General features: G+C 44.5%; 54 protein-coding genes and 6 pseudogenes. 48 read left to right on the forward strand and 12 right to left on the reverse strand.

Features of this window, described 5'->3' with window-relative positions:
- The first annotated feature begins 201 nt into the window (after positions 1-201).
- The 15 genes from iolA (at position 202) to MOB98_RS03220 (ending at position 16,397) form a co-directional block, all read left to right on the forward strand.
- Positions 202-1,665, forward strand: a complete 1,464-nt coding sequence (gene iolA, locus MOB98_RS03150) for a methylmalonate-semialdehyde dehydrogenase (RefSeq protein WP_268360364.1) — start codon at positions 202-204, stop codon at positions 1,663-1,665.
- 74 nt (positions 1,666-1,739) lie between these two features.
- Positions 1,740-2,555 carry a 5-deoxy-glucuronate isomerase gene (gene iolB, locus MOB98_RS03155; RefSeq protein WP_268360365.1) on the forward strand — a complete coding sequence of 272 codons (816 nt, stop codon included), beginning with the start codon at positions 1,740-1,742 and terminating at the stop codon, positions 2,553-2,555.
- A 24-nt stretch (positions 2,556-2,579) separates the two neighbouring features.
- Complete coding sequence (iolC, locus tag MOB98_RS03160; protein ID WP_268360366.1) at positions 2,580-3,557, forward strand: 5-dehydro-2-deoxygluconokinase; 978 nt, start codon at positions 2,580-2,582, stop codon at positions 3,555-3,557.
- 32 nt (positions 3,558-3,589) lie between these two features.
- Complete coding sequence (iolD, locus tag MOB98_RS03165) at positions 3,590-5,503, forward strand: 3D-(3,5/4)-trihydroxycyclohexane-1,2-dione acylhydrolase (decyclizing) (RefSeq protein ID WP_268360367.1); 1,914 nt, start codon at positions 3,590-3,592, stop codon at positions 5,501-5,503.
- A gap of 16 nt (positions 5,504-5,519) precedes the next feature.
- The gene (gene iolE / locus MOB98_RS03170) at positions 5,520-6,413 is read left to right on the forward strand and encodes a myo-inosose-2 dehydratase (protein ID WP_268360368.1); all 894 of its coding nucleotides are present in this window, start codon (positions 5,520-5,522) and stop codon (positions 6,411-6,413) included.
- A gap of 14 nt (positions 6,414-6,427) precedes the next feature.
- Complete coding sequence (gene iolF / locus MOB98_RS03175; RefSeq protein ID WP_268360369.1) at positions 6,428-7,744, forward strand: myo-inositol transporter IolF; 1,317 nt, start codon at positions 6,428-6,430, stop codon at positions 7,742-7,744.
- A 22-nt stretch (positions 7,745-7,766) separates the two neighbouring features.
- Positions 7,767-8,801 (forward strand): bifunctional inositol 2-dehydrogenase/D-chiro-inositol 1-dehydrogenase, encoded by a 1,035-nt coding sequence (iolG, locus tag MOB98_RS03180; RefSeq protein WP_268360370.1) that lies wholly within the window; start codon positions 7,767-7,769, stop codon positions 8,799-8,801.
- Between the two features lie 18 nt (positions 8,802-8,819).
- Complete coding sequence (locus MOB98_RS03185; protein ID WP_003219021.1) at positions 8,820-9,689, forward strand: sugar phosphate isomerase/epimerase family protein; 870 nt, start codon at positions 8,820-8,822, stop codon at positions 9,687-9,689.
- An 86-nt stretch (positions 9,690-9,775) separates the two neighbouring features.
- Positions 9,776-10,612 (forward strand): 2-keto-myo-inositol isomerase, encoded by an 837-nt coding sequence (gene iolI / locus MOB98_RS03190; RefSeq protein ID WP_268360371.1) that lies wholly within the window; start codon positions 9,776-9,778, stop codon positions 10,610-10,612.
- Between the two features lie 20 nt (positions 10,613-10,632).
- Positions 10,633-11,505 (forward strand): 6-phospho-5-dehydro-2-deoxy-D-gluconate aldolase, encoded by an 873-nt coding sequence (gene iolJ, locus MOB98_RS03195; RefSeq protein WP_268360372.1) that lies wholly within the window; start codon positions 10,633-10,635, stop codon positions 11,503-11,505.
- A gap of 107 nt (positions 11,506-11,612) precedes the next feature.
- Positions 11,613-12,302, forward strand: coding sequence for a two-component system response regulator YxdJ (gene yxdJ / locus MOB98_RS03200; protein ID WP_268360373.1), 690 nt, complete (start codon positions 11,613-11,615; stop codon positions 12,300-12,302).
- Positions 12,299-13,276 carry a two-component system sensor histidine kinase YxdK gene (yxdK, locus tag MOB98_RS03205; RefSeq protein WP_268360374.1) on the forward strand — a complete coding sequence of 326 codons (978 nt, stop codon included), beginning with the start codon at positions 12,299-12,301 and terminating at the stop codon, positions 13,274-13,276. The genes yxdJ and yxdK overlap by 4 nt, the downstream gene beginning before the upstream one ends.
- 143 nt (positions 13,277-13,419) lie before the next feature.
- A complete protein-coding gene (gene yxdL, locus MOB98_RS03210; protein ID WP_268360375.1) occupies positions 13,420-14,193 on the forward strand; it encodes an ABC transporter ATP-binding protein YxdL in 774 nt (257 codons plus the stop codon).
- Positions 14,168-16,036 carry an ABC transporter permease YxdM gene (yxdM, locus tag MOB98_RS03215; protein ID WP_268360376.1) on the forward strand — a complete coding sequence of 623 codons (1,869 nt, stop codon included), beginning with the start codon at positions 14,168-14,170 and terminating at the stop codon, positions 16,034-16,036. The genes yxdL and yxdM overlap by 26 nt, the downstream gene beginning before the upstream one ends.
- Before the next feature lie 13 nt (positions 16,037-16,049).
- Positions 16,050-16,397 (forward strand): YxeA family protein, encoded by a 348-nt coding sequence (locus tag MOB98_RS03220; RefSeq protein ID WP_268360377.1) that lies wholly within the window; start codon positions 16,050-16,052, stop codon positions 16,395-16,397.
- Positions 16,398-16,437: 40 nt separating this feature from the next.
- Here the strand turns inward: MOB98_RS03220 and MOB98_RS03225 are convergent, their stop codons facing one another.
- Positions 16,438-17,403 (reverse strand): iron-hydroxamate ABC transporter substrate-binding protein, encoded by a 966-nt coding sequence (locus MOB98_RS03225; protein WP_268360378.1) that lies wholly within the window; start codon positions 17,401-17,403, stop codon positions 16,438-16,440.
- A 177-nt stretch (positions 17,404-17,580) separates the two neighbouring features.
- Between MOB98_RS03225 and MOB98_RS03230 the strand changes: the two genes are divergently transcribed.
- Positions 17,581-17,973 (forward strand): hypothetical protein, encoded by a 393-nt coding sequence (locus MOB98_RS03230; RefSeq protein WP_268360379.1) that lies wholly within the window; start codon positions 17,581-17,583, stop codon positions 17,971-17,973.
- 49 nt (positions 17,974-18,022) lie between these two features.
- Here MOB98_RS03230 and MOB98_RS03235 read toward each other — a convergent pair whose 3' ends face one another.
- Together MOB98_RS03235 and cotNE are read right to left on the reverse strand one after the other, a co-directional pair.
- A complete protein-coding gene (locus MOB98_RS03235) occupies positions 18,023-18,376 on the reverse strand; it encodes a hypothetical protein (protein ID WP_268360380.1) in 354 nt (117 codons plus the stop codon).
- 247 nt (positions 18,377-18,623) lie between these two features.
- Complete coding sequence (gene cotNE, locus MOB98_RS03240; protein WP_268360381.1) at positions 18,624-18,989, reverse strand: inner spore coat protein CotNE; 366 nt, start codon at positions 18,987-18,989, stop codon at positions 18,624-18,626.
- Between the two features lie 104 nt (positions 18,990-19,093).
- On the opposite strand from cotNE, the pseudogene MOB98_RS03245 reads away from it, so the two are divergent.
- The 10 genes and pseudogenes from MOB98_RS03245 to MOB98_RS03290 all read left to right on the forward strand — a co-directional run bounded on the left by MOB98_RS03245 (position 19,094) and on the right by MOB98_RS03290 (position 27,822).
- A pseudogene (locus MOB98_RS03245) lies at positions 19,094-19,449 on the forward strand (DUF3255 family protein).
- Entirely contained in the window at positions 19,439-19,999 is a 561-nt protein-coding gene (locus MOB98_RS03250; RefSeq protein ID WP_268360382.1) for a hypothetical protein, read from the forward strand. Before MOB98_RS03245 ends, MOB98_RS03250 begins: the two are co-directional and overlap by 11 nt.
- A 39-nt stretch (positions 20,000-20,038) precedes the next feature.
- Positions 20,039-20,851 carry a sugar-phosphatase gene (yidA, locus tag MOB98_RS03255; protein ID WP_268360383.1) on the forward strand — a complete coding sequence of 271 codons (813 nt, stop codon included), beginning with the start codon at positions 20,039-20,041 and terminating at the stop codon, positions 20,849-20,851.
- Between the two features lie 314 nt (positions 20,852-21,165).
- On the forward strand, positions 21,166-22,152 hold the full coding sequence (locus MOB98_RS03260; RefSeq protein WP_268360384.1) for a choloylglycine hydrolase family protein: 987 nt from the start codon (positions 21,166-21,168) through the stop codon (positions 22,150-22,152).
- A gap of 170 nt (positions 22,153-22,322) precedes the next feature.
- Positions 22,323-22,463 (forward strand): annotated as a pseudogene (locus MOB98_RS03265) (ethanolamine utilization protein EutH); the annotation flags it as partial.
- Positions 22,464-22,537: 74 nt separating this feature from the next.
- Positions 22,538-23,365 (forward strand): DUF1206 domain-containing protein, encoded by an 828-nt coding sequence (locus MOB98_RS03270; protein ID WP_268360385.1) that lies wholly within the window; start codon positions 22,538-22,540, stop codon positions 23,363-23,365.
- A gap of 133 nt (positions 23,366-23,498) precedes the next feature.
- A complete protein-coding gene (deoR, locus tag MOB98_RS03275) occupies positions 23,499-24,440 on the forward strand; it encodes a DNA-binding transcriptional repressor DeoR (RefSeq protein ID WP_268360386.1) in 942 nt (313 codons plus the stop codon).
- Positions 24,441-24,545: 105 nt separating this feature from the next.
- Positions 24,546-25,217: a deoxyribose-phosphate aldolase gene (gene deoC, locus MOB98_RS03280; RefSeq protein ID WP_268360387.1), complete on the forward strand. Its 672-nt coding sequence runs from the start codon at positions 24,546-24,548 to the stop codon at positions 25,215-25,217.
- Between the two features lie 93 nt (positions 25,218-25,310).
- The gene (nupC, locus tag MOB98_RS03285; protein WP_268360388.1) at positions 25,311-26,492 is read left to right on the forward strand and encodes a nucleoside permease NupC; all 1,182 of its coding nucleotides are present in this window, start codon (positions 25,311-25,313) and stop codon (positions 26,490-26,492) included.
- A gap of 28 nt (positions 26,493-26,520) precedes the next feature.
- Positions 26,521-27,822, forward strand: coding sequence for a pyrimidine-nucleoside phosphorylase (locus MOB98_RS03290; RefSeq protein ID WP_268360389.1), 1,302 nt, complete (start codon positions 26,521-26,523; stop codon positions 27,820-27,822).
- A 42-nt stretch (positions 27,823-27,864) separates the two neighbouring features.
- Here MOB98_RS03290 and MOB98_RS03295 read toward each other — a convergent pair whose 3' ends face one another.
- The 6 genes from MOB98_RS03295 to hutP form a co-directional block, all read right to left on the reverse strand.
- Positions 27,865-29,292 carry an amino acid permease gene (locus MOB98_RS03295; RefSeq protein ID WP_268360390.1) on the reverse strand — a complete coding sequence of 476 codons (1,428 nt, stop codon included), beginning with the start codon at positions 29,290-29,292 and terminating at the stop codon, positions 27,865-27,867.
- Positions 29,293-29,368: 76 nt separating this feature from the next.
- On the reverse strand, positions 29,369-30,325 hold the full coding sequence (hutG, locus tag MOB98_RS03300; RefSeq protein WP_268360391.1) for a formimidoylglutamase: 957 nt from the start codon (positions 30,323-30,325) through the stop codon (positions 29,369-29,371).
- The gene (hutI, locus tag MOB98_RS03305) at positions 30,318-31,583 is read right to left on the reverse strand and encodes an imidazolonepropionase (protein ID WP_268360392.1); all 1,266 of its coding nucleotides are present in this window, start codon (positions 31,581-31,583) and stop codon (positions 30,318-30,320) included. Before hutI ends, hutG begins: the two co-directional genes overlap by 8 nt.
- 12 nt (positions 31,584-31,595) lie before the next feature.
- The gene (hutU, locus tag MOB98_RS03310; protein ID WP_268360393.1) at positions 31,596-33,254 is read right to left on the reverse strand and encodes a urocanate hydratase; all 1,659 of its coding nucleotides are present in this window, start codon (positions 33,252-33,254) and stop codon (positions 31,596-31,598) included.
- Positions 33,251-34,777: a histidine ammonia-lyase gene (gene hutH / locus MOB98_RS03315; protein WP_268360394.1), complete on the reverse strand. Its 1,527-nt coding sequence runs from the start codon at positions 34,775-34,777 to the stop codon at positions 33,251-33,253. Before hutH ends, hutU begins: the two co-directional genes overlap by 4 nt.
- A gap of 112 nt (positions 34,778-34,889) precedes the next feature.
- The gene (gene hutP, locus MOB98_RS03320) at positions 34,890-35,336 is read right to left on the reverse strand and encodes a hut operon transcriptional regulator HutP (protein ID WP_003243875.1); all 447 of its coding nucleotides are present in this window, start codon (positions 35,334-35,336) and stop codon (positions 34,890-34,892) included.
- Positions 35,337-35,636: 300 nt separating this feature from the next.
- On the opposite strand from hutP, the pseudogene MOB98_RS20870 reads away from it, so the two are divergent.
- The 20 genes and pseudogenes from MOB98_RS20870 to MOB98_RS03415 form a co-directional block, all read left to right on the forward strand.
- A pseudogene (locus tag MOB98_RS20870) lies at positions 35,637-35,730 on the forward strand (hypothetical protein); the annotation flags it as partial.
- Positions 35,731-35,865: 135 nt separating this feature from the next.
- The gene (gene abnB, locus MOB98_RS03325; protein WP_268360395.1) at positions 35,866-37,275 is read left to right on the forward strand and encodes an arabinan endo-1,5-alpha-L-arabinosidase AbnB; all 1,410 of its coding nucleotides are present in this window, start codon (positions 35,866-35,868) and stop codon (positions 37,273-37,275) included.
- Positions 37,276-37,579: 304 nt separating this feature from the next.
- Positions 37,580-37,945, forward strand: coding sequence for a YwqH-like family protein (locus tag MOB98_RS03330; RefSeq protein WP_003218945.1), 366 nt, complete (start codon positions 37,580-37,582; stop codon positions 37,943-37,945).
- A gap of 11 nt (positions 37,946-37,956) precedes the next feature.
- The gene (locus tag MOB98_RS03335; protein WP_087961391.1) at positions 37,957-38,226 is read left to right on the forward strand and encodes a YwqI/YxiC family protein; all 270 of its coding nucleotides are present in this window, start codon (positions 37,957-37,959) and stop codon (positions 38,224-38,226) included.
- 19 nt (positions 38,227-38,245) lie between these two features.
- A pseudogene (locus tag MOB98_RS03340) lies at positions 38,246-38,978 on the forward strand (ribonuclease YeeF family protein); the annotation flags it as partial.
- 834 nt (positions 38,979-39,812) lie between these two features.
- Entirely contained in the window at positions 39,813-40,052 is a 240-nt protein-coding gene (locus MOB98_RS03345; protein ID WP_268360396.1) for a hypothetical protein, read from the forward strand.
- Between the two features lie 19 nt (positions 40,053-40,071).
- Complete coding sequence (locus MOB98_RS03350) at positions 40,072-40,350, forward strand: DUF4176 domain-containing protein (protein WP_268360397.1); 279 nt, start codon at positions 40,072-40,074, stop codon at positions 40,348-40,350.
- On the forward strand, positions 40,351-40,557 hold the full coding sequence (locus MOB98_RS03355; RefSeq protein ID WP_041850331.1) for a hypothetical protein: 207 nt from the start codon (positions 40,351-40,353) through the stop codon (positions 40,555-40,557).
- A 31-nt stretch (positions 40,558-40,588) separates the two neighbouring features.
- Positions 40,589-41,776 (forward strand): annotated as a pseudogene (locus MOB98_RS03360) (T7SS effector LXG polymorphic toxin); the annotation flags it as partial.
- Positions 41,777-41,792: 16 nt separating this feature from the next.
- Positions 41,793-42,119, forward strand: a complete 327-nt coding sequence (locus tag MOB98_RS03365) for an Imm8 family immunity protein (RefSeq protein WP_268360398.1) — start codon at positions 41,793-41,795, stop codon at positions 42,117-42,119.
- Between the two features lie 993 nt (positions 42,120-43,112).
- The gene (gene bglP, locus MOB98_RS03370; RefSeq protein WP_268360399.1) at positions 43,113-44,942 is read left to right on the forward strand and encodes a PTS beta-glucoside transporter subunit IIABC; all 1,830 of its coding nucleotides are present in this window, start codon (positions 43,113-43,115) and stop codon (positions 44,940-44,942) included.
- Between the two features lie 21 nt (positions 44,943-44,963).
- On the forward strand, positions 44,964-46,373 hold the full coding sequence (bglH, locus tag MOB98_RS03375; RefSeq protein ID WP_268360400.1) for an aryl-phospho-beta-d-glucosidase: 1,410 nt from the start codon (positions 44,964-44,966) through the stop codon (positions 46,371-46,373).
- 102 nt (positions 46,374-46,475) lie between these two features.
- The gene (locus MOB98_RS03380; RefSeq protein ID WP_268360401.1) at positions 46,476-46,922 is read left to right on the forward strand and encodes a universal stress protein; all 447 of its coding nucleotides are present in this window, start codon (positions 46,476-46,478) and stop codon (positions 46,920-46,922) included.
- Positions 46,923-47,262: 340 nt separating this feature from the next.
- A complete protein-coding gene (locus MOB98_RS03385) occupies positions 47,263-47,817 on the forward strand; it encodes an SdpA family antimicrobial peptide system protein (RefSeq protein ID WP_268360402.1) in 555 nt (184 codons plus the stop codon).
- Positions 47,808-48,779, forward strand: a complete 972-nt coding sequence (locus tag MOB98_RS03390) for a sporulation-delaying protein SdpB family protein (protein ID WP_268360403.1) — start codon at positions 47,808-47,810, stop codon at positions 48,777-48,779. Before MOB98_RS03385 ends, MOB98_RS03390 begins: the two co-directional genes overlap by 10 nt.
- 21 nt (positions 48,780-48,800) lie before the next feature.
- The gene (locus MOB98_RS03395; RefSeq protein WP_268360404.1) at positions 48,801-49,370 is read left to right on the forward strand and encodes a sporulation delaying protein family toxin; all 570 of its coding nucleotides are present in this window, start codon (positions 48,801-48,803) and stop codon (positions 49,368-49,370) included.
- Positions 49,371-49,475: 105 nt separating this feature from the next.
- Positions 49,476-50,411: a MerR family transcriptional regulator gene (locus MOB98_RS03400; protein WP_268360405.1), complete on the forward strand. Its 936-nt coding sequence runs from the start codon at positions 49,476-49,478 to the stop codon at positions 50,409-50,411.
- On the forward strand, positions 50,408-50,704 hold the full coding sequence (locus MOB98_RS03405; protein WP_268360406.1) for a hypothetical protein: 297 nt from the start codon (positions 50,408-50,410) through the stop codon (positions 50,702-50,704). Before MOB98_RS03400 ends, MOB98_RS03405 begins: the two co-directional genes overlap by 4 nt.
- A gap of 207 nt (positions 50,705-50,911) precedes the next feature.
- Positions 50,912-51,835 carry a DMT family transporter gene (locus MOB98_RS03410; protein WP_268360407.1) on the forward strand — a complete coding sequence of 308 codons (924 nt, stop codon included), beginning with the start codon at positions 50,912-50,914 and terminating at the stop codon, positions 51,833-51,835.
- A gap of 235 nt (positions 51,836-52,070) precedes the next feature.
- Positions 52,071-52,508: a hypothetical protein gene (locus MOB98_RS03415; RefSeq protein WP_268367222.1), complete on the forward strand. Its 438-nt coding sequence runs from the start codon at positions 52,071-52,073 to the stop codon at positions 52,506-52,508.
- A 252-nt stretch (positions 52,509-52,760) separates the two neighbouring features.
- Here the strand turns inward: MOB98_RS03415 and MOB98_RS03420 are convergent.
- A pseudogene (locus MOB98_RS03420) lies at positions 52,761-53,084 on the reverse strand (DUF2812 domain-containing protein); the annotation flags it as partial.
- Positions 53,081-53,422, reverse strand: a complete 342-nt coding sequence (locus MOB98_RS03425; RefSeq protein WP_268360146.1) for a PadR family transcriptional regulator — start codon at positions 53,420-53,422, stop codon at positions 53,081-53,083. The pseudogene MOB98_RS03420 and the gene MOB98_RS03425, both read right to left, overlap by 4 nt.
- Before the next feature lie 164 nt (positions 53,423-53,586).
- Here MOB98_RS03425 and MOB98_RS03430 point away from each other — a divergent pair, with 164 nt between their 5' ends.
- Together MOB98_RS03430 and dbpA are read left to right on the forward strand one after the other, a co-directional pair.
- Positions 53,587-54,735: a rhamnogalacturonan acetylesterase gene (locus tag MOB98_RS03430; protein WP_268360147.1), complete on the forward strand. Its 1,149-nt coding sequence runs from the start codon at positions 53,587-53,589 to the stop codon at positions 54,733-54,735.
- A gap of 81 nt (positions 54,736-54,816) precedes the next feature.
- Entirely contained in the window at positions 54,817-56,256 is a 1,440-nt protein-coding gene (gene dbpA / locus MOB98_RS03435) for an ATP-dependent RNA helicase DbpA (protein WP_268360148.1), read from the forward strand.
- 18 nt (positions 56,257-56,274) lie between these two features.
- On the opposite strand, the gene MOB98_RS03440 is transcribed toward dbpA, so the two are convergent.
- The gene (locus MOB98_RS03440) at positions 56,275-57,561 is read right to left on the reverse strand and encodes an MFS transporter (protein WP_268360149.1); all 1,287 of its coding nucleotides are present in this window, start codon (positions 57,559-57,561) and stop codon (positions 56,275-56,277) included.
- Positions 57,562-57,671: the final 110 nt, after the last annotated feature.

The following is a 57,671-nucleotide window of genomic DNA, read 5'->3' on the forward strand; positions in this document are numbered from 1 at the left end:
AATATAACCAAGAAATGACCAAAAAGTAACCTGATGTGCATGAAATGGTTGCTTGTATCTAACATATGCATCCGCCATTTATTTTTTTGGTTTTTTTGAAAGCGTTTAATTATTGGCTTGCTGAAAAGTGGATATTGATATGAATCTATCCTGAACCATCCATACAAGTGTATGTGTTTACTAATGAAGGAGGCAATAAGAATGGCAGAAATCAGAAAATTAAAAAACTACATCAACGGTGAATGGGTTGAAAGCAAAACAGATCAATATGAAGACGTTGTGAATCCAGCGACGAAAGAAGTACTGTGCCAAGTGCCGATTTCAACAAAAGAGGATATCGATTACGCAGCGCAAACAGCGGCTGAGGCATTTAAAACATGGTCAAAAGTGGCGGTTCCGCGCCGCGCCAGAATTCTGTTTAACTTCCAGCAGCTGCTGTCTCAGCATAGAGAAGAACTTGCTCATCTGATTACCATTGAAAACGGAAAAAACACAAAAGAAGCGCTTGGAGAAGTGGGACGCGGAATTGAAAACGTGGAGTTCGCGGCTGGAGCACCTTCTCTGATGATGGGTGACTCACTTGCTTCCATCGCAACGGACGTTGAAGCGGCGAACTACCGTTACCCAATCGGAGTTGTAGGCGGAATCGCGCCATTCAACTTCCCGATGATGGTTCCTTGCTGGATGTTCCCGATGGCGATCGCGCTCGGCAACACATTTATTTTAAAGCCATCTGAGCGGACACCGCTGTTAACAGAGAAATTGGTTGAGCTTTTTGAAAAAGCGGGCCTTCCGAAAGGGGTATTCAACGTCGTATACGGTGCGCATGACGTTGTGAACGGCATTCTGGAGCATCCTGAAATTAAAGCGATTTCATTTGTAGGATCCAAGCCGGTCGGCGAATATGTCTACAAAAAAGGAAGCGAAAATTTAAAACGTGTTCAATCTCTGACTGGCGCGAAAAACCATACGATTGTCCTGAACGATGCGCATCTCGAAGACACGGTCACAAACATCATCGGAGCAGCCTTCGGTTCTGCCGGTGAACGCTGCATGGCTTGTGCGGTTGTAACGGTTGAAGAAGGAATCGCTGATGAGTTTATGGCAAAGCTGCAGGAAAAAGTGGCTGACATTAAAATCGGTAACGGCCTTGATGACGGCGTGTTCTTAGGACCGGTGATTCGCGAAGACAACAAGAAGCGCACGCTCAGCTATATCGAAAAAGGCCTGGAAGAAGGCGCAAGACTCGTATGTGACGGACGTGAAAATGTGTCTGACGACGGCTACTTTGTCGGCCCGACGATCTTTGACAATGTCACGACAGAGATGACGATCTGGAAAGATGAAATTTTTGCTCCGGTCTTATCTGTCATCCGTGTGAAAAACCTGAAAGAAGCGATTGAGATTGCCAATAAGTCTGAGTTTGCGAACGGTGCCTGCTTGTTCACATCCAACTCAAACGCAATCCGCTACTTCCGTGAAAACATTGATGCGGGAATGCTCGGCATCAACCTGGGTGTGCCGGCTCCAATGGCGTTCTTCCCATTCTCAGGCTGGAAGTCTTCATTCTTCGGAACGCTGCATGCGAACGGAAAAGACAGCGTCGACTTCTATACGCGTAAAAAAGTGGTTACAGCAAGATATCCGGCACCTGATTTCAACTAAACGACGAACAGCCGAACGGCGTCTATGTGCGCTGTTCGGACTCATTCTACCAATAGAAAGAGGAGGGCTTCACTATGAGTGATTTGTTGCGTAAGCCGCAGTCGAATGAAGTGTCTAATGGGGTCAAACTGGTGCACGAAGTAACGACATCCAACTCTGATCTCACTTATGTAGAGTTTAAAGTGTTAGATCTCGCTTCCGGTTCCAGCTATGCAGAAGAATTGAAAAAACAAGAAATCTGTATCGTGGCGGTAACGGGGAAGATTACAGTGACCGATCATGAGTCGACTTTTGAGAATATCGGCACGCGTGAAAGCGTATTTGAACGAAAACCAACGGACAGTGTCTATATGTCAAATGACCGTTCCTTTGAGATTACAGCGGTCAGCGACGCTAGGGTTGCGCTTTGCTATTCTCCATCGGAAAAACAGCTGCCGACAAAGCTGATCAAAGCGGAGGACAACGGAATTGAGCATCGCGGGAAGTTTTCAAACAAACGTACTGTTCATAACATTCTTCCGGATTCAGACCCTTCAGCTAACAGCCTATTAGTAGTTGAAGTCTATACAGACAGCGGCAACTGGTCCAGCTACCCGCCTCATAAACATGATCAAGACAACTTGCCGGAGGAATCTTTCTTGGAAGAAACGTACTACCATGAGTTAGACCCGGGACAGGGCTTTGTGTTTCAGCGCGTATACACAGATGACCGCTCCATTGACGAGACGATGACTGTAGAAAATGAAAACGTTGTCATCGTTCCTGCGGGATACCACCCGGTAGGCGTGCCGGACGGATACACATCCTACTATTTAAATGTCATGGCAGGGCCGACGCGGAAATGGAAGTTTCATAATGACCCGGCGCATGAGTGGATTTTAGAACGCTAAACAAGTGAGGAGTGGCTGTTTACGATGAAGTATACATTCAATGAAGAGAAGGAATTTGATATTGTTGCCATCGGCCGGGCATGTATTGACCTGAACGCAGTTGAATACAACCGCCCAATGGAAGAAACGATGACATTTTCCAAATACGTCGGCGGTTCACCTGCGAATATCGCGATCGGCAGCGCGAAGCTTGGCTTAAAAGCAGGCTTCATCGGCAAAATTCCAGATGACCAGCATGGAAGATTCATAGAGTCCTATATGAGAAATACAGGTGTTGATACTACACAGATGGTTGTTGATCAAGATGGCCACAAAGCAGGCCTCGCATTTACCGAAATCCTCAGTCCCGAAGAATGCAGCATCTTAATGTATCGAGATAATGTGGCGGATCTTTATCTTGAGCCTTCAGAGGTAAGCGAGGACTATATCGCCAATGCAAAAATGCTGCTTGTCTCCGGGACAGCGCTCGCCAAAAGCCCGTCACGGGAAGCGGTGTTAAAAGCTGTTCAATACGCGAAAAAGCATCAGGTCAAAGTGGTGTTCGAACTGGATTACCGCCCGTATACGTGGCAGTCAGCGGATGAAACAGCCGTTTACTACTCTTTGGTTGCCGAGCAGTCGGATATCGTCATCGGCACACGCGATGAATTTGATGTGATGGAAAACCGCCCAGGCGGAAGCAATGAAGAATCCGTCAATCATTTATTTGGCCATTCAGCCGATCTTGTTGTCATCAAGCACGGAGTTGAAGGCTCTTACGCATACAGCAAATCCGGCGAGGTATTCCGCGCCCAAGCGTACAAGACAAAAGTGCTGAAAACCTTTGGAGCCGGCGACTCCTATGCGTCTGCCTTTATCTATGGCCTTGTCAGCGGAAAAGACATCGAAACGGCATTGAAATACGGCAGCGCTTCAGCCTCCATTGTGGTGAGCAAGCACAGTTCGTCAGAAGCGATGCCGACTGCGGATGAAATCGTACAGCTTATTGAAGCACAGTCATAATTGAAAAAGATCGAGTAAAGGTGGGATCGTTTGTGGGGAAGAAAATTCGCTTAACAACAGCACAGGCGCTGATTAAGTTCTTAAACCAGCAGTACATCCATGTAGATGGAAAGGAAGAGCCTTTCGTTGAAGGGATTTTCACGATTTTCGGCCATGGAAACGTACTAGGGATCGGGCAGGCGCTTGAGCAGGATGCTGGCCATTTGAAAGTCTTTCAAGGGAAAAATGAACAAGGAATGGCGCATGCCGCAATGGCGTACAGCAAGCAAATGCTGAGAAGAAAAATATATGCGGTCTCTACATCCGTCGGACCGGGAGCGGCCAACTTAGTGGCGGCAGCCGGCACTGCATTGGCAAACAATATCCCGGTTCTCTTGATTCCGGCAGATACATTTGCGACAAGACAGCCAGACCCTGTACTGCAGCAAATGGAGCAAGAATACAGTGCGGCGATTACGACAAACGATGCATTGAAGCCTGTATCGAGATACTGGGACCGCATTACGCGCCCTGAGCAGCTCATGAGCAGTTTGCTGCGCGCGTTTGAAGTCATGACTGATCCGGCAAAGGCTGGCCCGGCAACGATTTGCATTTCTCAGGATGTAGAAGGAGAGGCATACGACTTTGATGAAAGTTTCTTCGTCAAACGGGTTCATTATATTGATCGCATGCAGCCGAGTGAGCGTGAGCTTCAAGGTGCGGCGGAGCTGATCAGAGCCAGCAAAAAACCTGTGATCCTCGTCGGCGGAGGCGCGAAATATTCCGGTGCACGCGATGAATTGGTTGCCATTTCTGAAGCGTATCACATTCCGTTAGTTGAAACGCAGGCAGGAAAGTCGACCGTTGAAGCGGATTTTGCCAACAATCTCGGCGGAATGGGCATCACAGGTACACTTGCGGCAAATAAAGCGGCCCGTCAAGCCGATTTGATTATCGGTATCGGCACAAGATATACGGATTTTGCGACATCCTCTAAGACCGCTTTTGATTTTGATAAAGCGAAGTTTCTGAACATCAATGTCAGCCGAATGCAGGCGTATAAACTCGACGCGTTCCAAGTGGTAGCAGATGCGAAAGTGACGCTTGGCAAACTGCACGGCTTGCTTGAAGGCTATAAGAGCGAATTCGGCTCAACGATTAAGGAGCTGAAGGACGAATGGCTCGCCGAACGCGAACGCCTCAGCAAAGTGACGTTTAAACGGAAAGACTTTGATCCGGAAATCAAACATCATTTTTCTCAAGAGGTTCTAAATGAATACGCTGACGCGTTGAATACAGAGCTTCCGCAGACAACGGCATTGCTGACAATCAACGAGACAATTCCTGAAGACAGCGTCATCATCTGTTCAGCAGGCTCCCTTCCAGGAGATTTGCAGCGTCTATGGCATTCTAATGTTCCGAATACGTATCACCTGGAATACGGGTATTCCTGCATGGGCTATGAAGTGTCCGGCACACTGGGGCTTAAATTGGCCCACCCTGACAGAGAAGTGTATTCCATTGTCGGAGACGGCAGCTTTTTGATGCTTCACTCCGAACTGATTACGGCTATTCAATACAACAAGAAAATCAATGTGCTGCTCTTTGACAACTCTGGCTTTGGATGTATCAACAACCTGCAAATGGATCACGGCAGCGGCAGCTACTACTGTGAATTCCGCACAGATGACAACCAGATTTTAAATGTCGATTATGCGAAAGTTGCTGAGGGATACGGCGCGAAAACCTACCGCGCAAACACAGTCGAAGAATTAAAAGCGGCGTTAGAGGATGCGAAGAAACAGGACGTATCAACGTTAATTGAAATGAAGGTTCTGCCAAAAACAATGACTGATGGCTATGACAGCTGGTGGCACGTCGGCGTAGCAGAGGTATCTGAACAAGAAAGCGTTCAGAAGGCATACGAAGCAAAAGAAAACATGCTGGAATCTGCGAAGCAGTATTAGAGGGGAGGCACCATAGATGGGCAAAAATGAAATCCTGTGGGGGATCGCTCCCATTGGATGGCGGAATGATGACATGCCTGAAATTGGAGCGGGAAATACACTTCAGCATTTGTTAAGTGATATTGTTGTCGCACGTTTTCAAGGCACGGAGGTCGGGGGCTTTTTCCCCGAACCTGCCATCCTGAACAAAGAGCTGAAGCTCCGGAATTTACGCATTGCGGGAAAATGGTTCAGCAGTTTTATTTTGCGTGACGGACTTGGGAAAGCGGCAAAGGCATTTACTCTGCATTGTGAGTATTTGCAGCAAGTAAACGCGGATGTCGCAGTTGTCTCTGAACAAACCTACAGTGTGCAAAGCTTGGAGAAAAACGTGTTCACAGAGAAGCCGCACTTTACGGATGATGAATGGGAACGGCTTTGCGAAGGGCTGAATTACCTTGGCAAAATTGCCGATCAGCATGGCTTAAAGCTCGTCTATCATCATCATCTTGGCACTGGCGTCCAAACCGCGGAAGAAGTGGACCGCCTGATGGCTGGAACAGATCCTGCGCATGTACACCTCCTCTATGATACAGGCCATGCGTATATTTCTGACGGCGACTACATGGGAATGCTTGAAAAACATATCGGCCGCATTAAGCATGTGCACTTTAAAGATGCCCGCCTGAATGTCATGGAACAATGCAGGCTTGGAGGGGAATCATTTCGGCAAGCATTTTTAAAAGGCATGTTTACGGTTCCCGGTGATGGATGCATTGATTTTAGAGAAGTATATCAGCTGCTGTTGAAGCATGATTATTCCGGATGGATTGTCGTTGAAGCTGAACAGGACCCCGATGTAGCCAACCCGCTTGAGTATGCATTGATCGCAAGAAACTATATCGATGAGCAGTTGCTGGATCTGGCTTAATGGGGATTGAATATATGGGCAATACCAATGGTGATTCAGCCTTCAATAAACGGACAATTGCAGCAGCATTGGCCAACTATATTGATGCCGGTTCAATTGTGGCTGGATCGGCCGGATTATCGCTATGGGTCAGTTACCTAAAGCTATCCGATACGCAAATCGGGCTGCTCGGCGCGCTAAGCGCAAACGCGATTTCTGCTGCTGTCGGCGCGCTGCTTGGCGGGTTTCTGGCTGATAAAGTCGGGCGGAAGGCTGTTTATACCAATAGCATGCTGGTCTATGCACTAGGGATTTGTTTGGTTCTGTTTGGGGTTAATTTCCCCATGTTGTTAAGCGGTTACATGATTATCGGTTTATCAGTAGGAGCTGACATTACCGCATCATGGACCATTATTGCAGAAAATGCGCCAAAGAAAAATCGGGCCCGCCATTGCGGTGTGGCACAAGTCGCTTGGGCCGCGGGTGCTGTTGTTGTGCTGCTTCTCTCCGTACTGGTCGGTGATTTGGGCCTCTTAGGAAATAAAATCGTATTTGCCCATCTGCTTGTGATTGCGCTGATTACGTACATCCTGAGGATCAGGCTTCCGGAGTCAGACGCCTGGCAGTCAAAAAATCAGCCGGGAGAAGCTCAGGCAGAGAAGCCGGCCGTACTGAATAAAACCTCGTATTTTGATTTGCTCAAGCCAATGTATGTAAAAAACATACTGTTTTTGATGGGTGTGTACTTGGTTTGGAATTTAGCCGCCGGAGTGATGGGTTTCTTTATGCCATACATTTATCAGCAGGTCGGCGGTGTATCTGCCAACATGGCAAACCTTTTGCAAATGGGCCTGTTTATCTTCACCGGATTAGGGGTCGCCTTTATCTTCATGCCCTTTGCCGACAAATATAGAAAAACCGTATTTGGAATCGCCGCTTTTATGGCGGTGATCGGATGGACACTGTTTCTGCTGCCGGTTGAAGGCCTGCCGGTTCTGCTCTTGTTTATTGTCGTAATCGGCATCAATAACGGAGCCGGGCAGCAAGCGAACTATCAGTTATGGGCAAGTGAAATCTTTCCTACACAGTATCGTGCTTCTGCACAGGGACTGATGTTTTTCTTAGTCCGTATTTCAATAGGGATTTGGAGTCTGTTTGTCCCAATGATTATGACCAATTTCGGCATTGGAACGATGGCTGCAATTCTCCTAGGTTGTGTGACGGCCAGTATGATCATCGGGCTTCTCTTCGCGCCGAATACGTCTGGCAAGTCGCTTGAACAAATCCAAGAGGAACTCTACGGATCTCCTCGGAGCCAAGTAAAGCAAGAAACAGAAAGCAAAATGATGTAACCAATAGAAGGAGTGGCTGTCAATGAGTTTACGTATTGGCGTAATTGGAACTGGAGCAATTGGAAAAGAACATATTAACCGCATCACCAATAAACTGTCCGGCGCAGAAATCGTTGCTGTAACAGATGTTCATCAAGAAGCTGCACAAAAGGTTGTTGAGCAATACCAATTAAACGCGACGGTTTATCCCAATGATGACAGCCTGCTTGCAGACGAAAATGTAGACGCCGTCTTAGTGACAAGCTGGGGGCCTGCGCATGAATCGAGCGTGCTGAAAGCCATTCAAGCCCAGAAATATGTGTTCTGTGAAAAGCCGCTCGCGACAACGGCTGAGGGATGCATGCGCATCGTTGAAGAAGAAATGAAAGTGGGCAAACGCCTTGTTCAAGTTGGCTTCATGCGCCGGTATGACAGCGGTTACGTACAGCTGAAAGAAGCGCTCGACAATCGTGTCATCGGCGAGCCGCTTATGATTCACTGTGCGCACCGCAACCCGACTGTGGGAGACAACTACACAACGGATATGGCCGTAGTCGACACGCTTGTTCATGAAATTGATGTGCTGCACTGGCTCGTAAATGATGACTACGAGTCCGTTCAGGTCATCTATCCGAAAAAATCGAAAAATGCCCTTCCGCATTTAAAAGATCCGCAAATCGTTTTAATCGAAACAAAAGGCGGTATCGTCATCAATGCTGAAATCTATGTCAACTGTAAATACGGTTATGACATTCAATGTGAGATCGTCGGAGAAGACGGCATCATCAAGCTTCCTGAACCATCAAGCATCAGCATGAGAAAAGAAGGCAAATTCAGCACAGATATTCTGATGGATTGGCAGAGACGCTTTGTAGCCGCGTACGATGTGGAAATCCAAGACTTCATTGATTCGATTCAAAAGAAAGGCGAGGTCAGCGGCCCGACGGCATGGGACGGCTATATTGCTGCTGTTACGACTGACGCGTGTGTCAAAGCCCAGGAATCTGGACAAAAAGAAAAGGTTGAATTAAAGGAAAAACCGGAATTCTATCAATCTTTTACAACAGTAGAAAACTAAAAAAAGAGGAGTGAAAACATGAAATTAGCATTAGATCCATCAATGTATCGAGATGATTTAACGTTAGAGGAAATGGTCTATAAAACGGCAGAGCTTGGCTATGAATATATCGAGTTGTCGCCGCGTGAGGATTTCTGTCCATTTTATAAATATCCGAAAGTCGATTCAGCAAAGATCAAACAATTAAAGCGGCTTTTACGGGATACAGGCGTTAAGCTTTCATCACTCCTTCCGCTTTATCACTGGGCAGGCCCTGATGAAGACCGCCGCCAGGCTGCGGTGCGCAACTGGAAAAGGGCAATCGAAATTGCGGTTGAGCTTGAAGTGGATTTGATGAACAGTGAATTCAGCGGTTCAAAATATGATCCTTTAACAAGTGAAGAAAAATTTATCAAATCCATGGATGAGCTTCTGCCAGTCTTTGAAAAAGAAGGCATTAAACTCAATCTTCAAGCCCATCCGTACGATTTTATCGAAACGCACAAGGGTGCGATGGATATGATCCGCGCGCTTGACAAGGATTGGATCAATCTTGTCTACTCAACTGCGCATACGTTCTTCTATGATGACGGCAAAGGCGATATCGAGACCATGTTTGACGAAGCCGGCGACCGCCTCACACATGTCTTATTTGCAGATACCTTTAATCATAAAGCGGCTCATGGCCTGCGTTACATCGTCAATCCGCCTGACGCGAAAGTAACGGTTCACCAGCATTTGGACATTGGCCAAGGCGAGGTTGACTTTGATACGATTTTCAGAAAGTTAAGGGAAATGAAGTTCGACGGAATTGCGACGAATGCCGTTTTTGCTTGGGTCGACGAAAGAGCGGATGAATCAAGCCGATTTATGCTTAAGAAAATGAAAGAAGAATTAGGTCTGGCATAAGCTGAGCATGGAGTTCGGCGGGATATGGCGAACAGCCTTCCTGCCGAACTCCCTTCATATCTAAAACGCAGATGGGGGAGTCTGACATGAAACTTTGTTTTAATGAAGCAACAACATTGGAAAACTCAAATCTTAAACAGGATTTAGAACTATGCGAAAAGCACGGCTATGATTATATTGAAATCCGCACAATGGATAAGCTGCCGGAGTACTTAAAAGACCATTCATTGGAAGAGCTTGCGGAATATTTTCAAACCCATCACATCAAACCGCTTGCCTTAAACGCACTCGTTTTCTTCAATAATCGTGATGAAAAGGGCCACAATGAGATCATCGCTGAATTTAAAGGCATGATGGAAACATGCAAAACCCTCGGTGTGAAATATGTAGTGGCGGTTCCGCTTGTGACTGAGCAGAAGATTGTAAAAGAAGAGATCAAAAAGAGCAGTGTAGAGGTGCTGACTGAGCTTTCAGATATCGCGGAGCCGTACGGCGTAAAAATCGCGCTTGAATTTGTCGGCCATCCGCAATGTACGGTCAATACGTTTGAACAGGCGTACGACATCGTAAACACAGTTAACCGTGACAATGTCGGGCTTGTCCTTGACAGTTTCCACTTCCATGCCATGGGTTCAAATATTGAGAGCTTAAAGCAGGCGGACGGAAAGAAAATTTTTATCTATCATATCGATGATACAGAAGATTTCCCAATCGGCTTTTTAACGGATGAGGATCGTGTATGGCCGGGACAAGGGGCGATTGACTTAGATGCCCACTTATCAGCCCTCAAAGAGATCGGCTTCTCTGATGTTGTATCGGTTGAGCTCTTCCGGCCTGAATACTATAAGCTGAGTGCTGAGGAAGCCATTCAAACAGCGAAAAAAACAACGGTTGATGTTGTATCAAAATACTTCAGCATGTAACGGATAAAGGAGGGGTGAACATGGCTTTTGTATCGATGAAAGAGCTTCTTGAAGATGCAAAGCGGGAGCAATATGCAATAGGCCAGTTTAATATCAACGGCCTGCAATGGACGAAGGCGATTTTGCAGGCGGCGCAAAAGGAGCAATCACCGGTCATCGCCGCGGCTTCCGATCGCCTGGTCGACTATTTAGGCGGATTTAAAACGATTGCCGCCATGGTCGGCGCGTTAATGGAGGACATGGCGATTACCGTTCCGGTCGTGCTTCATCTCGATCACGGCAGCAGTGCGGAACGCTGCAGACAAGCCATTGATGCCGGATTCAGCTCAGTGATGATTGACGGCTCCCATCAGCCGATTGATGAGAATATTGCGATGACAAAAGAAGTCACCGATTATGCCGGAAAGCACGGCGTGTCAGTAGAAGCCGAAGTCGGCACGGTCGGCGGAATGGAAGACGGACTGGTCGGCGGGGTCCGCTATGCCGATATCACGGAATGTGAGCGGATCGTCAAAGAAACCAATATCGACGCGCTGGCCGCGGCCCTCGGCTCTGTACACGGCAAATATCAGGGTGAGCCGAATCTCGGATTTAAGGAAATGGAGGCTATCTCCCGCATGACTGAGATTCCCCTCGTTCTTCACGGGGCATCCGGGATTCCGCAGGATCAGATCAAAAAAGCCATCACGCTCGGCCACGCGAAGATCAATATCAATACGGAATGTATGGTAGCCTGGACAGATGAAACACGCCGCATGTTTCAGGAAAACAGCGATCTGTACGAACCGCGCGGCTATATGACACCCGGCATTGAAGCCGTCGAAGAGACAGTGCGAAGCAAAATGAGAGAGTTCGGATCAGCCGGTAAAGCAGCTAAGCAGCAGGTCGGCTGAAGAGACCAGAAACCGCCAAGATGGCGGTTTTTTTGTGCGGTGTTGCGTCCATACGCCCAAAACGATTATGATGATGGCAGCAGTGTAAGAAACGGGAGTGGTTCAGTTTGAATAAGATCATGATTGTGGAAGACAGTGAAGACATTCGTGGACTGTTGAAGAATTACCTTGAAAAATACGGATATCAAACAGTGGTCACCGCGGATTTCACGGCTGTTCTTGATGTTTTTTTGCAGGAAAAGCCTGATGTAGTGCTGCTTGATATCAATTTGCCGGCATATGACGGATATTATTGGTGCCGCCAGATCCGCCAGCACTCCACAAGCCCGATCATTTTTATTTCAGCCAGAAGCGGGGAAATGGATCAGGTGATGGCGATTGAAAACGGGGGAGACGATTATATCGAAAAACCGTTTTCCTACGATATTGTGCTGGCGAAAATCAAAAGCCAGATCCGCAGGGCATACGGGGAGTACGCCGCAAAGCAGGGGGAGAAAGTGGTTGAATATGCCGGCGTTCAGCTCTTTGTGGAACGGTTTGAACTGCGTTTTCAGGATGAAAAAAGCGAGCTTTCTAAAAAAGAAAGCAAGCTTTTGGAAGTGCTGCTGGAGCGGGGAGAAAAGGTGACGGGTCGGGACCGTCTCATGGAAAAGACGTGGGACACCGACATTTTTGTCGATGATAATACACTTAACGTGTATATCACGCGGCTCAGAAAAAAACTGCGGGAGCTGAATGCGCCTGTTTCTATTGAACCGGTGCGGGGCGAAGGCTATCAGCTGAGGGCGCAGTCATGAAGCTGTTTCTCCGCTCTCATACAGTGCTGATTCTGCTTTTTCTCCTTCAAGGGCTGTTTGTCTTCTTTTATTACTGGTTTGCGGGTCTTCATTCTTTTTCACACTTGTTTTACATATTGGGCGTGCAGCTTCTTATTTTGGCGGGCTATCTTGCCTACCGCTGGTACAAAGACCGCGGCGTGTATCATTGGCTCAGCTCGGGGCAGGAAGGGACGGATATCCCGTATTTCGGTTCTTCAGTGTTCTGTTCAGAGCTGTATGAAAAGCAGATGGAGCTGGTCCGGCTGCAGCACCAGAAGCTCCATGAGACCGAAGCCAAGCTTGACGCGCGGGTGACGTATATGAATCAATGGGTGCATCAAGTAAAGACGCCGCTGTCGGTCATTAATTTAATCATTCAAGAAGAGGATGAGCCCGTTTTTGAACAAATCAAAAAAGAAGTCCGGCAGATTGAATTCGGGCTGGAGACGCTTCTTTACTCTTCAAGGCTCGACCTGTTTGAACGGGATTTTAAAATCGAAGCGGTTTCCCTGTCAGAACTTCTTCAATCGGTCATTCAAAGTTATAAACGATTTTTTATTCAATACCGCGTTTATCCGAAGATGGACATTTGCGATGATCATCAGATTTACACCGATGCCAAATGGCTCAAATTTGCGATCGGCCAAGTGGTCACAAATGCGGTCAAGTATTCAGCGGGCAAGAGTGACAGACTTGAGCTGAATGTCTTCCGCGATAAAGACAGGACGGTGCTTGAAGTCAAAGATTACGGTGTCGGGATTCCCTCCCAAGATATCAAGCGGGTGTTTGACCCTTATTACACCGGTGAAAACGGGCGGCGTTTCCAAGAATCTACGGGAATCGGCCTCCATCTCGTCAAAGAAATAACAGGTAAGCTCAATCATACGGTAGACATCAGCTCGTCTCCCGGTGAAGGGACATCAGTTCAATTTTCATTTCTTACAAAAATGTAAGGCTGCGTTAAGAAAACAACATAGCTCGCTTTTTTTCCCCTTGATAACATGGATTTATGTCAAGGGGATTTTTATGTTGAACGTCCCGGCACTACATGAAAGCAGCCCAGATCAACAAGAATAAAAACATAAGGAGGATTCTCATGGCGAATATGCTTGAAGTCAAACATATAAATAAAACCTATAAAGGACAAGTGTCCTATCAAGCCTTAAAGCAAATTTCATTTTCAATTGAAGAAGGCGAGTTCACGGCGGTGATGGGGCCGTCCGGGTCCGGAAAAACAACGCTTTTGAATATCATTTCAACGATCGACCGTCCGGATTCTGGCGATATCCTGATTCACGGAGAAAACCCGCATCGCCTGAAGCGGACAAAGCTCGCTCATTTCCGCCGCAAGCAGCTCGGATTTGTGTTTCAGGATTTCAACCTTCTGGACACGCTGACAATCGGTGAAAATATCATGCTGCCGTTAACGCTTGAAAAAGAAGCACCGTCTGTAATGAAAGAAAAACTGCTAGGCATCGCGACAAAGCTCGGTATTGAAAACCTGCTCAACAAACGGACGTTTGAAGTATCCGGAGGACAGCGCCAGCGTGCCGCCATCGCAAGAGCGGTCATTCATAAGCCGTCACTCATCCTGGCCGATGAACCGACGGGCAACCTTGATTCCAAAGCGTCAAAAGACGTCATGGAAACAATGCAGAGCCTGAATCAGGATGATCATGTCACGGCTTTGATGGTGACCCACGATCCTGTTGCGGCAAGCTACTGCCGCCGCGTCATCTTTATAAAAGACGGCGAACTGTTTAATGAGATTTACCGCGGGGAGAACCGCCAAGTATTTTATGAACAAATTCTCGATGTGCTGTCTATGCTGGGGGGAAACGCAAATGACCTTTCTTCAGTTCGCTTATAAAAACGTCACGAGAAACAAAAGGGCCTATCTCGCATTCTTTTTAAGCAGCGCCTTTTCCGTTTTGATTTTCTTTACCTTTGCGATGTTCCTGTTTCATCCGGCATTAAAGGAAGGCTACCTGAATAACATCGCCAAAAAAGGCTTAACCGCTGCGGAATGGATGATCTTTGTTTTTTCTTTCTTATTTGTTCTGTATTCGGTTAACGCATTTTTGAAATCGAGAAATAAAGAATTCGGCATCCTGCTCATGCAGGGCATCACGCCGGGGCAGCTGAGAAAGCTCATTACTGCGGAAAATATGATCATCGGCGTCATGTCAATTGCAGCCGGCATTATCGGAGGATTTATTTTTTCAAAGACGTTCTTTACGGTCGGCGCTTATATTTTAGAAATGGATGCGCTGCCTTTGTATATGCCTTGGAAAGCGCTAGTTATTACGGCTGGCGGATTTCTGCTCTTATTTTTCTTTTTATCGCAGTTTACGATCCTTTTTGTCAGATCAAATACGGTTATCAAATTAATAAAGGGCACTGACAAGATTAAGCCGGAGCCTAAGCCGTCCGTGCTTCTGTCCTTATTCGGCATTGTCTGTCTGTGCGGCGGGTACGGCATGGTTCTTAAAGGCAATGTTCACGGGGCCGAACCGTTTATCATTTTACTGCTCACCGTCATCGGAACATATTTCTTTTTCAGCCAAAGCAGCATATGGATTCTGCGCGCGCTGAAGAAGTGGAAAACCTTTTATCTGCGCGGGAAAAACGTCATTTGGGTTTCTGACCTTGTCTATCGTCTAAAAGACAACGCCCGCCTGTTCTTTATTGTCAGCATTATTTCCGCGGTTGCGTTTACTGCGACAGGCGTGCTCGCGATGTACAAATCGACCGTCGGGGCGGAAGAGTCCGCTTATGAAATGGAGTATTTATCTTACAGCAACAATCCAAAAGAACAGACTCATTTGAAAGATATTGACCATGAACTGAAAACACACGGCTTTACGTATAAGAAAGACAAAATAGATGTTTCCTATGTTCGCTATCAGGAAGGAGAAACTGTTCCCCCTGTTTACATGATCAGCAAATCGGATGTATCAAAATACTTCCATGTCATGCTGAGCGGCCTGAAAAATGATGAGACTGTCTATTTCCCTGGCACGTATGACCGCAATTTCAAAAACGAAGCGCCGGATCAGCTGAAGCTGCTGAACCAAAAAGGCAAGCCGTCTGGCCAAAAACTGACAGTAAAAGAAGTCAAAAAACCGCTGATTTCATTGAATGCCATCATCGCGGTGAACGATCAAACCTTTGATCAGCTGAAATCACTCGGTGATAAAGCGTCATTATACGGCTACAGCTATGATCATTGGAAAGACAGTCTTGGGATCAGCCAATCCTTGCAAAATGAGATTTACGGCAATTATATCGACGTGCATTCTGATTTTGCTTCAAAAGCCGGGACTTACTATGATACGGTGCAGCTGCCGAGCCTGAGTTTATTTATCGGCCTGTTTATCGCAATTGTATTCTTTGTCGCAGCAGCAAGTTTCTTATATTTCAGGCTGTTCACTGATTTAGATGAAGACCGGGAGCGCTACCGTTCACTGGCCAAAATCGGCCTGAGTGAGCGTGAAATGGCACAAAGTGTGACGATACAACTGGCCATTCTTTTCTTCTTTCCATTTGTCATTGCGGTCATGCATACGCTGTTTGCCTTGAGAACATTGGCTGTGGAAGGCTATTCCGATGTCGCGGGGCCGCTCAGTCTCACCATCGGAGGGTTTTTCATTTTTCAGCTTCTATTCTTCCTCGCGGTGCGGTCAAGCTATTTGAAAAAAATGAACAAGTAAGGGGAGTGCAAAGATGAAAAAAGCAATGGCAATCCTGGCCGTCTTGGCGGCGGCTGCCGTAATATGCGGGCTTCTCTTTTTTCATAACGATGTTACAGACAGATTTAATCCGTTTATTCACCAGCAATATGTCTATGTTCAGATTGATCGAGATGGCAGACATCTTAGCCCGGGCGGTACTGAATATACATTAGACGGATATAATGCATCCGGGAAAAAAGAAGAAGTGACCTTTTTCGCCGGCAAAGAGCTTCGGAAGAACGCGTATTTGAAAGTGAAGGCGAAAGGAAAGTATGTCGAGACTTGGGAAGAAGTCAAGTTTGAAGATATGCCTGACTCCGTGCAGTCAACATTAAAATGAATCATAAAAAACGGCACAGCGTCATGACTGTGCCGTTTTTTTATTTTTTATTTTCTTCGGCCCGTTTGATCAGCATGTCGGTGATGATATCCACCTGTTTGCTGACAGAAATCGGGTCGTACGGGTAGAACGTGTCAAAGTCATTGATAAACACGCGATTATGTTTAACAGCGTCAAGATTTTTCCAAATAGAGGAATTCTCCAGCTTGTCGAGTGTTTTGCTTTCGCCTTTCGGGTTGTAATCCGTAATGAACATATAATCTGCGGCATACTCAGGAATGACCTCTTGAGAGAGCTGTTTCATCTCTCCTTTTTTGATGACATCTTGCTCAATTTTTTCAGGCGCTTTTAACCCGAGTGCATTGTATACTGCTTGGCCGCCGCGTCCGCCATTGTCATTGAACACCCAGAATTCGCCCTTGTCTGTGTTTTCATAAATGCCGAAGGTCGCATCTTTGTCGATGACGCCGGCAATTTTCTTTTTAGCTGCTTCCGCTTTTTTGTTAAAGTCAGCCATAAATGATGTTGCTTTGTCTTTCGCTCCAGCGATATCTCCGAACATGCTGACTGTGTCTTCTACGTTTTTCGCTGTGTTATAAGGTATGACAACAGTCGGAGCGATTTTCTTTAATTTATCAACATTCTCTTCATTCATGACAACAATTAAGTCAGGCTGAAGCTCCATCACTTTTTCAACGCTGATTGGATCACCAACATCCTTCACATTTTTCAGCTTTGATTTTAAAAACGGATTATCAAATGACCATGAGCCTGAGCCGACCACATTGGCCCCGACAGACAGTAATTCACCGGCATAAAAATCAGTGACGATGCGTTTCGGATGTTCAGGAATGTTGACGTTCCCTTTTGGTGATTTGTATGTTCTCATTTCTGTTTTTTCGGAAGCAGAATCGCTTGAGCTCCCTTTAGAAGCCGTGCCGCTGCAAGCACTGACAAACATGAGTAGAAGCACCAGCATGCCTGCGAGCAATGTGTTCTTTTTCATCAAGAACCCCCCAATATGTATTTTTAGTTCATTAGTAATGATAATCATTATCAATTAATAATATAGCAAGAAACCTGTGCCTCGTCTATCACTATTTTAAGGAAAGAAAAGTTTTTTTGTTTTCAGATGACGAAGTATGCCTAATCGATTATTATAGGTAAATAGGAGGAGAAAAATATGGGAATTACAAAAAGAGGTGCCGCTTGGGAATGGCTGCATAGCTGGTGGATGCTGTTTATTTTCATGCCTTTTGCCATTACCAGTTTTTTTGCCTTTTTATTTATTGGCATCAAGGTGAGAAATAGAAAGTGGATGATGTACGGAATCATTTATTTTTTCGTATTTGCGTTTGGGTTTGTGCTGCCCGATCTGCCCGGCGTTTTTATTGTGGTCCCGTTGTGGGCTGTAACCATTATTCACGGCTTTAAAGTGCGTCCGCTGTATTTGATTCAGCTGGATGTCTACAAAGATCATGTAGAGGCGCGGGCTTTTGCCGAGGCAAGAAGTGAAGCCGAGAGCAGATTTCATGCACCGAAACAGTCAATTCAAGATATACATATTCGAAAATAACAGTAAGAAAAAAAGCTCAACACTATCATTGTGTTGAGCTTTTTTTATGTTACTGCTGGTAGGATTGCTGCTGGAATGGCGTGTTTTGGCCGAATGGAAGTGTAGACACATTCGTATTCATGACGCTGGATTGTCCAGTAAGTTCCTGCTGCATTTGGTTGCACATGTTGACAACCTGCTGGCACTTTTGAATGGCCATGTCGTGTCCGTGCAACGCTTGCTGAATGGTATGTGCAGCTTGTTGTTCGTGGTTTAGAATCTGCTGCAGCATTTGGATGTTTTGCTGCTCCTGGTGAAGCATTTGGCGATATTGCTGGCTGCTTTGCTGAGTTTGCTGAATGAGCTGCTGAGCAGTCTGGCGGCATTGATTCAGCTGCTGCAAGCCGTGTTGTGTTTGATGCATGAAAATAATCCCTCCATAATATCGATTGACATGAGTCGGTATTATCATGCAACTTGAATGAAAAGAAATTCTATAAAAGAGGAACTACAATTATTTTCCTTAGCCTCTCTATCTTTGAATGAAAACGGTAAAGATTGTATACTGGTAAAAACCCTTTTTATGTAAGGTCCGTTTGAATACATAAGGATCGCGGAAAACGAAACCCTGAAATCGGGAGAATCGTCTTCCGCTTTTTTCTTTTCCTGCTTCAGAAGCCGCCTTCTCCTGCAGTAAATGGGATATTCAGCCTGTTCTCTACTGTGCGGAGGCGCTGATTGAGCCGATTTAGGCGGCGTGTATGGCGTTCAACAGCCTGGCTTAGCTGATTGACCTGTTCGGCAATCCGTGCAATTTCCCGATTTTGACGGCGGTCTTCGTTTGTCAGACGGGTTAATTCTCTCGACTGCTGTTCATTTTGCCGTTCAAGTGCTGCGATTCTTCTTTCCAATGCCGGCTGTCTGTCAAGTTGGTATGGCTCGTATACATCCTGCTGCGGATAAGGGTTGTAATCATATTGGCTATAGTAAGGTTCCTGCTGAGGCAGCTGCGGGCTGTAATATTGATAAGGGTTCATGTGATCAGTCTCCTTAAAAAAATGTAAATGTGGGTGAATTCCTTATAACTTATGTAGTTATTGGCACAGTGCCACGGCATTCGCCCAAAAAAGAGGAGGAAAGGATGGTGGTCTCATTGATCAACAAATATGGCATTTTGCTTTTAATGGCTGTATGCATCGTGTTACCGGGCTGCCAACAGCAAAAAGAAGAGACGCCGTTTTATTACGGAACGTGGGATGAAGGGATTGCTCCAGGAGCCATGTATGGCGTGAAATCATCAACAGTCACATTTACCAAGGAAGTCTCCAAAGCAATGACGGGTCTATTGAGATTCAGTATCTCGGCCCCTATTATCCGCTCAAAAGCACGCTGAAAAGAGGGAAAGACGGAACATTGATCTGGGAGCAAAATGGCCAGACAAAAACGATGACAAGAATTGAATCAAAGACCGGCAAGGAGGAGAAAGATGAGAAATAAAAAAGCTGAAAGCCTGGTGGTAACAGGACTTATTCTACATATCATTCAGTGGCTATTTATAGTATGGGCTTTTCTTAAGATTAAGCACTTATTTAGTGACTATACGATCTATAACCCTAATGTCATCAGCGGATCGATGCAGTCCTTATCGTTTATCCAAATGATGCGCGCTATGATCTACTCAGGGGCAATCGTGAATGTTGTGTTGTTTGCTGCGTTTGCATTGCTTATTTATGGTGTAGTGCTTCATGCCATCTTGATTGTTCTGGAAATGGCTGCATACGTCATGATCAGACGGAATCCTGCCTCTGCATGGGGACTCTTTCTGACGGCGGCGGGTGTGAAGCTTGCCATCTTGAATATCATCGGCATTCCGTTTTTAGCTGCCGGCTTTCTGCTGATGAAACAGGAAAAAACAGAAAACGGAGACGTAGAGACAGAAAGAAAGAGAAAACCGCGCATGCGTATCCGAAGACAAGGAAGGCGACTAAACAGAAAACGGAGAAAATCATCTCTTCCGGTTGAATCTCAAAAAGAAAAAACGATATGATGGGACTATAGCCTGAAAACGACATGAAGGAGATGCAGGATGTACAAACTAATTGCAATTGATATGGATGGAACACTTTTAAATGATCATCATGAAGTAACAGAGGAGGTCCGTAACGCGCTTCATGCGGCAAAAGCGGAAGGCGTCAAAATTGTGCTTTGCACCGGCCGGCCTATCGGGGGTGTGCGAAGATATTTAGATGAACTGAATTTAATTGAAGAAGGCGACTATGTCATCGCGTATAACGGAGCGCTTGTTCAAAATACGCATACAAATGAAGTGGTCTCGGAGCTGTCTCTCGGCTATGATGATTTAACTTCATTATATGACCTGAGCTTAGAGCTGAAGACGCCGATGCATTTTTTTGACTCATCTAATTTGTATACGCCTAACCGGGATATTAGCGAATTTACCGTATACGAATCCTATGTGACACAAGTGCCGCTTCATTTCCGCAAGATTGACGAGGTGCCAAAAGATATCCTCATCCCGAAGGTGATGTTTATTGATCAACCGGAGAACTTAAGCCGCGTCATTACATCGATTCCAAAAGACGTGAGAGAAGCATATACGATGGTCAGAAGCGCGCCTTTCTTTTATGAAATTCTGCATCCTGAAGCCAGCAAAGGAAATGCCGTACGCCAGTTGGCGCAGCTGCTTGGAATTGAACAGGCGGAAGTCATGTGCATAGGCGACAACGGGAATGACCTGACAATGATTGAATGGGCGGGCTGCGGCGTGGCCATGGCAAATGCTATCCCAGAAGTACTGGAAGCCGCAAACTTTCAAACACGCTCCAATAATGAACATGGTGTTGCGCATGCCATTCACGAGCTTGTTTTAGCGAAATAATGATATCCAGCCTTTTTTGAGGTTGGATTTTTTGTTATGTTGTGCCTGTGAGGTCTGTCATTTCAAGCTGCCCTTTTTCGGAATGGAGCGCCGATATTTAGAACGTCAGCAAATCATTTTTGGTTGCCGAAATAAAAAAGGGAGCAATTACATAAACATCAGCATCGTATATGTTTTTCTCATGAACGAATTTCCCCACCTTTATTTTGGGTAATGAATCTTTTGACGAATCTATTTGACTTTCGTTATGCTGATAAAACAAGTTGTTCACAAAATGTATGATCTTAATCTGAATGGAAAGGGGATTGAATCAGATGTGCACAAGTCTAACATTGGAAACTGCTGACGGAAATCATTTATTAGCGAGAACAATGGATTTTGCATTTCAGCTGGGGACGGAGGTTATTCTCTATCCGCGCCGTTATAGCTGGACGAGTGAAGCTGACGGAAAGGTGCATCAAACACAGTACGCGTTTATCGGCATGGGGAGAAAGCTTGGAAATATATTATTTGCCGACGGTGTTAATGAAAGCGGTTTATCCTGTGCTGCGCTTTATTTTCCGGGCTATGCGGAGTACGAAAAAACGATACGCGAAGACACCGTTCACATTTCCCCGCATGAGTTTGTGACATGGGCGCTGTCAGTCTGCAATTCTTTAGAAGACATCAAAGAAAAGATCCACTCTTTAACGATTGTGGAGAAGAAATTAGCTCTATTAGATACCGTTTTACCGCTTCACTGGATATTGTCAGACCGGACGGGACACAGCCTGACGATAGAACCGAGAGCAGATGGCCTCAAAGTCTATGACAATCAACCAGGTGTCATGACGAACAGCCCCGACTTTATATGGCATGTAACCAATCTGCAGCAATATACAGGAATAAGGCCGAAACAATTAGAGAGCAAAGAGATGGGCGGATTAGCACTATCCGCTTTTGGCCAAGGCTTAGGAACTGTAGGCCTGCCTGGGGATTATACACCGCCTTCCCGGTTTGTCAGAGCTGTTTATTTGAAAGAACACCTAGAGCCGGCGGCCGATGAAACGAAAGGTGTAACAGCCGCTTTTCAGATTTTGGCAAACATGACGATACCCAAGGGCGCTGTGATAACGGAAAAAGACGAAATTCATTATACGCAATATACTTCCGTGATGTGCAACGACACGGGAAACTACTATTTCCACCACTACGACAATCGCCAAATCCAAAAAGTAAGTTTATGTCGTGAAGACCTTGACCGTTTTGAGCCTAAAGTGTTCTCCGCTAAAGCAGAAGAAAGTATTCTAGAACTTAATTAAGATTCAATCAGCTGATTCCGGCATGATCCGGGGCCAGCTTCTTTTTTTGTCAATAGACCGTGCTGCGCTGAAAACATGATCAACAACGCAGTTCACGTGCTGTATTCGAATATACAGGCTGCACAATGCCGCCCCATTAATCCCGCGGAATTCTTTTCAGGTCAAAAAGTGTCGCCGGAATGAAAAAAGAAATGGCAGCTGCCATGATCATTGGAAAAGTAGCTGGCGGAATTACAGCTGCCGTAGCGGCTGCGTGGATGACGCCCGCACATTCAGCTGATCACCACAAACACGCCTCAGCCGGCCAATGATTCAAAAAAGCTGTTTCAACTTTGTCCAATCGGGAATGTTACAGTAAGGATTCTGTGGAAAGAGGGTTGGACACATGGCCGTGAAAGACCAGTACATGGCAAAAATCAAACAGGAAACCAAGCCTTGGATTAAGCGATTCGGGAGGCTTGGTTATTTTGCATTCGGCGGTGTTTTTATCCTGCTCGGGATTTTGGCGTTTATGACGGCTGCCGGGGCAGGCAGCGCAAAAGATTCGAGCGGAGCGCTCCAAACGTTATCACGCATGCCGTATGGGTCAATATTGCTTTTTTTTATCGGTGTTGGTCTTATTGGTTATGTAATCTGGATGGTGCTGAGTGCGCTTAAGGATACAGAAGGTCACGGGACTAGCAGGCGCGGCCTGTCGCGGAGAACGGGAAACTTTTTCAGCGCCGCCATTTACGCATCCATTGCTTGGAATGCTTTGCGATTTGTGTTTGACCAAGGGGACGGAAGCACCTCAGAACAGACGTGGTCCGCTTATGTATTGGCACAGCCGTTCGGCCAATGGCTCACAGGACTTACGGGCGCGGGTTTTCTCCTCTTTGCAATTGTTCAATTTATAAAAGGCGTGCGGGCAGCTTTTATGAAAGAATTTGATACGTCAAAAATGAACAAACACATGATATGCATTGCAAAAAGCACCGGACGCGCAGGCAATATCGCCCGTGCCATTATTTTCTCAGCCATTGGCTATTTTCTTATTAAGACAGCCATGACGGCTGATCCTGACGACACAAGAGGCTTTGACGGCGCGCTCGCCGAACTCGCGCAGCAGCCGCATGGCAAAATGATTCTGGCTATATTAGCGTGCGGGCTGATCCTATATGGACTGTACGCCATTATGAAAGGAATTTATCAGCATATGACATGGAAGAAATAAGCTCTGGCCGGACCCGTATCCAGAGCGTTTTTCAGTTTTTCAGAAATCAGGTGGATGAAAGCCGGCGCCAGCCTGTATAATAAAAGCAAATCGTAAGCAGTTTCATTAAGAACTGGTCCAAGGGAGGTGCGGAATGGATCGGGAAAAACAACAATTAAGCATAGAAGCGGCAAGGCTTTACTATCAGTCTGACTACAGTCAGCAGCAAATTGCTGAGCAGCTTAACATTTCAAGGCCGACCGTTTCCCGGCTGCTGCAATATGCAAAAGAAAAAGGATTTGTCCAGATTCGCGTCATGGACCCTTTTGAGGATTTGGATGCGCTCGGTTCCATGCTTGAAGAGAAATATGGGCTGCTCGAGGCGCATGTTGTGTTTTCCCCGACACCCGATTATGCAGGAATTACACATGACCTCAGCCGCTATGGTGCAGAATATATGCATGAAACTGTAAAAGACGGTGACATTGTCGGCGTCAGCTGGGGAACCACCATGTATCAAATTGCGCAAAACATGCAGCCGAAGCAGGTAAAAGGCGTTGAGGTCGTCCAGCTGAAAGGCGGCATTAGCCATTCCCGGGTAAACACGTATTCTGCTGAAACGATTCAGCTGTTTGCGGAGGCTTTTCAAACGATGCCGCGCTATCTCCCGCTTCCCGTCGTATTTGACAATGCAGATGTGAAGCGAATGGTGGAGAAGGACCGCCATATTGAGCGGATTATCGAAATGGGCAAGCAGGCGAATATCGCTCTCTTCACGGTGGGCACTGTCCGTGACGAAGCGCTGTTATTCCGGCTCGGTTATTTTAATGAAGAAGAAAAGGCCCTGCTGAAAAAACACGCTGTCGGAGATATCTGTTCACGATTTTTTGATGCGAAAGGGAATATTTGCAGCAGCGCCATCAATGACCGGACCATCGGTGTCGAGCTTGAAGACCTCAGGCTGAAGGAACGCTCCATTTTAGTGGCAGGAGGGAGCAGAAAAGTGTCCTCCATACACGGTGCGTTAATGGGGAAATATGCCAACATTTTAATCATTGACCAGCATACCGCAAGGGCGCTTGTTAATGATTTGTGACACGCTTACACCGTTCGTTGAACAAAATTTCAATTACCAATTTACATATGTTCAAAAGTCGGTTATGCTAAAAAATATCTTAATAAAAAAGGAAGTGTGCGAAGGATGTCATTAGCTAACATAATTGATCATACAGCTTTGAAACCGCATACACAAAAAGCGGAAATTCTACAACTAATTGAAGAAGCGAAAACATACAAATTTGCTTCAGTGTGCGTCAATCCGACGTGGGTGGAGCTTGCAGCAAAAGAGCTTGAAGGAACTGGAGTTGACGTTTGTACGGTCATCGGCTTCCCGCTTGGTGCCAACACAACTGAAACAAAAGCGTTCGAAACGAAAGACGCGATTTCAAAAGGTGCCACTGAAGTGGACATGGTTATTAATATTGCGGCATTGAAAGACAAGGAAGACGACGTCGTTGAAGCGGATATTCGCGGTGTGGTGGAAGCTGCAGCCGGAAAAGCGCTTGTCAAAGTCATTATCGAAACATGCCTTCTGACTGATGAAGAAAAGGAACGGGCGTGCCGTTTAGCGGTTTCTGCTGGAGCGGATTTTGTGAAAACATCAACAGGCTTCTCTACAGGCGGCGCAACGAAGGAAGATATCGCTTTAATGCGCAAAACAGTAGGCCCTGATATCGGCGTCAAAGCATCCGGCGGCGTCAGAACGAAAGAAGATGTAGACACAATGGTCGAGGCGGGAGCAAGCCGAATCGGCGCTAGCGCAGGGGTTTCCATTGTGAAAGGAGAAAACGCATCAGGCGGAGACAACTACTAAGAAGCTGACGGAAGGCACATTGCTTTCCGTTGCTTATCTTTCTTTTCTGGGGAAACAGCTATTGTAAGCGAATACAAATAAAGGAGAACACATATGAAGTATTTGATTGGGGTTATCGGTTTAATCGTGTTTTTAGGCCTTGCATGGATCGCAAGCAGCGGGAAAAAAAGAATTAAGATCCGCCCAATTGTTGTTATGCTCATTTTGCAATTTATTCTCGGCTACATTCTCCTCAATACCGGGATAGGGAATTTCCTTGTAGGAGGCTTTGCCAAAGGATTCAATTACCTGCTTGAATACGCGGCAGAAGGAATCAACTTTGTGTTTGGCGGTCTCGTCAATGCGGACCAAACGACATTCTTTATGAATGTTCTCTTGCCAATTGTGTTTATTTCCGCTTTGATCGGAATTCTGCAAAAATGGAAAGTCCTCCCGTTTATTATTAAATATATCGGCCTTGCCCTCAGCAAGGTAAACGGTATGGGAAGACTGGAATCGTATAACGCAGTTGCTTCTGCTATTTTAGGACAGTCGGAAGTATTTATCTCCTTGAAGAAAGAACTCGGTCTATTAAATCAGCAGCGCTTGTACACGCTTTGCGCTTCTGCAATGTCAACCGTGTCAATGTCGATCGTCGGTGCGTATATGACGATGCTGAAACCGGAATATGTTGTAACGGCGCTAGTCTTGAACTTATTTGGCGGTTTCATTATCGCTTCTATTATTAATCCTTACGAGGTTGCGAAAGAAGAGGATATGCTTCGTGTGGAAGAGGAAGAAAAACAATCCTTCTTCGAAGTGCTCGGAGAATACATCCTTGACGGATTCAAAGTAGCGGTAGTCGTCGCTGCGATGCTGATCGGATTTGTTGCGATTATTGCCTTGATTAACGGTATTTTTAACGCAGTATTCGGTATTTCCTTCCAAGGCCTTCTTGGATATGTGTTTGCTCCATTCGCTTTTCTTGTGGGTATTCCATGGAATGAAGCTGTTAATGCGGGAAGCATTATGGCAACAAAAATGGTATCCAATGAATTTGTCGCCATGACGTCGCTAACGCAAAACGGCTTCGACTTCAGCGGCCGTACGACGGCGATCGTATCGGTGTTCCTTGTATCATTTGCGAACTTTTCTTCAATCGGAATCATTTCCGGTGCTGTAAAAGGTCTGAATGAAAAGCAAGGAAATGTCGTTGCTCGCTTCGGCTTGAAATTATTATACGGCGCTACGCTTGTCAGCTTTTTATCAGCGGCAATTGTGGGCTTGATTTACTGAACTTAATCGAAAAGGATCGGTGACTATAATGAGAATGGTAGATATCATCATCAAAAAACAGAACGGTAAAGAACTCACCACAGAAGAAATTCAATTTTTCGTGAACGGCTATACGGATGGGAGCATTCCTGATTACCAGGCAAGCGCACTTGCCATGGCGATTTTCTTTCAGGATATGAGTGACCGTGAACGTGCGGACTTAACGATGGCTATGGTGAACTCCGGTGAAACGATTGATCTTTCTGCCATTGAAGGAATTAAAGTCGACAAACACTCTACCGGCGGCGTCGGTGACACGACAACACTTGTTCTTGCTCCGCTTGTTGCAGCTCTTGGCGTGCCGGTTGCCAAAATGTCCGGCCGAGGCCTCGGCCATACGGGCGGGACGATTGATAAATTAGAGGCAATCGACGGCTTTCACGTGGAACTGACGAAGGATGAATTTATTAAGCTTGTGAACCGTGACAAGGTCGCTGTCATTGGACAAAGCGGCAACTTGACGCCGGCTGATAAAAAACTGTACGCGCTTCGTGATGTAACGGGAACGGTTAATTCCATCCCGCTGATCGCAAGTTCGATCATGAGTAAAAAAATCGCTGCCGGAGCGGACGCAATCGTGCTTGACGTAAAAACGGGGGCGGGCGCCTTCATGAAAACGGAAGAAGACGCGGCTGAACTCGCCAAAGCGATGGTTCGCATCGGAAATAACGTCGGCCGCCAAACCATGGCTGTTATTTCTGATATGTCCCAGCCGCTCGGCTTTGCGATCGGAAATGCGCTTGAAGTCAAAGAAGCGATTGACACACTCAAAGGTGAGGGGCCTGAGGATCTTCATGAGCTTGTCTTAACGCTCGGCAGCCAAATGGTTGTGCTTGCGAAAAAGGCCGAGACACTTGACGAGGCGAGAGCAAAGCTGGAAGAAGTCATGAAAAACGGCAAAGCGCTTGAGAAGTTCAAGGACTTCCTGAAAAACCAAGGCGGCGACAGCTCGATTGTTGACGATCCTTCTAAGCTTCCGCAAGCTGCATATCAAATGGATGTGCCTGCCAAAGAAGCGGGTGTCGTCTCCGAAATCGTTGCGGACGAAATCGGCGTCGCAGCGATGCTGTTAGGGGCCGGCCGCGCCACAAAAGAAGACGAAATCGATTTAGCCGTCGGCATCATGCTCCGCAAAAAGGTCGGCGACAAGGTAGAAAAAGGTGAACCGCTTGTCACGCTTTACGCCAATCGCGAAAACGTGGATGAAGTCATCGCGAAAGTATATGACAACATCCGCATTGCAGCAGAAGCGAAGGCGCCGAAGCTGATTCACACGTTAATTACAGAATAAAAATAAAGCACATCCCATCCTGAGTGGGGTGTGCTTTTTTGATTAAAGGATATGATCCATCTGATATTCTTCCTGGCTGCTTTTTTTTGCTCTTTCAAACTTTGATTTGAAGTAGAAGATGAGATAGCAAAGGATGATACAAGGAATTCCGCAGAAAAGTGCGATTCTTTGATTGGGATCAAAAGCAAGACCGATACAAGAAGCTGAGCATAATAAAAGAGCGGCTATAGGCATCAGAGGGTAAAGCGGTGTGCGAAATGTCAGATCTTTTACATTTCCTCCTTTTTTAAGAAATCTCTTGCGAAACAAGAGTTGGGACAGCGCAATGCTCATCCAAACCACGACTCCTGCAAATCCAGCAATTGCTACCATCACCACATAGACAGTTCCAGGCGCCACGATACTGGAAACGAGAGATAAACAGGATACGGCCATACTGATCATTAAGGCATTTAAGGGAATGCCTTTCGATGTGACTTTCTTAAAACGGGAGCTGATCATGTTTTCATTTGCCAACGACCACATCATGCGGGTTGAAGCATATAGGCCTGAATTGGCGACGGACAGCAAGGCTGTTAATATCACGAAATTCATAATATCTCCGGCGTAAGGGATTCCGATCTCTGCAAATACGGCTACAAACGGGCTTTCAATCACGCCTGCTTCCTTCCACGAAATTAACCCGGATAATACGAACACAGCGCCAATGAAAAAAATGACTGTCCTCCATGCGACATTACGGATGGATCGCGGAATATCCTTTTGAGGATTTGCTGATTCTCCTGCTGTGACTCCGATTAACTCTGTACCGGAAAAGGCAAAGCTCACAGATATCATGGCGATAAATACGGCGAGAAAGCCATTTGGAAACAATCCTCCATGATCTGTGAAATTTGACAGCATAGGTGCGTCGGCCGTCCCGTTTAATGAGATCAAGCCAAACATCGCGGCTCCCCCTAAAATGATAAATAAAATAATGGTGACAATCTTTACGCTGGAAAACCAAAATTCAGTTTCCGCAAATAACTTAACTGAAAATGCGTTGCATATAAAAAGAAGGGCTGCGAAAATCGCACTCCACATCCATACGCTGCTGTCAGGAAACCAGCGCTGCATGAGAATGCCGGATGCGGTAAACTCGGAACCTACCGTCACCACCCAATTCACCCAGTACATGATGCCGACCATAAAACCGGTAGATGGCCCGATGAATGTGGTGGCGTATTTTTGAAAAGAACCGGTCACCGGCATGGCGACCGATAATTCACCCAGACATTGCATAACGAGGTACATCATTAACCCGCCGATTAAATAAGCGAGTATCGTACCGCCGGGCCCGGCTTGGTTTAGCGTGTAACCCGTGCTGAGGAAAAGCCCTGTCCCAATGACGCCTCCCAAAGAGATCATAAATAAGTGCCTGCTTTTCATCGTGCGTTTTAGCTGTTGGCCGCTGTTCTCCTGAAGACTCACCGTCTCGTCCTCCTTTTAGCTGCCATCTTAGGCAGATGAGTTTCTTGTGCGCAAAGTACAACCTGCCAGAAGGTCATTAAACTGGGGAGAGTTTCATTCCTTTTAATGTGTGTAACAGAACATGAGCTGCGGCTCTGCTTGTCATATCCCGAAAATCGAGGGTAGGATCAACTTCAACGATTTCAATCCCGGCGACATTGGGCTGTTGTGCGATGTACTTGACTGCTTCGAGCAATTCGTCTGTATAAAGACCGCCCGGACCAATCGCTGGACAGCCCGGTGCATGGGACTGGTCTAAGACATCCATGTCAACAGATATAAAAATGGTATCTGCTCTCGCCTGAACAGCGGGCAGAATCTCTTTTACAGTCTGAATTAGTCCTTTTTCACGAATCATGTCCATCGTGTGAATGTTCACGTTATGTTTTTTTGCATATGCTTCATAGGCCTGGCTGTTGCTGAATTCTCTGATCCCCAGCTGGATCAAATGTTGACCTTCAATGATCTCTTCATCCAAAAGGCGGCGGAAGGGGGTGCCGTTTGTCGGCCCCCCGTCCTCCGTATTGCGAACATCGTGATGGGCATCAAATTGAATCACCGCTGTCGTTCCTTTTGTTTGTGCTATCGCTTTTATTGTGGAGTAGCTGATAGAGTTATCTCCCCCAAGTATGAGCGGCACCCAATCCGGATGATCCGAAAGCAGAGCGTGCATGGTTTGAAAAATGTGATGATGTGACTTTACGATATCAGTGACATGAATATCGATATCCCCCAGATCGTAAAGAAGATCTGATACGACATGTCCTCCAAGCTCCGCAGAATAGGCCGATGAATGTTTCAGGGCCTGGCGGATTGTTCCGGGTGCAAAGGAAGCGCCGGAATGACTGATGGAGGATTTTGATAGGGGAACACCTATCAATGCTGGCCCCTTAATGCCTTGGCCGTCCCATGTTGCGATCAGGTCACTCATTTTTGTCACATCCCGGTCTTTAAACGAAGAGCCTGCCTCTCTGAGAAAAGGGTATTTATCCAAGAATGGCTCCCTCCCTGTTGACAACAATAGTTCCGTTTTTCATGACTTGATGGACATGATTGACGCCGTAGTGATACGGAATATACATGTAATTCGAGGCTTGCCAAATGACTAGATCAGCTGAGCGGCCAGCTTTGAGCTGGCCGGCTTCTTCTCCTTTTCCTATGGCGTATGCGGCATTGACTGTGACCGCGTGCCATATTTCTTCCGCAGTCATTTTCAGATGAAGCGCGGCAATGGACATGATCAGCTGGATATTTTCAGTCGGCGAGCTGCCAGGATTAAAGTCCGTTGCCAAGCTGATACATACATCCTCATTAATCATGTCTCTAGCCCTGGCATACGTGTTTTTGCCAAGATAAAACGTCGTGCCTGGCAAGAGGACGGCGATCGTTCCTGCCTCAGCCAATTTCTTTATGCCTTCGTCTGAGGCACCTACCAAATGATCGGCTGAGACAGCCTTTAGCTCACCCGCTAATTCAGCTCCTCCAAGCGGATCAATTTCATCTGCGTGTATTTTTAAGCCGAAGCCCGCCTCAGCCGCTTTTTGTAAATAACGGCGGGATTGACTGACGGTAAAAACGCCTGTTTCTGTAAAAATATCTGCAAAGCTGGCGAGCTCCTGCTCTTTGATTTCCGGCAAAAGGGACAGCATTTGATCCAGAAATTGATATGGATCGTTTTGATATTCGGGAGGAATCGCATGGGCTCCCATAAATGTGGAGACAAGGTCAACAGGCTGAATTTCATGCAGTTTTTTTGCGACACGCAATTGCTTCAGCTCTGTTTCGTTTTCCAAGCCATAGCCGCTTTTCACTTCAGCCGTGGTTGTGCCATAGGACAGCATTCTTTGCAGGTGAAAATGGCCTTTTTGCAGCAGCTCTTCTTCTGAAGCTGCTCTGGTGTCCTTGACAGTAGAGAGAATCCCGCCCCCCTGCGCCAGAATATCTAAATATGAGATGCCCTGAAGCTTCAGATTCATCTCCTTTTCCCGAGATCCGCCAAATACAAGGTGGGTGTGCGGATCGACAAGGCCTGGCGTTACAAGCCGTCCCGAACAGTCAATGATTTCCTCTGCCTTGTAGCCGGCTTCAGCTCCTTTTTTTCCGGCGAACACAATCTTCTGTTCATGGATGCCGACAACAGCGTCTTCGATCACATGAAGATCCTGCATGCTTTTGCCTGCACGAGGGCCACTGCTTTCCATCGTCAAAAGCTGCCCAATGTTAATGAGAATCGTATCAATTTGTTTCGGCATGTCATCACTCCCTTATTTTTGCATCGGCACGATAATGTCTTGTTTTTTCGCTACTTCAATGGCACGTTCATAACCCGCATCCGCATGGCGGATAATGCCCATTCCTGGGTCGCTCGTTAAGACCCGCGCGAGCCGCTCGTCAGCCAGCTCACTTCCATCGGCAACGGCGACCATGCCGGCATGCAGGGAATAGCCCATTCCAACGCCGCCGCCATGGTGGAAGGAAACCCAGCTTGCACCCGCCGCCGTGTTCACAAGCGCATTGAGCACAGCCCAATCGCCGACAGCATCACTTCCGTCCTTCATCGCTTCTGTCTCCCGGTTTGGAGAGGCGACAGAACCGCAGTCCAAATGATCTCTTCCAATGACAACAGGGGCTTTTAGCTCCCCGCTTCTGACCAGCTCGTTAATGGCAAGGCCCATCTTTTTTCGTTCTCCGTATCCAAGCCAGCAAATACGGGACGGCAAGCCTTGGAACGTGACTTTTTCCTGTGCCATATCGATCCAGCGGTGAAGGGCTTTATTTGCCGGAAACAGTTCTTTTAATAACGCATCCGTACGGTAAATATCTGCCGGATCACCGGACAGCGCCGCCCAGCGGAATGGTCCTTTTCCTTCACAGAATAAGGGGCGGATGTAGGCAGGGACAAACCCCGGAAAATCGAAGGCATTCTCGAGCCCTTCATCCTTTGCGACTTGCCGGATATTGTTGCCGTAGTCAAATACAACAGAGCCCTTTTGTTGGAATGCCAGCATGGCTTCGACATGTTTTTTCATGCTTTTCTTCGCAAGGCGCACGTAAAGCTCTGGACTGTCTTGGCGCAAACGGTCAGCTTCCTCAAGTGAATAGCCCTCGGGAACATAACCGATTAACGGGTCATGGGCGGACGTCTGATCCGTCACGATATCAATTTTGACGCCTCGGTTCAAAAGTGTGTGATGGACCTCAGCCGCGTTTCCGAGAAGCGCGATAGATAGAGGTTTTCCTGCCTGCCTTGCATCTTCAGCCCACACTAAGGCTTCCTCAATCGAGGCTGTTTTTCGATCGCAGTATTTTGTTTCGATCCGCTTGTCGATGCGTGTCTCGTCAACCTCAACGGCTATGACGACGCCTTCATTCATCATGACAGAGAGCGGCTGGGCGCCTCCCATTCCGCCGAGACCGGCTGTCAGCGTCAATGTTCCTTTTAAGCTGCCTCCGAAGTGCTGTCGCGCGAGCTCAGCGAAGGTTTCATATGTTCCTTGCAATATGCCTTGTGAACCGATGTAAATCCAGCTCCCTGCCGTCATCTGTCCGTACATCATTAACCCTTTTTTCTCAAGCTCGTGGAAATGCTCCCAGTCTGCCCACTTCGGAACAAGAACAGAATTCGCTAAAAGCACGCGCGGGGCCTGCGGGTGTGTACGGAACATGCCAACCGGCTTTCCGGATTGCACGAGCAATGTCTCATCATGTTTTAGTGTTTTCAAGGATTGCTCAATGGCGTGAAAAGCGTCCCAGTCTCGTGCGGCTTTGCCAATCCCGCCATATACGATGAGGTCCTCCGGCTTCTCGGCGACTTCCGGATCAAGGTTGTTTCGAAGCATCCGAAGCACTGCCTCTTGCTCCCATCCTAAGCATTCAAGCTCTGTTCCTCTGTTGGCACGGATTGATTTTTTTACATCAGTCATATGTTCATCCCCCTTAGTTCTTCATTCTGATGATCAGGTATTAAAGATTCCTTCTTCAGCCAGTCAGTCAAGCGTTCAATGTCATAGGAAAAAACACGATCCTGCTGAATGGACGGCACGACTTTTCTCATTTCCTGAAAAAGCTGTTTCGTATAGGACGCTGCATGTTCTATGCCTCTGTATTCAACCGCCTGCAATGCGCAAATCGCTTCGATGGCAATGACCCTTCTTGTATTTGCAATCACCTGATAAGCATGCCGAGCGGCGATGGTTCCCATGCTGACATGGTCCTCTTGGTTGGCGGATGACGGAATAGAATCAACACTTGCAGGATGGGCCAGTGTTTTATTTTCAGAAACGAGTGAGGCTGCGGCATACTGCATGATCATCGCACCGGATTGCAGTCCGGGATGAGGGCTCAGGAACGGCGGCAGGTCATTCAGTTGCGGATTCACAAGGCGTTCGATCCTGCGCTCTGCGATATTCGCAAGCTCTGATATTGCGATTTTCAGAAAGTCCATGGCAAAGGCAATCGGCTGTCCGTGAAAGTTTCCGCCGGAAATCACTTTGTCACCGTCATTGAAAATAAGAGGATTGTCTGTAGCTGCATTCATTTCAATCTCTAATTTTTCTTTGACATAGCCTAGTGTCTGCCAAGTCGCACCGTGTACCTGCGGAATACAGCGCAATGAATAGGCATCCTGAACCCGCAGTTCTCCTTGGGAGGTTGTCAGGCCGCTGTCAGACAGATAGAAGCGAATTCGTTCTGCGACATCGATCTGCTCCTGATAGCCGCGGGCCGAGTGAATATCCTCGTCAAATGCATCGATAATTCCCCGAAGCCCTTCAATCGTTAGGCTGGCAATGCGCTCTGTTTGATAGGCTAGTTTCTCAGCTTCAATGTAGGCAACCACTCCCATTGCAGTCATAGCCTGAGTTCCGTTTATCAAGGCAAGCCCTTCCTTGGATGTCAAAGTTGCCGGCTGAATACCGGCTTTTTTCAAGCCCGTCATTGCCGGCATTCTTTCCCCCTCAAAAAAGACTTCTCCCTGCCCGATCAGCGCAAGAGCCAGATGGGAAAGCGGCGCTAGATCTCCGCTTGCGCCAAGTGATCCCTGCTGGGGGATGACAGGATGGACGCGTTTATTTAAGAGGGCAAGCAATTGTTCGATCAGCTCAGCGCGTACACCGGAAAAGCCTTTTAACAGGGCATTGGCGCGCAAAAGCAGCATTGCCCTGGAAACACACTCAGGAAAAGGGTCACCGACTCCGCAGGCATGAGAAAGGATTAAATTCAGCTGCAGCGCCTCCGAATCTTCTTTCTGAATCAGGACATCACTGAATTTGCCAAATCCGGTGGTGATGCCGTAAATTGTCTTTTCCTCGTGTACAATCCGTTCCACAGCCGCTCTGCTTTTTTTCACGCGCTCCATACTTTCCTCGGAAGCCGCTGCCTCTTCAAAATCAAACAGCACACGAGCGACATCGGCTGTTGTCAATGAAGAACCGTCTAAAGTCACCATAAGCCCAACTCCTTTGTCTTTACTTTGGTAAAGCGCCCATACAAAAAGGGGCTATGCTGTGAACATCTGTTTTCACGCATAGCCCCCTATCGCCTAAGATCTATGGGCTGTTTCATATGTGATTAATTCCAACACCGAATGTCTCGTGCTCAAGACCTTTAATCGGTGCCCCGATTGTTCCGTAAAGCGAGACAGCAATCCAATCGCCTTCCGCTTCACTTTCATAAGGATTTCCTCTCAAAACGGCAAACCTCAAGCCCACCGTCCGAAGCAGCGATCCCAGCAGCATTTCACCCCTGGTCACGCCATGCAAAGCCTCCATCGTCGCATGATAAAGCGCATGTGACTCTCGATAACCCTCAGATTGAATGACACCGCTCTTTTTGGAAGCGGTTTCAATTGCGGCTACTACTTTATGCGCGTCCATTGATCCTACCTTGCCGAGACAGACCTTCCAGCCGTCTCGCTCCAGCTCCTCAACCTGCGTACTCTCTTCCGCCTCATTCAGCAGCAGGAGAACAGACAGCCGTCCGATCCGGCGCTCTTTATGCAGTGTCATATGAATCACTCAATTCCTAAAAATTCTGATAACTATTAACTGAGTATTATATTAATTGTTCCCGAATCAGAAGTCAAAAGATTTTTTACATTCTTTAACAAGTTAGATTGCTATTGTAATAGCGCGACGCAGAAAGCAGCACATTGCACACGAATACCCAGACAGGAGTGCAAGCGGCCGCTGTCATATTGCTGACAATGAGGGCAAAATGTCCAGAAGAGGCGTAGTTGCCGGAGAAAAGTCGACGACTTTACAAGACCGGACAAAGCGTTCATTACGTACGCAAATGAAGAAACAGAAGTAATTGAAGAAGGAGAAACGGCAAAAGGGTTGAACTATGAAGTAGAGGATATGCAGCAGCAGTCCTGCACCAAACAGACAGACATCAGTCTAACTATGTAAGAGAACAATGAGAAATCACCTATCTGTTTGAATATGAAAACATTCGGCTGTTTTAATAGGCCGTGGTTTCTTCATAGAGAAATGTAAGCGTTTAAAATTTAATAAAAAAGAGAGGCGAATTGTTTAGATGTTCAACCGATTGTTCCGTGTATGTTTTCTTGCAGCTCTTATCATGGCCTTCACCCTCCCAAACTCCGCCAATGCACAAAAACCTGTATTTAAAGAAGTCAGCGTCCATGACCCTTCCATCATTGAAACAAATGGCACCTTTTATGTTTTTGGATCTCATCTCGCTTCAGCAAAAACAAATGACCTCATGCAATGGAAGCAGCTGACCACTAGCGTTAGCAACAATAATCCTCTGATTCCGAATGTCTACGAAGAATTAAAAGATACCTTTGAATGGGCGCAATCCGAAACCCTGTGGGCGGCTGACGTTACGCAGCTGGCGGACGGCAAATACTACATGTACTACAACGCATGCCGCGGCGACTCACCAAGATCCGCCATGGGTGTTGCCGTTGCTGACAACATCGAAGGCCCATACAAAAACAAAGGCATCTTTTTGAAATCAGGAATGGAAGGCACAAGCAGCGATGGAACACCGTATGACGCAACCAAACACCCGAATGTCGTCGACCCGCATACCTTCTTTGATAAAGACGGAAAGCTGTGGATGGTGTACGGATCATACTCAGGCGGCATTTTCATACTTGAAATGAATCCAAAAACGGGCTTCCCGCTTCCTGGGCAGGGATACGGGAAAAAACTGCTCGGCGGCAACCACAGCAGAATCGAAGGCCCGTATGTTCTCTACAATCCAGACACCCAATACTACTACTTATACCTATCATATGGCGGTCTCGATGCAACAGGCGGCTATAACATCCGTGTGGCCCGCTCCAAGAAACCAGACGGCCCTTACTATGATGCGGAAGGCAACCCAATGCTTGACGTCCGCGGCAAAGAAGGCACATTCTTCGACGACCGTTCCATCGAACCATACGGCGTCAAACTCATGGGCAGCTACACTTTTGAAACAGAAAATGAAAAAGGCACCGGGTACGTCTCACCAGGCCACAACTCCGCATACTATGACGAAAAAACCGGGCGTTCCTATTTAATCTTCCACACCCGCTTCCCGGGCAGGGGTGAAGAACACGAAGTCAGAGTCCACCAATTGTTCATGAACAAAGACGGCTGGCCGGTAACAGCGCCATATCGTTATGCAGGCGAAACACTGAAAGAAGTAAAACAAAAAGACATTACAGGAACATACAAAGTCATCCTGCATGGAAAAGATATCTCAGCCGACATCAAACAAACCATCAACATCCAGCTCAACAAAAATCATACCATTTCCGGGGAAATGACCGGAACATGGAAGAAAACCGGAAAAAATACAGCCGACATCACGTTAGCGGGCAAGAAGTATAACGGGGTATTTTTACGCCAGTGGGATTCGGTGAGAGAGAAGAACGTCATGACGTTTAGTGTGTTGAATGGCAACGGTGAGGCTGTATGGGGATCTAAATAAGATGGAGAAGCGCCTTCTCTAGAAGGCGCTTTTTTATGAGCTTTATTGACTATAAGAAATGGTTGAGCGAGAGAAAAAACAGAAGTGATAGCGGGGTTCAAGACCTAAACGAAAAGTCCCCATTATGATGATTCTCCCTCTTACAAAGTTATGAAATCGAATTTTTAGCTATTTAGAACCGGGATAACGTTCCTCAAGACAATCCTTTTTACCTATTTATCCAATATGACCCATCATGTAATATGAAAATAGTCTGTATTGTAAAGAATTGACACAGTTTGATAGAAACACGAGGTGTTGCGGCATGCATAGTGAAATGTTGTTACATTCGGTAAAAGCCGACTTACATGAAAAACAGGAACAGATCCATCAGTTAAAACGAGTGCTGCACGAAATCAGGCAAATCAAACACGAATTCTCCGAGGCCCAGCATCTCATTCACCGGCCTCATCTTAACCGGGAGGCATGGAGAGGAACACATGCTCAGCGGTTTGAAGATATTCGTGAAGGAATGAACAAAGCATATCAGCAAATCAAAAGCGATCAAGTCAGCGGAATCATCGAAAGCATAGAAGGAAAAATCCACTCATTAGAGGGCGATGTCTATTCTATAAGACGCCAAATTACGAGGATAGAGCATGAAATAGAGAAGGAAAAACATAAAAAGTGAGGTGAGCACAAATGGCACAGGAAATTAAAATGGTGTATGGCACAGTGAAGCAAGGGCTTTCTCAGCTCAAGAATTCAGCTGAACTCAAGTCCTCCTTGCCCGGCCATCTCTCAGGCAGAAACCATTTGAATGTTGTGAAGTCCATCGAGCAATTAAATAAGGAAATCAAAGAGCTCACTGAAGCATATGCGTCTGTTCTGGCCAAGCATATCGCACAAACGGAAAGCGCGGTAAACGCCATGAAGGAAACGGACGAAAACATATCATCTTCCATGAAATAAAGCGCGGGAGGACAAGGGATTGAAAACATTAGATGTCCACGCTCTTCACGAGGGCATTCAGCATACGATTGAGAAACTGGACAAGCAAAAACAACAGCTGGAGAAGCTGGAAAAAAGCGTTGAGCATCTGGCAGGCATGAAGGATGCGCTGAAAGGAAAAGGCGGAGATGCCATCCGGACCTTTTACGAGGAGTGCCACAAGCCTTTTCTCCTTTTCTTTGGCATGTTTATCGACGAATACAAAAAAGTGCTGAAACAAACACAGCATGCGATTTCCTCTGTAGAATCTGACTCCCACGGCATGATCGCAGAGGCTTTTCTCTCACACGATGCGAGACATGGGGTCAAGCATGCACGAGAAGTGACAGAGCAGCTCACTGACGCAGTCAATCGCCAGACATCAGCCATAGATCACATCGTCAGCCTGCCGACAGTCAATGATACCTTTTTCCGAATGGAAACAGAACAGGCTGAGCGACTGATTTCAGACACCCTGAATAAGCTCTTTCAATTTGACGGCCATCAAACTCAAGCACTAGAAACCGCAAAATCAGATTTTCAAACGATGAAAAAATATATAGACCAGCTCGAAACCATGTATACCGGTCCGAAAATTGAAATCACAGGCTACAAAAGCGGCTCTATCCTGAAATCACAGGAAGAAGAAAACATCAACCAAACCTTCGGCGCGATTAACCCACAAATGAAGCAGGCGGATGATTCACCGATGGAGATGATGATTGAGAAGCTAAAAGATAAAATTAGCAACAAAGCTAGTCATATAAAAAAAGACAAAGGCAACACAAACAACATTCAAACAACAATTTTTACTGCAAAAAGAGACATAGGTGATTATAACGAAACGATAAACAGTCCTGAAATCCAAAGTATAGCTGGGAACAGGGATGAAAATATCCTTGATTTATATAAAAAATTTATGGACTATCGTGTTAAAATTAAAGAAGAAAGAAACGGAATCCTTGGTTTCTATGGAACAGGAAATATTTCAGGACTTTTTGAAATTAGTGATGAACAATTAGTTAATACAAAAATTGATATGAGCCTTTTTGATACGAATAAGGCTATAAAGGATAAAAACAAAAAAGAAAAAGTTAAAAAAATTAAGAAATCGGAAACTTATTTTACTGCTTTGGGAGGGAGTGCAGAATTTTCGATTCCGAGATTTTCTAATGTTTTTAATACTTTATTATCTGGTGATATGATTGGCGGTTCTGCTGAACTTAATGGTATTAATGCAGTGATTAACCATGAAAAATCGCCACTTGCTCTTGAATTTAAATTACTTCATGCAGGGGTAGAGGCGAATGTTTCGAATACTGGAGGAGGTCTAGGAGGATCGGCTAGCGTATCTGAAGTAGGAGTAACTGCGTCCCCTCTAAATTGGTTTGGTTATGAGCCTTTAGAAGAATGGTTTGGAATAGAAAATAAAAATCCGTACATCGGTGTAGGGTTTTCTATAGGAAGTTTAGGATTAGGCGCTTCGGCTAACGAGGGTTTTGAAGTTTATATAGCTGATGGAGTTGGAATTTCATTTAAGGCAGGTATAGAGGATGAGGATAAGGAAGATGAATGAAGACTTTTTATTAAGAAAAATAAATGAAGCATTATTGATAATGCAGATTGTTTTCCCTATAGCTGGTATATTTCTTACCATAATGACAATTTGGTTAGCAAATACAAATCAAGTTAACGATATAGAGTTATATGTTATTGCTGGTTTTTCATATGGTGTATTTTTCTTTTTGTTCCCATTTGGAATTTATATTTTTAGAAAAAAAATACTGCTTAAAAAGTTAAAAAAATAATCCTTAGGAGTATATAGAAATGAGTCGGATTAGAAATTGGTTTCCAATAGGAACTATAGTAAAGTTAAAAAATATGAAAAAACTTGTAATGGTTTTCGGTAGACATCAGATACAGTCATCCAGTGGAAAGGAATTTGATTATGTCGCAGTCCCATATCCAGAAGGGAACATTAGTGAAAACTTCAATGTGTTCTTTGATGAAGAAATGATAGAAAAGATAATTTATGAGGGATATACTGATAATGAAGACCAATTGTTAAGAGATAAGTTAAATGAAATTATAGAGGAGGAAAAATAGATGGAGGAATTCTGGAAGAAATTCAGAAAAAAAATCATGTTTTTTTTCTCCCTATTTTTACTTTTTACATGGACTCTTGCTATTTTATTAATAGAGGGATTTTCAATTAAAGAGAAATTAATAATGTATGCAATTGGATTAATTATGATAATTTTTTGTTTAGTGTTAGGTTATATAGTAACAAATAAAATGCTCAATAGAAAATAAATTTTTCCCCTCCAAAGAAGTGTCTTTGGAGTTTTTTTATAAAACAGAACAGGCTGAGCGACTGATTTCAGACACCCTGAATAAGCTCTTTCAATTTGACGGCCAGCAAACCCAAGCACTAGAAACCGCAAAATCAGATTTACAAACGATGAAAAAATATATAGACCAGCTCGAAACCATGTACACCGGTCCGAAAATTGAAATCACAGGCTACAAAAGCGGCTCTATCCTGAAATCACAGGAAGAAGAAAACATCAACCAAACCTTCGGCGCGATTAACCCGCAAATGAAGCAGGCGGATGATTCTCCGATGGAGATGATGCTGAAGAAGCTAGGGAAACATAAGCAGTCCAACGTTGATACCGTGATGAAGGATGACAAACAACAGAAGATCGAGCGCGAGATTCATGCTGATGACAGTAATTTAACTGTATTAAAGAAAGAAGCAGCAGCCCACCCGAAAGTCTATGGAGACATACGGGTGATAAATGATAAACTATATAATCATAAAGGATTGAAAAAGATAGATACGATAGAAGTGATTGACGAACTAACTCGCGATACTGCAAACATCGACTACGTCGGCGGTAAATATTATGTATATGAAAACGGCCAGATCGTAAGAGAATTCTACGCTGGAGGGAAAAAGCGGCTAGAAGAAGTGTCTTACATACCAGAGGATAAAGTAGGCGGAGCTAAGCCACTTGATTCATTTCTTGCCGGAACGCAGTATGAATTTGTTGAGTGGGTAAGTCCTCAGGGCGCTATTAAAAAATTGGCGGTTCGAGGCGGGAAGCGTGTTGTCACAGATGTGGCTAAGCATATTGCGGAGAAAGATATAAAGGGAGATGTAAAGAAGAAAACTTCTAAGGGTAGCGTTAATAGTAAGTGGTGGCATCCCGGATATGTAGATAATTTAAGCTCTTCCCAAACTGTTATAGGAATAAAAAATTCACCCAAAGGTTTATCAACCCTTGGTAGTTCAACACGTCAGAATGCACTAGATGCAGGAAAAGGATGGGTTGGTGAAGGAGCAGAAAAAATGTATGATAAAGCAGGAAATTTTTTAGGATACAAAAGTGTAGATAAAATGAGAGCTTTTAGATTGCAATATAAACCAAAAGAAAAAATGTGGAGAGCAAACTTTACTGAGAATGAGATTACAGTTGTAGGATCAAAAACAGAATTAAGAAACGTACATGTTGATATTTTAGATTAAAAGGTGGGATATAATTATGTTAGAAATTAAAGCTTTAACTAAGGATTATGAAAATTGGGGTGAAGACGCTGATGATTTCTACGTTTCATTTGAACTTGACGTAGGATTACACGATATACCAGGTGCTTCTGATTTGTTTACTTTTAACGTTCTTAGCCCTAAAAGATTGGATAAGATACTTGAAAGTACTGAAATTGAATTAGGCCATGGATATTTCATAATGAGAGATTTTAATATAAAAACTGTCAATTCTACTGTAGAGACTATTATGAATAAATGTAAAGACGATGATTATGATAAGTATATGAATAATTTATCTCAATATTTTAAATTACAAGGATAACACCAAAAGAGTTGTTGGCACAGAAACACATTCTTATAGTTATAATAAAAGAATATGAAGATATCGAAACTGAGATCTATATCGGACTTAATACAAATGTTATATGATAATTTAAGATAAAATAACTAAGAGTTTTTCAAGTTAGAAGATATTCCTGATTATAAATATCTCACTTCAAACTATATTTTAATTGAATAGTTTTCAGGGCCTTACGGTTTTCTTCCTAGTAGACCCCAGCTTTAGAGTAGTAACTGTTTTACCTTGATTGGCAAAGTGCCAATCAAGGCTTTTTTAAATAACTTTTGGGTGGACAAAGCAAGTCCTATCCTGAGTTTTAAAAAACTCAAAATAATAAGTGAGGGGTTTTATTAAAAACTGAATTCGATGAAACTAGCAAAGAAGATAAAGCCTTGATTGTGGACTATCACTTTCGAGTTTTGGGTGATGAGATAAATCTTTAGAGTAGAAATTAGCGAGATGTAGCGAAACTAAGCTTAAAAACAGGTCGAGAAAGTTATTGATTTAGTATTAGAAAAAAGAGTAAATCAAGAAGCTCATATCTATTTTGTAGGCGAATTTTTAAATGATAAAGAGAACATAGACATACTTTTGTAAAAGAAGTTTTGCGTGTATATTCTGAAACCAATCTAGTTGAAAGCTATCATGAACCTATTGTGGTAGAGCTAGATACATTAGAAATAATGTTATTTAAATAGTAAAATACTAATTCAAAAACCGAAAATGAAAGCGTTGACATCCCGCAAATCTAGTGCTAAAGTATACCTACAAACAAATAAAGCGACCCGTCAGGATTGTTACTGCGAAAGCAGGCAAAACCTAAATGGTGCAGATGGAGGAGACTCTCGCAATCTGTGCCATTTAGGTTTTTTTTATTCTCTTTTAGGAGGTGATGCGGCATTTGATAGAAAAAAAGCTGGATGAAAGGCGGCCACCTTTCATCCAGCAGTCCCCCCATAAAAAGGAGGTATACACATGGATTATGATAAATTATCGAAAGACATATTACAACTCGTAGGCGGTGAAGAAAACGTTCAGCGCGTGATTCACTGCATGACGAGGCTGCGTTTTAATCTTCATGACAACGCGAAGGCGGATCGAAGCCAATTGGAGCAGCTGCCGGGGGTGATGGGCACCAATATCAGCGGCGAGCAGTTTCAAATCATTATCGGAAACGATGTGCCGAAGGTGTATCAGGCGATTGTGCGGCAGAGCAATCTCAGTGATGAAAAGAGCGCTGGTTCATCCTCTCAGAAAAAGAATGTGCTGAGTGCGGTTTTTGATGTGATTTCTGGTGTGTTTACCCCGATTCTGCCTGCGATTGCGGGAGCGGGGATGATCAAAGGGCTTGTTGCGCTGGCGGTTACGTTTGGCTGGATGGCGGAGAAGAGCCAGGTTCATGTCATTTTGACGGCTGTCGGGGACGGCGCGTTCTATTTCCTGCCGCTCCTGCTTGCGATGAGTGCGGCCAGAAAATTCGGAAGCAATCCGTACGTAGCGGCTGCCATTGCGGCGGCGATTCTCCATCCGGATTTGACAGCCCTGCTCGGTGCGGGGAAACCGATTTCCTTTATCGGGCTTCCTGTAACCGCTGCGACTTATTCGTCAACCGTTATTCCGATTTTGCTGGCGATTTGGATTGCCTCGTACGTAGAAAAATGGATTGACCGTTTCACACACGCGTCTCTCAAATTGATTGTGGTTCCAACATTCACATTATTGATTGTCGTGCCGCTGACATTGATTACAGTCGGTCCGCTTGGCGCTATTTTAGGAGAATACTTGTCTGCTGGCGTCAATTATTTGTTTGATCATGCAGGGCTTGTGGCGATGATTTTGCTGGCGGGTACATTCTCTTTAATCATTATGACAGGCATGCACTATGCTTTTGTGCCGATCATGATCAACAACATCGCTCAAAACGGCCATGATTATTTACTGCCGGCCATGTTTTTGGCGAATATGGGGCAGGCTGGGGCATCATTTGCCGTCTTCCTTCGCTCCAGAAACAAAAGATTTAAATCACTTGCGCTTACCACAAGCATTACGGCGCTGATGGGAATTACAGAACCTGCGATGTACGGCGTGAATATGCGATTAAAAAAGCCGTTTGCAGCCGCTTTGATTGGCGGTGCAGCCGGCGGCGCGTTTTACGGCATGACGGGTGTTGCTTCCTATATCGTCGGAGGGAATGCAGGCCTGCCGAGCATCCCTGTCTTTATTGGCCCAACGTTTATTTACGCGATGATCGGTCTTGTGATTGCATTTGCGGCGGGAACAGCAGCTGCGTATTTGCTTGGATTCGAGGATGTGCCTTCTGACGGCAGCCAGCAGCCGGCAGTGCATGAAGGCAGCAGAGAGATCATTCACAGCCCGATTAAGGGAGAAGTGAAAGCATTAAGTGAAGTCAAAGACGGAGTGTTTTCTGCCGGGATCATGGGAAAAGGATTCGCCATTGAGCCTGAAGAAGGAGAAGTTGTGTCGCCTGTTCGTGGAAGCGTTACCACCATTTTTAAAACAAAACACGCAATTGGCATTACGAGTGATCAGGGAGCTGAAATACTCATACACATTGGATTGGACACGGTGAAGCTGGAAGGACAATGGTTCACGGCTCACGTCAAAGAAGGCGACAAGGTCGCACCGGGAGATCGGCTTGTGTCCTTTGATCTGGAACAAATTAAAGCCGCGGGATATGACGTCATTACCCCGGTGATCGTGACCAACACTGACCAATATTCGTTTTCGCCGGTGAAAGAAATCGGCAAAGTGCAGACAAAAGAAGCGCTGCTTGCTTTATCCTAAAAAACTGATGAGGTGTTCAATATGAGTTCAAACGCAAAACGATTTCCAGAAGGATTTTTATGGGGCGGCGCGGTTGCTGCCAATCAGGTGGAGGGTGCTTATAACGAGGGCGGTAAGGGGCTTTCGACAGCTGACGTATCGCCGAACGGTATCATGTCTCCATTTGATGAATCAATGACTTCCTTGAATCTGTATCACACTGGAATTGACTTTTATCATCGTTATAAAGAGGATATCGCCTTGTTTGCTGAAATGGGGTTCAAGGCATTCCGCACGTCGATTGCGTGGACGAGAATTTTTCCGAATGGCGATGAAGAGGAGCCGAATGAAGAGGGACTCACATTTTATGATGATCTGTTTGATGAACTGTTAAAGCATCATATTGAGCCTGTTGTAACGATTTCTCATTATGAAATGCCGCTCGGTTTAGTGAAGAATTATGGCGGCTGGAAGAATCGCAAAGTCATCGAGTTCTATGAACGCTATGCCAAAACGGTTTTCAAACGCTATCAGCACAAAGTGAAGTATTGGATGACGTTTAATGAAATTAACGTGGTGCTCCATGCGCCATTTACCGGCGGGGGCCTTGTTTTTGAAGAAGGCGAAAACAAATTAAACACGATGTACCAGGCGGCACACCACCAATTTGTGGCCAGTGCTCTTGCCGTTAAAGCGGGACACGAGCTCATTCCTGATTCGAAAATCGGCTGTATGATTGCAGCTACGACAACCTACCCGATGACATCTAAGCCGGAGGATGTCTTCGCGGCAATGGAGAATGAGCGCAAAACACTTTTCTTCTCAGATGTGCAGGCACGAGGTGCGTACCCAGGATATATGAAGCGCTTCCTGGCAGAAAACAATATTGAAATTGAAATGGCTGAAGGCGATGAAGAGATCTTGAAAGAACATACGGTGGATTACATCGGATTCAGCTATTACATGTCGATGGCGGCAAGCACCGATCCGGAAGATCTTGCAAAATCAGGCGGCAACCTGCTGGGCGGAGTCAAAAACCCTTATTTGAAATCATCAGAATGGGGCTGGCAGATTGATCCGAAAGGCTTGCGCATCACGCTCAATACCTTATACGACCGTTATCAAAAGCCGCTGTTCATTGTGGAAAACGGCCTTGGCGCTGTGGACAAAGTTGGCGAGGACGGCACGATCCAGGACGATTACAGAATCAACTATCTGCGAGAACATTTAATTGAAGCACGGGAAGCCATTGCCGACGGCGTTGATTTAATCGGCTACACATCATGGGGGCCAATTGACCTTGTCAGTGCATCCACTGCGGAAATGAAAAAACGCTACGGCTTCATTTATGTGGACCGGGACAATGAAGGAAATGGAACATTTAACCGCATCAAGAAAAAAAGCTTCAGCTGGTATCAGCAGGTCATCGCCACAAACGGAGAGAGTCTCTGACAACTTTTTGAAAGTGCATGCGCATCAATTGACAATAACCGGAAGCAGGCGGACAATAAAAGAGAAAGATGAACCACCCACAGTCCGAAAGGCGGGAAGAGCATGTTTAACAAAATGTTAGTTGCGATTGACGGATCAGACATGAGTGCAAAAGCGCTTGATGCCGCAGTGCATTTGGCAAAAGAGCAGCAAGCGGACCTAAGCATCCTTCATGTGGGGAGAGAAGCCGTCGTCACGACTTCTTCTCTGACGGGAATTGTCTATGTGCCTGAGCACTTTATTGATGAAATCAGGAACGAGGTTAAAAAAGAGGGCCTGAAGATCCTAGAGAATGCAAGAGAAAAAGCAGCTGAAAACGGTGTTCAAGCTGAAATCATTTACGCGAATGGCGAGCCGGCACATGAGATACTCACTCACGCAAAAAAGAAAGGCATCAGCCTGATTGTAGGTGGCAGCCGGGGGATCAGCGGCCTGAAAGAAATGATGCTTGGAAGCGTCAGCCATAAAGTGTCTCAATTATCAACATGCCCGGTTTTGATTGTTCGATAGAATAAAGAAAATCAGATCGAAAATTCAGTCGGGGTATCTTATAGAATTTGTGGAGAAGATTCACGGGAGAATTTAGCGATTTAAAATAAAACAATTTAATATAGAAGTTAATATTAAGATATTTAAGGAGAGCTAATAAGCTCTCTTTTTTAGTTTGGTAATATATATTATCTAAAAATGAGTAATCATAAATTAGTAACAAGGACTTTAATATAGTTTTAAGAACTAACTGTAAATAATAATGCGATTTAATATCCAAATAAACACAGTATTAATTTACCTTTTTAATCCATGTAAATATATGTATAATAAAAAATAATAAAGATACAGGAGATTTGATATGAATAATAGTTCATTAAAAAATAGGAGTTCCATAGTGTTAATAGTTATCTCTGCTGTATGGATAATTTTTATAGGAAAGTCGATCATTGCAGTTCTACCTACAAACCCATTGTCTCCAAATATTGATGAACAAAGTCTTATGAAAACTTTGTATCCTCAAGGCTGGGGTTTTTTTAGCAAAAATCCCAGAGAAGAAATGATAAATGTCTATGAAACAAAAACGTACTCACAGGCAGTTTCCTGGCCTAATAATAGTTTTAAAAATGTGTTTGGATTATATAGACATGGTAGAGCACAAGGTGTTGAGTTGGGGTATTTAATCGAACAGATTCCAAAATCAATAGAATGGGAAGATTGTAAAGACGGAACAATATCTTGTTTAAAAAAGACTGATACTGTAGTCACTATAAACAATAAAACACCTAAAGCATCCTTATGCGGAAATTTAGGTTTGTCCAGAGAAACACTAATTCCTTGGGCATGGAGCAATAAGAGAGGAAGTAATATTTCAAAAGAATCTAAAGTATTGAGAGTTGAAGTTACATGTTCTTAAAACAAAGTGTTTTTAAGACATTAAATGAGAGGATTTTTGAGTGGGTTAATTGCAACTATCCTTGGACAAACGTTTATGGTATATCTAGAAGTTTAATGGCTTTGGCTACAGCGCTAACTTTAATTTTTAATGATGCCAGTGTGTTTTTTAGACCAGCTAGCGGAATAGCTACTTATCCTTATTGTCCCAAAACTATACCAAGTGTTTTTTGCTTTACTTCAAATGATTATCTTCATCTTAATATAGTACGTTGGATTTGTGTGCTGTTATTGCTGATTATAGCGACTGGCTGGCGTCCGAGAATCACTGGGATTATTCATTGGTGGATTTGTTATAGTTTACAGGTTTCTGCATTAACAATTGATGGTGGTGAACAGGTAAATGCGGTTTTTACTTTATTACTCCTGCCAATAACATTAACGGACTCTAGGAAATGGCATTGGTATAATAATGAAGTAAATGATATTGATACCAACGGTGAGTTTTATGCTAGGATGATAGCGTTGGTCTCATTTGTTGTAATAAGAGTACAAGTATCTATTTTATATTTTAATTCTTTCGTAGCTAAGTTAGGTGAGGAAGACTGGATTAATGGAACAGCAGTTTATTACTATTCCCAACACTTAATGTTGGGTTTTCCAGAGGCAATCCTTCATATATTTCAATTTATAATTACTAGTAAATTTGTTGTTGTGGCTACTTGGGGAACATTGCTTGTTCAGTTCCTATTGTTTGCAGCTATCCTGGCGCCCAAAAAAGGTTGGAACTTTTTATTCTATATAGGATTACTTATGCATGACATTTTTGCCGTTATGTTTGGACTGATTAGTTTTTCTATGATTATGTGCAGTATTTTAATCTTATATTTAAGACCTCTAAACAAACCTTTCAAGTTGAAACAACTTAACTTAAAAAGGAGTTTATCTAAAAGGGGGGATAAACAAAAAATTCTTAATTATTAATCGGGAAAGGGGAAAAGGAAAATGAAAGGGAAAATTATTAACAGAAAAAACTTAATATTCATTTTATTCGTGCTGTTAGTTTCATCAATTACAAGTAATTTTAACTCTGTAGAGGCTATCGAAAACCATAAATTTTCTGGTGAAGAAATTTATGCTGGAGTAGCCTTTGGTCAAGGAGAAGTAGCAAAACTTTTTCCGGAAGTTTGGAGTAAAGAGAATTTAGAAAAATTGTCTACAAAGGAATCAAAAAGAAAAGCTCTTAAGTTAATCGCAGAAATGAAGGAAGTAGATCCAAACTACTTCAATAATTTAGAGAAAGCCATTTACGAAAACAAAGACCCTAAAGAAGTAAAAGAACTTCTTACGAGAAGTGGAAAAATCCTAAAGAAAATTGATCCGAACATTTCTGAAAATACTCAAGTTGACTCTGCCGAAGGAGCTTGTGTTACATTTGTTACATGGACGGCAGTAGCTGCTATATGGGTAGCTGTTGTGGCCGGAGCTGTGGTAGTTGCCTCCACTGTAACTAATGATAAGACATCTTTGATGAATGAAATGCTTGTTAAAAATATGGTGGAAAGGCTAAATTAAACTATAAAAGGATCTTAATTTTCAATTAAGATCCTTTTTTTATTGACATATCCCTCACGGGTACCTTTAAGATAAAAATGAAAAAATCTCTAAGGAGTGAATTTCATGAATATAAAACAAGTATCTGAATTAACAGGATTAACCAAAAAAGCGATTAAATACTATGAATCTGAAGGGTTGATTGAAGTTAATAAAAATCCCATAAATCAATACAGAGAGTATTCTGAAAAAGTGATTTCTCAGTTGAATTTAATTGCCTCTCTTCGATTGCTCCACCTGCCTGTAAAAGAGATTAAATCTCTTTTGAAAGGAGAAAGAAGGCTCCCAGAATTATTAAATGAACAGTTAAATGAAATTAATAAAAATTTAAAGCTACTTGAGCAACAAAAATTATTAACAGAGACTCTTATTCAGAATGTAAATGAAATTGATGACTTTAGTGATAAGGTGAAAATTTTAGAAGACACTTTGCATTTGAAAGATCAGGAAAAGAAAGAATATATAATGGATAAAATTTTAAGAATGTTTCCAGGCAAATTTGGTGAATTCGTTGTTGCTATGTTTGAACCTTTTTTAGAAGTTACTATTGATAACGAAAGTAAACAATCATATTGGTTAAATTTGGTTAACTATCTTGATGATATTGAAGAAGTAGATGATAATCATCCAATAATGAAATTAATTATGGAAAATGAGCATGAGTTAGAGAGTTTTAAGAAGAACAATTATGACTTTGTTAATAAAATAATTAATAAAGATCCTGAATTATTTGAACAACAAAAAAATACATTAATAAATTTGGTAAAAAGTGTGAAGGAAAATAAAGAGTATAAAGAGAACTTTATTACACAAGCAAATAAAGGAAAAGACCTTCCTTACCTAAAAGAAGGAAGTGAATTTAGTAATATGTTGTATAAAATAAGTCCAAGATATAAGATCTTTTTAGACAATCAAACAGAAATAAAAAAACAAGCAGATGCAGAGTTAGGATTTGATTCAAAACAATTTTTAGAAGACGTTATAAAGGGTGAAAGAGATTGATAAACTATATTATTGGCGGACTTATATGTTTATTATTCGCCTATTTAATAGGGGTAAAAAAAGTATTAGTTCTTATAATAAATTACAATTCCTTCACTTTTTTAGGTGATAAGGATAAGTTATCAAAAAGAATGGGAATAATACTACTGATAATGGGAGTATTCACTTTATTAATGCCTTTATTACTCATGGTTTTTGGCGTTTTAATAAAAAGTATATATACAGCTATAATAATTGCATTGGTCGTATTGGCTTCTTTATTTATTGTAGTTCCATACTTTCAAATCAAATAAATGACTTTATTCGTTTGAGTATGGTTCAAGGAAAGAGCATAAAGCTTGTGCTTTCAAAAGTAACAGGATTATGTTCCCTGCGGCGTTCAATTGATAAAGAAATAACGTGATTGAATGGTAATGGATGAAAGTAATTAAGACTAACATACTAAAGTAAATCATCAAAATTATAAATTAGGAAGGAGTACTGGAGGTAGAATACGCTTGATGCAGCAAGATCTCTCAATCACGCCAAAACAAAAATCAACAGCCGTAATCAAAATGGTCATCTCCATGGTGATTTTCGGCTCCATCGGCTTTTTCTCAGAGCATACCAATCTGCCGTCATTTGAATTGGTCTTTGTCCGTTGCCTATGCGCGACGTTATTTTTAAGCTTTTGCTGGCTGGTGTCGGGCCAGTATAAAATCGAAAAGTGGAGCAAAAGAGACGTGCTGCAAACATTGGCGTGCGGTTTCTTTCTTATATTTAACTGGGTGTTCTTATTTAAGTCTTTTGAAGAAACGTCCGTTACAATTGCTATCTCCGTTTATCACCTTGCCCCGGTGCTTGTTCTTCTCCTGGGGAGCATCATCTATAGAGAGAAATTACATGTCATCTCCGTCAGCTCCATTATCATCTGCTTTCTGGGAACTGCGCTGATTTCCGGGATTAACGGCAGCACTTCATTGTCACAGCTGATGGGATCAGGAATCATTTGGGCAGTTCTCGCCGCACTGTTTTATGCGTTCACCACTTTATTGGGAAAAGGCATTCACAACCTCAGTCCATACACGACCACCTTCCTGCAAACCGGTTTAGGGGTGATCATCCTGATTCCGTTTATTCACTTCGGCGCTTTTGCTGACCTATCTCAGGGAAAATGGATTATGGTGGTATCTACCGGCATCATCCATACGGGTATTGTATATTTGCTGTTTTTTGACAGTTTACGATTTTTATCAACGAAATTTATTTCAATTATTGTATTTCTCGATCCGGCTGTCGCGATCGTGCTCGATACCGTCTTCACAGGCTTCCGCCCTGACCTCTATCAAACGCTTGGCATCGTACTGATCTTTGCGGGCATGGCCTTGACGCTTGTCAGGAGGCAGGGGAAGGCGGATGTGGTTGCTGAGAATTCTCAAATGTAAAGAATATCGAATGATAAAAGCAGCTGTCGAAGGCAGTTGCTTTTGTTTTATTTCCAAACGTCCTCAAGCAGAGCAGGAAATGAATCTAAAGAAATGAGTCTATAGTCATAATGTACGCGAGATGCATGATAAATCTCCATAATTTAGTATTTTAGGAGGATGCATCATCTTCTAATCATGATTATCATATTTAAAGATGATAAAAGAACTATACGAGAGCGGGAGGAATTACATAATGAAAAAGAAGAAATTGATCATGACCTTCGTTGCTTTTGTTATCGCATTGACAAGCTTTACAGCGATAGATCTTGCCGGTAACAAAGCTCAAGCAAAAGATTGGGTGAAAAGAGGCAGTATTTGGACTACCCATTACCATTCAGGCTCATTCAAAAACTATACGTACTCACCTACATTTCAGATTTTTTATTCAGGTCAAGGAACGAATGCAAGCATAAATGCAAATGGATCTGGGAGCGGGAACATAAAAGCCGAGATGCAACAGAAGACAAGTAAAGGGTGGAAAACCATTAAAACGTTTTATGCAAAGAAAAAGGGTTATACCAACTTGAGCTACAGTAAAGCATCTAAGAGCTATAAAACAAAATACAGATTTAAATTCAGTAATACAGGAACTAAAAAAACAATTAATTATACATTCGCTTCTGTATATTAAATAGCAAAACCCCAGCCTTCACTCAAGGTTGGGGTTTCTGCGTTTGACTCGCCAAATTCTGAAGACAAAGGCTGCGTAAGTAAGGGTAGCCGGGATAGTGATGGCGATGAGAAAGACAAAAAGGACGTGTATGGCGTTATGAAGTATGGAAGCTTCACCAGAAATAAACGTATTCCTGATGACAGTGACAGCCGCAGTAAGACAGAGCATGAACAATGTGATATAACGAAGGGTAAATTCACTTTGTTTTTATTTATCAATCATAGTTGAACGGTCGGAGTAAATCGGCACCGTTCCGGGTGCGGCGGCAAAGATATGTGTGGTGTATTCAGAACAAACATGTTCCCATCCGGCATTTTCGAATATGTCAAGGTATTCATCCATGCTTTCATCATCGACGGCACGATAGTCCAAGCTGTAGAACTGGTTTTGCGGTTCAGCTTTTTTAAGTTTATACCCCATAAACGCAAATGAATCGAGCACCCAGCCTTTGCTGGCCATATCGCTGAGTCTCTTCATGTCCTTTTCCTCTGAAAACGCCAATCCTTCAGACATCATATATTTTTTCTGTTTCATGATGAATCCCCTTTCAATTGTTGAAAAGCGCGTTCTCCGTGTTCAGCCATCACTTTTCTGCGCTGAATTTCTTTTTTGAGTAGTTCTTGGCCGTGCAAGGTGGTTTGGTACACTTTGCGGCGCGGGTTGTCATTGTTGACAAGCTCAATGATCTCTTCCTGCAGCAGTTTCTTTAACAATGTATATAAGGTAGCCGGGCCGATCGTGAAGGAGTCATCGGTCATGTCTTCAATCTCCTGCATGATCGAATATCCGTGCTTTGGTTTCAGCAATGTTAAGATAATATAATAGGCTGGATCTGTAAGCTGATCCATTTCCTGCGGACGTTGCTTTGGCAAGTGGTCACCTCATTCCCTATATCAATAAATGATATATCATCTATTGATATAACAAAATCTTCCTTTTTGTTGTCAACGTCATTTTTTTCTGCATTCCAGTCATCATAAAGAAACAATCACAGAGTATGCATTAATGTATGCGTTTTCGCAGAGGGGGAGTCTTAATGAAAAAATGGCTGGCGGCGGTTTTTGTGATGATGCTGATGATGTGTTTTGGCGGGATTGAGGGTGTGAAGGCGGCGGAGCCGAAGGTGTATCAGTTTGATTTTGGTGGCGTTTCGGTTGAGCCTGGTTACATTGGTGTCAGGGCGTCTGACCGGTATGACCGGTCAAAGGGCTACGGTTTTCAAACACCGGAGAATATGAAGGATGTGGCGGCATCCGGGACTGGTGTGAAAAGTGATGCCGTTCAGTTTTTAGCGTATGGGACGAAAAGCAATAACACATTTAATGTGGATCTCCCGAATGGCCTTTATGAGGTGAAGGTGACGCTTGGCAATACGGCAAGGGCCAGTGTGGCGGCGGAGGGTGTCTTTCAGGTCATCAATATGACGGGGGATGGCGCGGAGGATACGTTCCAAATTCCCGTCACCGACGGGCAGCTGAATCTGCTGGTGACAGAGGGAAAGGCAGGCACCGCTTTTACGCTCAGCGCCTTGAAAATCAAGAAATTGTCTGATCAGCCGGTGACGAACCGAACCATTTATGTCGGCGGCGACTCGACGGTGTGCAATTATTATCCGCTCAACAGCAGCGAGCAGGCGGGCTGGGGGCAGATGCTGCCTCACTATATCGACAAACACACCTTTCAAGTGAGAAACATGGCGTCTGGCGGGCAGATCGCGAGAGGGTTTCGAAATGACGGGCAGCTCGAGGCGATCCTGAAGTACATTAAGCCGGGGGATTATTTTATCTTGCAGCTCGGCATTAATGACACGAATCCGAAGCATAATGAATCTGAAGCGGAATTTAAGGAGATTATGCGTGATATGATCCGTCAGGTGAAAGCGAAGGGAGCGGAAGTCATCCTTTCAACGCCTCAGGGCCGGGCGACCGATTTCACTTCTGAAGGCATCCATTCGTCTGTAAACCGATGGTACAGGGCTTCTATTTTGGCTTTGGCCGAAGAGGAAAAAACGCACCTCGTTGACTTGAATGTCCTCAGCTCTGCATACTTTACATCGATCGGTCCGGAAAAAACACTCGCGCTCTATATGGACGGAGATACGCTGCATCCGAACCGCGCAGGGGCTGACGTATTGGCACGATTAGCTGTTCAGGATCTAAAACGCCAAGGAATCGATGGGTTTTAACACGTCATTTGTCGACAAAACACATACGCTCTCGTCAATTAGAGTATAATGAGAACATCTGCAAGAGACAGGAGTTTATACATGAGTCATTTTAAAAACTATCAAATCAGTCATGACATTTTACGAGCACTGGAAGGACTGGGATATACAGAACCGACCAAGGTGCAGCAGAGCGTAATTCCCGCTGCCCTTGAACGAAAGGATCTTGTCGTCAAATCACAGACGGGAAGCGGGAAAACGGCTTCGTTCGGAATTCCTCTCTGTGAGCTGGCGGATTGGGATGAAAACAAGCCGCAGGCACTTATTTTAACACCGACCCGCGAGCTTGCGGTGCAAGTAAAAGAGGATATCACGAACATCGGACGATTTAAACGAATCAAAGCGACAGCTGTGTTTGGAAAATCATCCTTTGACAAACAAAAAGCAGAGCTTAAGCAAAAAAGCCACATTGTTGTCGGCACGCCGGGACGTGTTTTGGATCATATCGAAAAAGGAACGCTGCCGTTGGATCGTCTCTCTTATTTGGTCATTGATGAAGCGGATGAGATGCTGAATATGGGCTTTATCGAGCAGGTAGAGGCGATTATCAAGCACCTTCCGGTTGAACGCACGACGATGCTATTTTCAGCAACGCTGCCGGAGGATATCGAGAAGCTGAGCCGTCAATATATGCAGAATCCGGAGCATATCGAAATCAAAGCGGCCGGCCTAACCACCAGAAATATTGAACATGCGGTGATTCAAGTACGAGAAGAGAATAAGTTTTCTTTACTGAAAGATGTACTGATAACCGAGAATCCCGATAGCTGCATCATGTTCTGCCGGACGAAAGAGCATGTCAATCAGCTGACCGATGAATTGGATGACTTAGGGTATCCATGCGATAAAATTCACGGCGGAATGATTCAGGAAGACCGATTCGATGTCATGAATGAATTTAAACGGGGCGAGTATCGTTACCTAGTCGCCACAGATGTCGCCGCGCGCGGGATTGATATTGAGAATATCACCCTTGTCATCAACTATGATCTGCCGCTTGAAAAGGAAAGCTACGTCCATCGCACGGGGCGGACGGGGCGCGCTGGGAATAAAGGAAAAGCCATTTCGTTTGTCACGGCCTTTGAAAAACGGTTTTTAGCCGACATAGAAGAATATATCGGATTTGCAATTCAAAAAATAGAAGCCCCTTCTCAAGAGGAAGTGGCAAGGAAGAAACCTGAATTTCTAGCTAAATTGAATGACCGTCCGGAAACCAAAAAGGACAAAAGCGAAGAGCTGAATAAAGACATTATGAAGCTGTATTTTAACGGCGGAAAGAAGAAGAAAATCAGAGCCGTTGATTTTGTAGGAACGATTGCCAAAATTGACGGTGTGTCAGCTGATGACATCGGCATCATCACGATCATGGATAACGCCTCATACGTGGAGATTTTAAACGGTAAAGGCCCCCAAGTTCTCAAAGTGATGAAGAATACAACCGTCAAAGGGAAAAAGCTCAAGGTGAATAAAGCGAATAAATGATGAATGGCCTGCTCCCGGTTAAAGGGGCAGGTCATTTTGCTGCTGGCTGACATCTGGGCCGGTTTCCTCGGGAACAAAGGCAAGAATCACAATACCAATCACAAACAAAATGATCAGGCTGAACACCGCAGTCGAGGATTTCCCGGTCAGCTGGGCGGTAACGGCAATGAGCAGCGGCCCCATAATTGAGGCGAATTTTCCAAAAATGTTGTAGAAGCCAAAGAATTCATTGGCGTGGCGCTTTGGCACGAGCTTGGCGAAATAAGAGCGGCTCAGGGCTTGAATGCCGCCCTGCGAGGTGGCGACAAGCATAGCCAATATCCAGAAATCAAGCGTTGTCTCTAGAAAATAGGCATACACGCAGACGATCATATAAATGACGATTCCAACGTACAGCATTGTCTTCCCCGTGAAGCGTTCAGCCAGTTTTCCGTATACAATCGAAAACGGTGCGGCGACGACCTGGGTGACAAATAGGATGATCAGGAGGCTTGAGGAACTGATCCCTACATCAGATCCATAAGATGTCGACATCGTAATAATGGTGCCGACTCCGTCGATATAAAAGAAATAAGCAAGCAAAAAGAGGAACAGCGCCCGGTATTGCCTGATCCGTTTCATCGTTTGGCCGAGCCGCTTAAAGCTGTTGATGACGATATGTGGTTCTCTTTTGATGTAATAGCGCTGATGGACATGTTTGATCATCGGGATGGTGAACAGCCCCCACCAGGCAGCCGTTATGAAAAAGGACAGCTGGCTTGCGGCAGAAACAGACATCGGAATCATCTCTGCTTGTGCAAGCAGGATGACAGCAATGCTGATGATAAACGGAATCGTGCTTCCAATGTATCCTAAGCCAAACCCCCGTGCGGAGATGAGATTCATCCGTTTTTCATGCGTGACGTCAACGAGAAAGGCATCATAAAACACGTTGGCGCCGGAAAAACCGATAGCCGATATCGTATAAAACAGCAGCAATAGCAGCCAATATTCACTCGGGATAAAGGCAAGCATCGCGGTGCTGGCGACACCGGCTGATACAAAGAAACCGAAAAACTTTTTTTTGCACCCCTCATAGTCGGCGATCGTGCCTAAAATCGGCCCGAGGATTGCAAGAATAAATGTTGAAACCGCAATGGTATAGCCCAGATAGGCAGTCGATTGAGCGGCGCTGACACCGCTTTCCGCAACCGCTGATTTATAAAATAACGGAAACACCGCGGTGGTGACGACAATCGAGTAAGCAGAATTTGCCCAGTCATATAGCATCCAGCTGTTTTCTTGTTTCGTGAAACGTTTCATCATCAGCGCCCTCCTCCGGTAACGATACTTCTATTGTACGAGAAATAGGCCTGAAAAGAATGGAATGAACGTTAATTTTTACAAAATGTTTATGTTTTTGTGCTTCAAATCAT

Origin of the sequence: Bacillus sp. N13C7 (genome assembly GCF_026790065.1) — a bacterium.
Taxonomy (GTDB): Bacteria; Bacillota; Bacilli; order Bacillales; family Bacillaceae; genus Bacillus.

What these genes read in the sequence shown, in the direction of transcription:
- MOB98_RS03225 (WP_268360378.1), bottom strand. Translation starts at nt 17,403, where the DNA reads ATGAAAAAGAACACATTGCTCGCAGGCATGCTGGTGCTTCTACTCATG.
- MOB98_RS03270 (WP_268360385.1), top strand. Translation starts at nt 22,538, where the DNA reads ATGGCCGTGAAAGACCAGTACATGGCAAAAATCAAACAGGAAACCAAG.
- MOB98_RS03430 (WP_268360147.1), top strand. Translation starts at nt 53,587, where the DNA reads ATGAAAAAATGGCTGGCGGCGGTTTTTGTGATGATGCTGATGATGTGT.
- MOB98_RS03220 (WP_268360377.1), top strand. Translation starts at nt 16,050, where the DNA reads ATGAAAAAAGCAATGGCAATCCTGGCCGTCTTGGCGGCGGCTGCCGTA.
- yxdK (WP_268360374.1), top strand. Translation starts at nt 12,299, where the DNA reads ATGAAGCTGTTTCTCCGCTCTCATACAGTGCTGATTCTGCTTTTTCTC.
- bglH (WP_268360400.1), top strand. Translation starts at nt 44,964, where the DNA reads ATGAGTTCAAACGCAAAACGATTTCCAGAAGGATTTTTATGGGGCGGC.
- MOB98_RS03335 (WP_087961391.1), top strand. Translation starts at nt 37,957, where the DNA reads ATGGCACAGGAAATTAAAATGGTGTATGGCACAGTGAAGCAAGGGCTT.
- MOB98_RS03415 (WP_268367222.1), top strand. Translation starts at nt 52,071, where the DNA reads ATGAAAAAGAAGAAATTGATCATGACCTTCGTTGCTTTTGTTATCGCA.
- yidA (WP_268360383.1), top strand. Translation starts at nt 20,039, where the DNA reads ATGTACAAACTAATTGCAATTGATATGGATGGAACACTTTTAAATGAT.
- iolJ (WP_268360372.1), top strand. Translation starts at nt 10,633, where the DNA reads ATGGCTTTTGTATCGATGAAAGAGCTTCTTGAAGATGCAAAGCGGGAG.
- hutH (WP_268360394.1), bottom strand. Translation starts at nt 34,777, where the DNA reads ATGGTGACTTTAGACGGTTCTTCATTGACAACAGCCGATGTCGCTCGT.
- MOB98_RS03400 (WP_268360405.1), top strand. Translation starts at nt 49,476, where the DNA reads ATGAATATAAAACAAGTATCTGAATTAACAGGATTAACCAAAAAAGCG.
- cotNE (WP_268360381.1), bottom strand. Translation starts at nt 18,989, where the DNA reads ATGAACCCTTATCAATATTACAGCCCGCAGCTGCCTCAGCAGGAACCT.
- iolF (WP_268360369.1), top strand. Translation starts at nt 6,428, where the DNA reads ATGGGCAATACCAATGGTGATTCAGCCTTCAATAAACGGACAATTGCA.
- iolC (WP_268360366.1), top strand. Translation starts at nt 2,580, where the DNA reads ATGAAGTATACATTCAATGAAGAGAAGGAATTTGATATTGTTGCCATC.
- MOB98_RS03260 (WP_268360384.1), top strand. Translation starts at nt 21,166, where the DNA reads ATGTGCACAAGTCTAACATTGGAAACTGCTGACGGAAATCATTTATTA.
- MOB98_RS03355 (WP_041850331.1), top strand. Translation starts at nt 40,351, where the DNA reads ATGGAGGAATTCTGGAAGAAATTCAGAAAAAAAATCATGTTTTTTTTC.
- deoC (WP_268360387.1), top strand. Translation starts at nt 24,546, where the DNA reads ATGTCATTAGCTAACATAATTGATCATACAGCTTTGAAACCGCATACA.
- yxdM (WP_268360376.1), top strand. Translation starts at nt 14,168, where the DNA reads ATGACCTTTCTTCAGTTCGCTTATAAAAACGTCACGAGAAACAAAAGG.
- MOB98_RS03440 (WP_268360149.1), bottom strand. Translation starts at nt 57,561, where the DNA reads ATGATGAAACGTTTCACGAAACAAGAAAACAGCTGGATGCTATATGAC.
- MOB98_RS03290 (WP_268360389.1), top strand. Translation starts at nt 26,521, where the DNA reads ATGAGAATGGTAGATATCATCATCAAAAAACAGAACGGTAAAGAACTC.
- deoR (WP_268360386.1), top strand. Translation starts at nt 23,499, where the DNA reads ATGGATCGGGAAAAACAACAATTAAGCATAGAAGCGGCAAGGCTTTAC.
- MOB98_RS03235 (WP_268360380.1), bottom strand. Translation starts at nt 18,376, where the DNA reads ATGCATCAAACACAACACGGCTTGCAGCAGCTGAATCAATGCCGCCAG.
- iolI (WP_268360371.1), top strand. Translation starts at nt 9,776, where the DNA reads ATGAAACTTTGTTTTAATGAAGCAACAACATTGGAAAACTCAAATCTT.
- MOB98_RS03345 (WP_268360396.1), top strand. Translation starts at nt 39,813, where the DNA reads ATGAATGAAGACTTTTTATTAAGAAAAATAAATGAAGCATTATTGATA.
- yxdL (WP_268360375.1), top strand. Translation starts at nt 13,420, where the DNA reads ATGGCGAATATGCTTGAAGTCAAACATATAAATAAAACCTATAAAGGA.
- MOB98_RS03330 (WP_003218945.1), top strand. Translation starts at nt 37,580, where the DNA reads ATGCATAGTGAAATGTTGTTACATTCGGTAAAAGCCGACTTACATGAA.
- MOB98_RS03395 (WP_268360404.1), top strand. Translation starts at nt 48,801, where the DNA reads ATGAAAGGGAAAATTATTAACAGAAAAAACTTAATATTCATTTTATTC.
- iolG (WP_268360370.1), top strand. Translation starts at nt 7,767, where the DNA reads ATGAGTTTACGTATTGGCGTAATTGGAACTGGAGCAATTGGAAAAGAA.
- MOB98_RS03380 (WP_268360401.1), top strand. Translation starts at nt 46,476, where the DNA reads ATGTTTAACAAAATGTTAGTTGCGATTGACGGATCAGACATGAGTGCA.
- dbpA (WP_268360148.1), top strand. Translation starts at nt 54,817, where the DNA reads ATGAGTCATTTTAAAAACTATCAAATCAGTCATGACATTTTACGAGCA.
- MOB98_RS03410 (WP_268360407.1), top strand. Translation starts at nt 50,912, where the DNA reads ATGCAGCAAGATCTCTCAATCACGCCAAAACAAAAATCAACAGCCGTA.
- iolB (WP_268360365.1), top strand. Translation starts at nt 1,740, where the DNA reads ATGAGTGATTTGTTGCGTAAGCCGCAGTCGAATGAAGTGTCTAATGGG.
- hutU (WP_268360393.1), bottom strand. Translation starts at nt 33,254, where the DNA reads ATGACTGATGTAAAAAAATCAATCCGTGCCAACAGAGGAACAGAGCTT.
- MOB98_RS03350 (WP_268360397.1), top strand. Translation starts at nt 40,072, where the DNA reads ATGAGTCGGATTAGAAATTGGTTTCCAATAGGAACTATAGTAAAGTTA.
- MOB98_RS03185 (WP_003219021.1), top strand. Translation starts at nt 8,820, where the DNA reads ATGAAATTAGCATTAGATCCATCAATGTATCGAGATGATTTAACGTTA.
- abnB (WP_268360395.1), top strand. Translation starts at nt 35,866, where the DNA reads ATGTTCAACCGATTGTTCCGTGTATGTTTTCTTGCAGCTCTTATCATG.
- hutI (WP_268360392.1), bottom strand. Translation starts at nt 31,583, where the DNA reads ATGCCGAAACAAATTGATACGATTCTCATTAACATTGGGCAGCTTTTG.
- MOB98_RS03250 (WP_268360382.1), top strand. Translation starts at nt 19,439, where the DNA reads ATGAGAAATAAAAAAGCTGAAAGCCTGGTGGTAACAGGACTTATTCTA.
- MOB98_RS03390 (WP_268360403.1), top strand. Translation starts at nt 47,808, where the DNA reads ATGTTCTTAAAACAAAGTGTTTTTAAGACATTAAATGAGAGGATTTTT.
- nupC (WP_268360388.1), top strand. Translation starts at nt 25,311, where the DNA reads ATGAAGTATTTGATTGGGGTTATCGGTTTAATCGTGTTTTTAGGCCTT.
- bglP (WP_268360399.1), top strand. Translation starts at nt 43,113, where the DNA reads ATGGATTATGATAAATTATCGAAAGACATATTACAACTCGTAGGCGGT.
- MOB98_RS03365 (WP_268360398.1), top strand. Translation starts at nt 41,793, where the DNA reads ATGTTAGAAATTAAAGCTTTAACTAAGGATTATGAAAATTGGGGTGAA.
- hutP (WP_003243875.1), bottom strand. Translation starts at nt 35,336, where the DNA reads ATGACACTGCATAAAGAGCGCCGGATCGGACGGCTGTCTGTTCTCCTG.
- MOB98_RS03230 (WP_268360379.1), top strand. Translation starts at nt 17,581, where the DNA reads ATGGGAATTACAAAAAGAGGTGCCGCTTGGGAATGGCTGCATAGCTGG.
- iolE (WP_268360368.1), top strand. Translation starts at nt 5,520, where the DNA reads ATGGGCAAAAATGAAATCCTGTGGGGGATCGCTCCCATTGGATGGCGG.
- MOB98_RS03385 (WP_268360402.1), top strand. Translation starts at nt 47,263, where the DNA reads ATGAATAATAGTTCATTAAAAAATAGGAGTTCCATAGTGTTAATAGTT.
- iolA (WP_268360364.1), top strand. Translation starts at nt 202, where the DNA reads ATGGCAGAAATCAGAAAATTAAAAAACTACATCAACGGTGAATGGGTT.